Source organism: Acidovorax sp. GW821-FHT11A03 (assembly GCF_058809075.1).
In genome coordinates, this window is record NZ_JBXASG010000003.1 from 624,307 (window position 1) to 668,885 (window position 44,579).

Sequence of the window (44,579 nt, forward strand, 5' to 3'; positions counted from 1 at the left end):
GCCGCGTGGCAAAGGCCGACAGGTGACCCTGGCGGCTCAGGTCCTGAAAGTTGTCGCCCGGGTGATTGATAGCGGCCACCACATAGCCCGCCTCGGCCAGCGTGGCCGCCGTGTCGTGGTGCCCCAGGGCCGAACCGCCCGCGCCGTGCGACATGACGATCAACGGCAGGCCTTGGCCGGTGAGGGGGCAGTCCCGCGTGCCTTGCAGCACCAGCGGCGACAGGTCGATGCGGCCCGGCGGCGCGCTGCAGGGCGACCACACGGCGCCGCGCAGCGCGGGCCCGTCCTTGTCTGCGGGCACCTCGACAAAGGCAAAGCCTGCAGCGTGGGCCAGGGTGGCGGCGCAGCACAGCGCTGCGGGCAAAAGGGAACGAAAGAGCCAGCGAAAACGGGTCATGGGGATGTGGTGGGTCGGATGGGAATCAGCAGGTCGGTGCGCAGGTCCGCCTGCGCGGCGTTGCGGGGGGAGTTGAGGTAGTGCTCCAGCGTGGGGCGGTCGTCCGGCTCATAGCCGCTGGCGGGGAGCCAGCGTGTGTGGATGGCCGCCAGTGCCGCATTGATGCGCGTGTAGGGGCCGGTGAGCGTGTGGCGTGCATACAGGCCTGCCGGGATGTCCAGCAGTTCCAGCCCGCCATCTGCCACCGAGGTCTGCTCTGGCAGCACCACCGCTGCGTAGTAGCGAAACCCGCCGCCCTCCACGTCCTGCGGGTCACCGCAAGATGCGCCCAGCCGGTGGGCTGCGCGCTGGCCGCACTGCAGGTACAGCCGCCGCTGCGTGTGGGGGATGGTGGATGGCGGCCCGTGGTGGCGCAGTGCATGCAGGCGCTGCGCCGGGCGCTCAACGATCTGCACGGCCAGCGATTGCTCGGCCTTTGCGTGCGCGTTTGCATGCGCGTCTGCGGCGCCTGGATCAAGGATGAGGCGGTGCATATCCCGCTGGAATGCCCGTGGCGATTGCCCGGTGAACTGGCTGAACGCGCGGGTAAAGGCCTGCGGGCTGTCGTACCCCACCTCCATCGCCACCTGGGTGATGCTCTGCCCGCCTTGTTCGAGCAGCCGCGTGGCCAACGCCAGGCGCACGCGGCGCACCGTGGTGGCCACGGTTTCGCCCGCAATGCTGCTGTAGACGCGGTGGAAGTGGAAAGGGGAAAAGTGGGCAATGGCGGCCAGGTCTTCCAGCCGATGCGCTGCCAGCGGGTGCGCCACGATGTGGGCGATCACGCGGGCCACGCGGTTGCGGTAATGCTGATCGGCGCTCTGGTCCAGGCTCATGGCCGCAGAGTGTGCCGCAGCTTGCGCGCCGTACTTAGCCGATCTTGCTACTTTGTGGCCTGGTGCCGCGGCAGCGCTGCGCTACTTAGAGCGGCTAACAAAAATCAGCGAAGCGGTTCTGGCTAGGCGCTGCGTCGCAGGCAGTACGAGCAGTACGACAAGACGCGGCAACAACGCCAGAAGAGTTTTGTTAGCTGCTCTTATTGCCCAAACACCAGCGCCTGGTGCGCCCCCACGCCCGCCAGCACCCCTTCGGCCGACGCCAGCGTGGCGTTGTGCCGCATCAGCGTGGCGTCGCCTGCGGCGTACACGCCGGGCACCGTGGTCATCTTGTTGGCATCGGTGCGGATGCAGGGGCCCATGGGGCCTGGGTCCATCTCGCAGCCCAGTTGCTCTGCCAGCGGGCTGGCGGGGCGCGTGGCGGCGGCCACGTACAGCGCGTCCAGAGGCACCAGGCGCGTGTCGCTGGCGCCATGGGGCTGCAGGCGCACGCCGTGCAGTGCCTGCCCCGGCCCTTCCAGCGCCGCAATGCGCGCAGGCTCCACCGCAATGCCCAGCGACAGCAGCCGCTCGTGCTCGGCGGGCTCCAGCGTGGTGTCGCCGTTCAGGAAGAGGGTGGTCGGGCCCCAGTCGGCGATCAGCTGCGCGTGCATGCCCGACTGCGGCGAGTGGTACAGCACGCCCAGCCGCTGGCCCGCAAACTCGTAGCCGTGGCAATACGGGCAGTGCAGCACGCTGGTGCCCCAGCGCTCGCGCAGGCCCACAATGTCGGGCAGGCCATCTTGAACGCCAAAGGCCAGCACCAGCTTGTGAGCCTCCATGTGCGTGCCATCGTCCAGCACCACGGCAAAGCCGCTCGCCGGCGACCCCGCGCTTTGCTGCGCCGTCGCAGACACGGCCGTGCCCTGGCGCAGCGCCACCGTGGGGTAGGCCAGCAGCTTGCGCTGCGCCTGCTCGATCATCGCCAGCGGCGGCTCGCCATCCTGCCCGAAGAAGCCGTGCGACGCGGCGGCAAACCGGTTGCGCGGCTGGCCCGCATCCACCACACACACGCGCCGCCGGGCCCGCGCCAGCTGCATTGCGGCCGACAGGCCGGCAAAGCTGCCGCCTATCACGATCACCTCATACGCCTGGGTTGTTGTCATTGCTGCTGTCGCCATGAGAAATCTCCTTGTGACCGTGGCACCCGGCCACCATGCGTTCATGAAACTCGGCCGACAGCTGCGCCAGCGTCACCTCGCCCAGACGGGCCAGCAGCACCTCTTCGGCGGCTTGGTAAGCGTCAGTCAGCGCGCGGTTGACGGCCTGTTCGACGATGCAGCCCGGGCTCTCGACCCTGTTGCCCACCGCCAGCAGCGTGGGCGCGCCCAGCGCTTCGTGGATGTCGCGCAGAGTCACTTCGGACAGCGGGCACGACAGCACCCACCCCCCGCCATGCCCCTTGGCCGACGAGACAAAACCCGCATACCGCAGCCCCGCCATCAGGCGGCGGACCACCACAGGGTTGGTCTGCATGGCCTGCGCCAGCGACTCGGACGTGGCGGGGCCATCCATCTCTGCCATGTGCAGCAGCGCGTGGAGGACGTTGGAAAGGCGGCTATCTCGTTTCATGCAACATTCAAAGTTGCGTGATGTTAGCATGGGCCCAGAAAGAGCGCTGGCGGGCTCACGGAATACTACTGAATTGATAGCTGCTAGCGCTTGATGGATAAGCGTAATGTGCCAATTTGGCTTGATTCCTTCGCCCCTGTCGCACACCCCCACCCGTTCGGGTTGAGCCTGTCGAAACCCTGCGCAGCCCGGCAAGCCCTCCGCTTACCAGCACCGCAAAACGCCATACCCACCGCACCCCACACCATGACCCATCCCACCACCACGTCCCCCTTCACCGACCCCGCCGCCGTCGCCCGCTACGCCGAAGGCCCCCGCCGCAACGTGCCCGGCTACGACAGCCTGCTGCCCATGGTCCGCATCCTGCTGGCCGAGCGCGTGCCCGCCGACGGCCGGGTGCTGGTGGTGGGCGCAGGCGGCGGACTGGAGCTGGAGGACATGGCGCGGGCGCACCCCGGCTGGCGGTTCGACGGCGTGGACCCGAGCCAGCCCATGCTGGACCTGGCCGCGCAGCAGCTGCAGAGCGCAGGTGTGTCAAACGACCGCGTGGCGCTGCACCACGGCTATGTGCAGAGCGCACCGGCCGGGCCGTTCGATGGCGCGACGTGTTTGCTGACTTTGCACTTTGTGGCATGCGAGGATCGGGTGCCGATGGCCGTGGAAATCCGGCGGCGGTTAAAGCCCGGCGCGCCGCTAGTCGTGGCGCATCTGAGCGTGGCGGATGGTTCAGGCCCCGCTGGCGAGGGCGGGGCAGGGGAGCGCGACCTGTGGCTGTCGCGCTATGCCGCGTTTCAGGTGGCGTCAGGCGTGCCGCCGGAGCATGCGGCCAGGGCGCGAGACAAGATTGCTGCAGAGCTGGCGGTGCTGACGCCAGAGGAGGATGAGGCAATTCTGCGCGAGGCCGGGTTCAGCGATGTGCAGATGTTTTACATGGGGTTTGCGTTCAGGGGTTGGGTGGCGCGCGCGTGATCTGATCAAGTCGCCCCCTGGGGCATTCCGCAGCCCGGCCACGCGCTGCTAGGTAGCAAAAACAGGCTGCAGCGCTACCCCCGGGCTGCGGCCCCGGCAGGATGCAAAGCCTAGCCACGTGTGCGGGTTGCCTTCCCAACACCAGCCCAGCCGTGGGTGCTGGTTGCTCAACCACAGCGCGGGCACGCGCCGGTCCCCGCAGCGCGAGCCCAGCATCATGAAGCAGTGGTTGGGTTGCAGAAACTGTGGCCACTGCAGCAGCAGGCAAATGCCTTCCTCCACAGTGATCGGCGAGCGCTGCTGCGCCGCCAGACGCTTTTGCGCATCGCTGGGCACGGCATTCAAGGTGGCGTTGCCACGGTCCACGCCCAGCAACAGGTACGCCTCGCCCGCGGGCATCGCAATGTCGCGCGTGGGGCAAAAATCCTCTGGCTGCCTGGGGTGCAGGCGCTCCATGGCCGCCTTGCCGTTGCGGCTGACCAGGGTTAGCAGTTGCCGGGCGGGCAGGGCGGGGGTGTTGATCACGATCACGGCGTCGGCCGTGCCGGCATCAATGTCTGCAGCGCCTGGCGTACCAACGCCCGCATCACCGGGGGCGTGCGGCAGGTGGTCAAGCAGCGGCGCCAGCGCTTGGCGAAAGTCCTCCGCAGGCAGCCCCAGCGTGTGGTGAATGCCCAGCGCCACCAGCCGGTCGATCTGTGCGGACAGCGCGGCGTTCATGGCTGCGCCTTTGCGCCGTACGCCGCGTGCAACCGCAAGGGCGCTGCAGCGGCGAAGGCCCCGTTCATGCGCCCCAGCTCTTGCTCCACCACCGCCGCACGCGCGACGGGCAATGCAAACAGCTGCACCGGCTGCGGCAGCCGAAAGCGCGTGTGGTCGTGGTGCAGCACCGTCACCAGCGTGCCCAGCGGCGCCTCGTCGTCCTCTCGCACCACGCAGCTCCAAAACCAGCGCTGCCGCTCGCTGTCGTCCGCCAGGCCCCACTCGCGCGAATCGGCCAGGCCACCCGGCAGGGGCGGGTACACGGCCAGCCCGGCCGCGCGCATTGCCCGCGCCAGCGGGCTGAACAAAAGCCGCAGGTACAGGCCATACGCTCGCTCGCCAGCCCGCGCAAAGGCGTGCTGCAGCCGGGCTTCGTGGGCGTTTTGGGTGGGCTGCCAGGCACAAGCCAGCCACGCGGCCGAGGTTTCGCCCAGCCGCTCAATGGAGCTGGTGTCAATGGAAGGCATGGTCAAGGTCCGCAATCTGACTCCTTTGTGTGTACGATGTACGCATATCATTCACTGAACAGCGTACACTGTCAACAAATGAACAAGAAAACCGGCAGCCCATCCCCCGTATCGTTTCCCGGCCAGGCCGACCCGGAAACCACCCTCAATCTCTTGTGGGGCGCCACCCCCGCCCCCGAGAGCGCGCGGCGCGGCCCCAAACGCAGCCTGTCTGCCACGTTGATCGGAACTGCTGCGCTGGAACTGGCCGACGAAGGTGGCCTGGCCGCGCTCTCGATGCGGGCCCTGGGTGCCCGGTTGGACGTGGCGCCCATGGCGCTGTACCGCTACCTGCCTAACAAAGACGTCCTGCTGGAACTGGTCCTGGAGGCCGTCTACGCGCAACTGCCGGACGACCTGCCCAGCGGCGCAGATTGGCAGGCATGCCTGCGCTCGGTGGCGACCGATGCCTGGAACCTGTACCGCCACCACCCCTGGATGCTGCAAGTGGCCTTGCAGCGCCCGTCTCTGGGCCCCCACGCCATTCGCAAGTACGAGCGGGAACTGCGCGCCATTGAAAGCGCGGGCCTGTCAGACCTGGACATGGACCTCGTCATTGCCGTGGTGTCCGATTACGTGCGCGGCAGCGCCCGCAGCGCCACCGAAGCCACCACCGCCGAAGCGCAAACCGGTCAGTCAGACGCCCAGTGGTGGGCCGCCCATGCGGCGCATCTGGAACGCTTGCTGCAGCCCGAGCTGTTCCCGCTGGCCGTGCGGGTGGGCGCAGCGGCAGGCGCAGCGTACGGCGGCCCTACGGACCCCGCGCGCAGCTTTGGGTTTGGGCTGGATCGATTGATTGATGGGATTGCTCTGCAGGTGGCAAAAGAGCAGGGTGGGGGTGCGGGAAGACACGGATCGCGTTAGCGCACCCACGCCCCGCCCAGCGGGCTGCGTAAATACACCTTCAACGCACAGGCGCCAGCGCCCACCGGTCCTTAGCCGCCTTCACCAGAAAATCAATCACCGCCTTCACCCTGGCCGCATTGCGCCGGCCCGGTGACGACACCGCGTACAGCGTGTGCACGGTGCGGGAAGCAAAAGGCGCCAGCACCTCCACCAACCGGCCTTGCGCCACATCGGCCGCCGCGAGCGGGCACGACAGCATGCCAATGCCCGCGCCGCCCACCAGCGCGTGGTGCACCAGGGCCGAACTGCTGGCAGCCAGGCGCGAGCGCACGGTCACCTCCAGCGGCTTGCCCTGTGCGTTGCCGCGTGGATTGAGAAATGCCCAGGTCACCGCCGGCCCCTGTGCGGTGTGCGTGACGGTGTGGTGCTGCTGCAGATCGCTGGGGTCGGCGGGCGTGCCGTGCAGGCGCAAATACTCCGGGGCCGCGTACAGGCGCCGCTCGAACCGGCCCAGCGCGCGCGCCACCACCAGGTCGCTGTGGCCCACGGTGGTGCGCAGTGCCACGTCGATGCCCTCTGTCACCAGGTCGGCCACGCGGTCATCGGCCAGCAGCTCCACCCGCAGCGCGGGGTAGCGCGCCTGCAGGTCTGCCAGGTGGGGCAGCACCAGCGCCTCGCAAATCTCCTGGCTGGAGGCCAGGCGCAAGGTGCCCGCCACGCGGCTGCGCTGGTCCGACAGCGATGCCCCGATGTCCTCCAGCTGCGCCAGCAAGGCACGCGCTTCCTGCGCCAGCTCTGCGCCCTCGGGCGTGGCCGACAGACCGTGTGTGGACCGGCGCAGCAAGCGCACGCCGTAGCCGGCCTCCAGCCGGTCCACACCGCGCGCGACGACTGACACCGCCACATCCATCTCGCGCGCCGCTGCAGAGAACGAGCGCAGGTCGAGCGACCGCACCAGCCACCGCAGGTCGGCCGGATCGGGGAGGAAGGAGCGGGGTTCATTTTTCATCGTGCGCGCCTTTGCGTGCGGAGCAAAAGCCATTATCGCCACCGGCGGTTTCCGTGGCGGGGCGCAATTTCTACAGTGAAGGCTCGTTCAATCCCATGCATTCAACAGGAGCCCTCCATGCCCATCCTCAACGTCAAAGTGTCTGCCCAACGCACGCCCGAGCTGTCTGCCCGCATTGCAGAAACCCTGCTGGACCTGACCACCCGCGTGCTCGGCAAGCGGCGCGACCTCACGGCCGTGGTCATCACCTTTGTGGACCCGGCCGACTGGTACGTCGCCGGCCGGTCGCTGGCCGACCTCAAGCAATCAAGCTTCTACTTCGACGTCAAGGTGGTGGACGAGACCAACACCAAGGCCGAGAAGGCGCGCTACATCGCCGAGGCGTTCGCAGCCTTCGAGGGCCTGCTGGGCGCGCTGCACCCCGAAAGCTATGTCTACGTGCAGGACGTGCGCGCCGCCGCATACGGCTTTGGCGGCCGTACGCAGGAATACCGCCACCAGCATCCCGAGCAATAAGCAATAAGCAATCTAGCAATCAAGCAAGCCATCAACCAGTAGCTACTTACCCAGGAGCACCGACATGACGACGATGACGACAACGAACAACCATCTTGCCGATGTGATCGTGGCCCAGACGCTGGAGCGCGCGGGCCTGACGGACTGGATACCCGAAGGCGAAGGCAAGTGGTCCCTGCCCATTCAGTTCTTGCCCGACGATGCCGGTTGGGTGGAGCTGATGCGCCTGTCGCCCGGCACGCGGCTGGGCCTGCACCGGCACACGGACGAAGTGCACGCCCTGACGCTGGCGGGCGAGCGCCGCCTGAACGACGGCCGCGTGGTGCGGCCGGGCGACTACATCCACGAGCCCGCCGGCAATGTGGACTGGTGGGAGGCGACGGGTACCGAAGAGCTGCTGGTGCATGTGGTGGTCAAGGGCAGCGTGGAATACCTGGGGCCGCACCATACGGTGCTGCAGCGGATCAGCACGGCTGATCGGCGGGTGGATTACCACCGGTGGTGCGAAGCTGTGGGGGGGGTGGTGCCGCGGGATCTTTGCTAGAGGCTCAGCCGGGCGAGGCACTCTGTGCAGCTCGGGCAAGCACATATCCCGCGAAAATATGGTTAGAAACAGGCTAACCGCTTACTGGTAAAGCGCTGATGGCTATAAATTAGATAGCAAATCCCCCGATCCCGCCGTCGCGTACTGCGGTGACGCTGGACTGGACTTGGAGGATATGGCGCGGGCGCACCCCGGCTGGGGTTTTATGGTGTGGACCCGAGCCAGCCCTCTTCGCGGGGCCGGGGTGCAGTGATGTGCGAATCAGCTGCCTCTGAATTATGCAACGGAGTTCAGGTCGTCGAAATATTTTCAATTACCGAGAATAGTTTTATGAATGATTCCATATCGCTGGCATTTGTGTTAATGCTTTCTTTTGCAATGAGTTCTGAAAAGGCTGCTTTGGAGAGACCGACTGGCTCATTTCTTTCATTGACGATTTGGTGGGCTGGTTGATCAAAAACCTTTTTTCCTAGCTCATCTTCCGGATTCGGTGGAAATATGGTTCGATATATTTTGTTTCCTGAAGTTGGTCGCGTTACTATTTCAATTTCGTTTGAAAACCAAAGACGCTTGTTGGATGCGGGGTCGAACGAATGTAACGTGTCCTCTGTGTAATAAAGTTCGATATTCAAATTTTTGTACTCTTTTCGATGATCTGGTACTGGAAGGCACATCGAATAGACATTATTTCCTAAAGATTTGAAGCTTTCAGGGTGCCCTGACATTAGTTTGTTAATAGAAGGATTGTCACGGTCGAAGACAAAAATCATTTTTCTTCTCTGTGGTATAGCGGATATGTGTTCGCACATCTGGCTTAGTCGGGTGTCGCCCATTTCAATCTCTTCTTTGTACTCGAAAAAATCGATATCAAGCGATTGAAATTTCCCATTTAATTTTAATTTTTTCAGTGCGGATTTCATGTGAATCCAATCGGTTTTTCCTTCTGTAATTATGAGAGGTTTTGTTTCAGTGTCGGCTTGGGTTTTTAACTGATCGTATTGAATTCGGAATTGCTCGTTTTTCTGCATAAATACATCGTAACTGGCCTGAAATTCCTCGAATTCCTCTGGTGTTATTTTTGCGCCAATTGGCATGTTATAAATGTCAATTGGGCCGGTTTCTGACATGCCTAGCAGAAAAAACGGGGAGTGAGTAGTAAGTATAAATTGAACGTTGGGGAATTTTCTAATGATTTTTGGAAGGACTGCTTTTTGGAAGCTAACGTGGAGATGAAGGTCTATTTCATCCACTAGCACAACTCCTGAAACTTCATCTAAATTCTCTGGAGGGGCGCCTTTTATTAGTTCGTAGGATCTAATAATTTCAGTTGCCAGCCCGAGAGTCATAAGTTCTCCAGACGACATTTGCGAGATATCGGGCGCAATTACCTCTTCCTGCTCGCCCAGCTTTGTTGCCATTACAGCTATTTCGCGATTTCCTTTCCGACCTACTCCAATTCTCGCGGCTGAGATTTTGGGATTTTTTGCACTTAGCATCGTGGAAACTATTTCGTTCACTAGTGAAAATAGCTTGGTGTTTGGTCCCTGGTAGCCGAGAAACGTTGGCAGTGCGGAGCCCGCTACTGGTGGGCCTATCCTTCGTTCATACAGCTCCCGGTCAAGCAGAACGTTGAGAATCCAGCGTTTTGTTTCCTCGATAATGTTTGTGCGAATGGGGTTTAATTTTGATTTTCCGTAGTGGTTGTCACTTTTAATAAAATTGACATTTGCTAAATCGTTCATCCAAGATGAAATTTCATAGCGGAAATATGGAAAATATAGAAATAACGAATTTTGTACGGATTTTTTTTGGATATCATTTATCGCTATATTTTTATAAAAGCCTGAGTTTTTGAATTCGTCATTCTTTAGCGTATCAAGCAGATCTGGGATTGGATTGGCATTACAGAATTCCTCAAAGGAGAGCTTCGAGACAACTTCGTTAAAGCTTATATCGCCATCACTTGTTGACAAAAGAACGCGTGTATGACTGTATTTTTTTATGTTTTGAATGTAGTTTTTTGATGATACTTTTATATAATTATTTTCAGGAACTTCTTGGATTGAAGCGAATGATGATCGCCTTGCCTCTGTCATCGCATCAAGAACAGAGGACAATGTTAAAGACTTTCCAGCACCGTTTTGGCCAACTATTGCGATTGGCACATGATGTCCGCTTTTGGATACCTTTGGGTGAACGGTAATTTCAGAGATAGGTCCGTAGTTTTTTAGATAGATCTCTTTGACTTTCATAGTGATATTCGCTTGATTGTTTGTTATTGCGAGAAGAGAGGGTTTTTGAGAATTTCCAATTTGGTGTTCGTCTTAGAAAATGAAAAATTTCTAATTTTTACGGTAGTTATGGAGAAAAACACTATATATAGAGTTGAATTTTTTGCCACTGAATATTAGCCATTGTTGCTGGTTTGGCCAAAATTAGGTCAAAGTTAAGTCTTGCCCGGCCAAAGTAGACCGCATAGCATCCCTGTCAAGCACCCACCCCCATGAGGTGCTGCACAAAAACATGACAGGAGACAAGCCTTGCCATCCACCCGCTGGAGTCACTGCGGCGCCGAAGACCTGGGCGTCTTGCAGACCATCTTCTGGTCCGCCGGCGCGTCGCGCAATGCACTGGCGCAGCGCTTGGCCTATTCCAAGAGCAAGGCCAACGCCATGGTCGCGGCGCTGCTCGATGAAGGCCTGCTCGACGAAGTGGGCCTGCAGGAATCCTCCGGCGGACGGCGGGCCGAAACCCTTCGATTGAGCGAAACCCTGGGCGTGGTGATTGGCGCCGACCTGGGCGCCACCAGCATGCAGATAGCGGTGATGCGGCCCGACATGACGGTGCTGGCGCGGCACCGCGAGCCCATTGATGTGCGCCAGGGGCCGGGCGTGATCCTGGCGCGGGTGCGGGGGCTGATGCGCGAGCTGCTGGCGCGCTGCGGGCTGGCCGCCAATCAGGTGATTGCCATTGGCATGGGCGTGCCGGGGCCGGTGGATTTTGAAAGCGGGCAGCTCGTCAACCCGCCGCTGATGCCCGACTGGGACGGCTTTTCCATTCGCGACTACCTGCGCGAGGCGTTTGCCGCGCCGGTGTTTGTCGACAACGACGTGAACCTGATGGCGCTGGGCGAGATGTACCGGCTGCAGCGCAATCTGCCCAACTTTTTGGTCATCAAGGTGGGCACGGGCATTGGCTGCGGCATCGTGTGCCACGGGCAGGTGTACCGGGGCGCCAATGGCTCGGCAGGCGATGTGGGCCACATCTGTGTGGACCAGCACGGCCCGCGCTGCCACTGCGGCAACCAGGGCTGTGTGGAGGCAATGGCCGCAGCCCCCGCCATGGCGCGCATGGCCATGGAGGCCGCGCAGCGCGGCGAGAGTGCGCTGCTGGCCGAGCGGCTGCAAAGCACAGGCACGCTGACGATTGAAGACGTGGCCCAGGCCAGCCGCACGGGCGATGTGGCGGCCAATGCGATCATTCAGCGCGCGGGCAGCCTGGTGGGGCAGATGCTGGCGTCCATCGTGAACTTCTTCAACCCGTCGCATGTGTTCATTGCGGGGCGGGTGACGGACATGGGGCCGCTGTTCCTCGCGTCGGTGCGGCAGAGCGTGTACCACCGGTCGCTGGCGCTCTCTACGCGGCACCTGGAGATTCAATACGCGCCGCTGGCCGACGATGCCGGTGTGGTGGGTGCGGGCGTGCTGGCGATGCAGGAGAGCCTGTCGCGTGCGGGCTCGGTGGCGGGTGCGGGCGCTGGAGCAGTTGTAGGAACAGGGGCAGTGCGATGAGCGTGGCTGTCGAGTTTCGCAACGTGACCAAGGAGTTTGGCCTCGTGCGCGTGCTGCACGGCGTGGGCTTTGCGCTGCAGCCGGGCCGCGTCTACGGCCTGCTGGGCGAGAACGGCGCGGGCAAGTCCACGCTGATGAAGATTCTGGCGGGGTACGAGAGCCCGACCACCGGCGAGGTGGTGGTGGACGGTGCGGTGCGCGCCCCGGGCGGCGGCTCGCGCGCGGCCGAGGCGCAGGGCATTGTGCTGATCCACCAGGAGTTCAACTTGGCCGACGACCTGACGATTGCGCAGAACATCTTCTTGGGCCATGAGATCAAGAAGGGCCCCTTCCTGGATGACAAGGCGATGCGCGAGAAGACGCGCGAGGCGCTTGCCAAAGTGGGCCTGCCGCTGGACCCGGACACGCGGGTGCGCAAGCTCATCGTGGCCGAAAAGCAGCTGGTGGAGATTGCCCGTGCGCTGGCCCGCAATGCGCGCCTGCTCATCATGGACGAGCCCACCGCCACGCTGACCCCGGGCGAGACGGAGCGCCTGTTTGCGCTGATGGCCGGGCTCAAGGCCGCGGGCGTGACCATCATCTACATATCGCACAAGCTCGACGAAGTGGAGCGCACCACCGACGAGGTGGTGGTGATGCGCGACGGCCTGCTGGTGGCGCGCGAGGCCACAGCCAGCGTGACGCGGCGGCAGATGGCCAACCTGATGGTGGGGCGCGAGCTGGCGGATTTGTTCCCGCCCAAGCTGCCTGCGCCTGCGGGTGGAGAGCCCGCCATTAAGGTGCGTGGCCTCTCGGTGCCGGGCTGGGCCGAGGACGTGAGCTTTGAGGTGCGGCGCGGCGAGATTCTGGGCTTTGCCGGGCTGGTGGGCGCTGGCCGCACGGAGCTGTTTGAAGGCCTGCTGGGCCTGCGCCCGCGCTCGGCCGGCACGGTGGAGTTGGCGGGCAAACCCGTGAATTTGAAAAGCCCGCGCGATGCGGCGCGCCACGGCCTCACGTACCTGAGCGAAGACCGCAAGGGCAAGGGCCTGCACGTGCACTTCAGCCTGCGGCCCAACCTGACGCTGATGGCGCTGGAGCGCTACGCCAAGCCCTGGCTCGATGCGGCGGCCGAGCAGGCTGCGCTGCGCGATGCGGTGCAGGAGTTCGGCATTCGCACCGGGTCGCTGGAGGTGCGCGCGTCGTCGCTGTCGGGCGGCAACCAGCAAAAGCTGGCGCTGGCCAAGGTGCTGCACCCCGGCCCCAGCGTGGTGGTGCTGGACGAGCCCACGCGCGGCGTGGACGTGGGCGCCAAGCGCGAGATCTACCACCTGGTGCAGCGCCTGGCAGAGCAGGGCCTGGCGGTGGTGGTGATTTCGTCCGAACTGATGGAGCTGATCGGCCTGTGCCACCGCGTGGCGGTGATGCGCGCCGGGCGGCTGCAGACCACGCTGCAAGAGCCACATTTGACCGAAGAGGAGTTGATCGCACATGCCACAGGTACCCGCTGAAAACGCATCCACCGCAGCGGCTGCCGCAGCACCCGCTGTACCTGGTGCAGGCCGCCACGGCGGCGCCACGGCCTGGTGGGGCAAGCTGCACGGGCTGGGCCCGGTCATCGGGCTGGTGCTGCTGTGCATTGCCGGCACGCTGCTCAACAGCAACTTCGCCACCTACGACAACGTGATGAACGTGCTCACGCGCACGGCCTTCATCGGCATCATCGCGGTGGGCATGTGCTTTGTGATCATCTCGGGCGGCATCGATTTGTCGGTGGGGTCGATGGCGGCGCTGATCGCAGGCTCGGTCATCCTGTTCATGAACGCGATGGCCCCCGTGCTGGGCTCGCCCATGGCGGCCGTGGTGGTGGGCATGCTGCTGGCGGTGGTGCTGGGCGCGGTGTTCGGGCTGGTGCACGGCCTGCTCATCACCAAGGGGCGCATCGAGCCCTTCATCGTGACGCTGGGCACGCTGGGCATCTTCCGCGCCTACCTCACGTATTTTTCGAACGGCGGGGCCATCACGCTGGAGAACGATCTGTCGGACATCTACAGCCCCGTGTATTACGCCAACCTGCTGGGTGTGCCCATCCCCGTGTGGATCTTTTTGCTGGTGGCTGTCATCGGCGGCGTCATCCTGAACCGCACGGCCTATGGCCGCTATGTGCAGGCCATCGGCTCCAACGAGCAGGTGGCGCAGTACGCCGCGGTGGACGTGCACAAGATCAAGATCCTGACCTACATGCTGCTCGGCGTGTGCGTGGGCATTGCCACGCTGCTGTATGTGCCGCGCTTGGGGTCCGCATCGCCCACCACAGGGCTGCTGTGGGAGCTGGAGGCGATTGCCGCCGTCATCGTGGGCGGCACGGTGTTGAAGGGCGGGGCGGGCAGCATCACCGGCACGGTGGTGGGCGCGATCCTGCTCTCCGTCATCAGCAACATCCTCAACCTCACCAGCATCATCAGTGTGTATTTGAACGCGGCGGTGCAGGGCTTCGTGATCATCGCCGTGGCGTTCATGCAGCGCGGAAAGCGGTGACGCAGTGGCCGGAACAACTCTCCTGGCGTTGTTGCTGCGTCTTGCCGTGCTAACCGCACTGTCTGCGACGCAGCGCCTAGCCAGGACCGATTCGCTGAGTTTTCCAGCCACTCTTTGCGTGTATTTGTTTTTCAAGGTGTTCCCCAGCCGGCCAGCTTCCATGGCCATTTTCAACAGAGCAACAGCAACAGGAGACAACGCATGAACAGCAAGACATCAACTTCGTCCTTCACCCGCCGCCTGGCCCTCTCGGCCGTGGGTGCCGCAGCCGCACTGGCGCTGGCCGGCCCCGCCATGGCGCAGGCCAACAAGACGGTGGTGGGCGTGGCCATTCCATCGGCCACCCACGGCTTCACGGGCGGTATCGTGTACTGGGCCAACCAGGCCAAGAAGGACCTGGAGAAGGCCCACCCCGGCCTGCAGGTCATCGTGAAGACCGCAGGCGGCGCGCCCGAGCAGGCCAACCAGTTGCAGGACCTGGTCACGGTGAACAAGATCAACGCCCTGGTCATCTTCCCGTTTGAATCGGCGGCGCTGACCAAGCCCGTGGCCCAGGTCAAGGCCAAGGGTGTGTACGTGACGGTGGTGGACCGTGGCCTGACGGACACCAGCGCACAGGACGCGTATGTGGCCGGTGACAACACGGCGTTTGGCAAGATTCCGGCCGAGTACATCGCCAAGGCGCTGAACGGCAAGGGCAACGTGGTGGCCATGCGCGGCATTGCGACCACGCTGGACAACGAGCGCATGGACGCGTTCAACGCGGTGCTGAAGAACCACCCCGACATCAAGCTGCTGGACGCCAAGTACGCCAACTGGAACCGCGACGACGCCTTCAAGGTGATGCAGGACTACCTGACGCGCTTTCCGCAGATCGACGCGGTGTGGGCGGCCGACGATGACATGGCCGTGGGCGTGCTCAAGGCCATCGAGCAGGCCAAGCGCAAGGACATCAAGCTGGTGTTCGGCGGCGCGGGTGCCAAGGGCATGATCAAGACGCTGGCCGATGGCAGCAATCCGCTGATCCAGGCCAACGTGTCATACAGCCCCAAGTTCATTTACGACTCGATCAAGCTGACGGCCGAGGCGCGCATCAAGGGCGAGAAGCTGCCTGCGACGACGATCATCCCGTCGGTGCTGATCACCAAGGAAAACGCGAAGAGCTTCTACTTCCCGGACTCGCCATTCTGATGGTGTTTTTAAGTCAAATAGGCCTCTAGCGCTTATCCATCAAGCGCAAGCAGCTATTGAAAATATAGCTGCTTGCCGCTTCGCACCTGCAACCCCACGCCCCTTGGGAGCCGCCATGCCAAGACCCGTCACCCTTTTCACCGGCCAATGGGCCGACTTGCCGCTGGCAGAACTCGCGCCGCTGGCACGCAGCATGGGCTACGACGGCCTGGAGCTGGCCTGCTGGGGCGACCATTTCAACGTGCAGGAGGCGCTGTCGTCGCCCCAGTACGTCAAGGACAAACACGCACTGCTGGCCCAGCACGACCTGCAGTGCTTTGCCATCGGCAACCACCTGGTGGGCCAGGCCGTGTGCGACCTGATCGACGAGCGCCACCAGTCCATCCTGCCGCCCCATGTGTGGGGCGATGGCGAGCCTGAGGGCGTGCGCCAGCGCGCCGCCGCCGAGCTGGCCGACACGGCGCGAGCCGCAGCCCAATTCGGCGTGAAAACCGTCACGGGCTTCACAGGCTCGTCGGTGTGGCATTCGATCTATGCGTTCCCTCCTACCACGCAGGCGTATTGGGACAAGGGCTTTGCCGACTTCGCCAAGCGCTTCGGCCTCATCCTCGATGTGTTCGAGGAGCATGACATCAACTTCGCGCTGGAGGTGCACCCCACCGAGATCGCGTTCGACATCGCCTCGGCCGAGCGCGCGATTGCAGCGGTCGGCGGCAATAAGCGCTTTGGCTTCAACTACGACCCCAGCCACCTGGCCTACCAGGGCGTGGACTACATCAAGTTCATCCGCCAGTTTGCCGACCGCATCTACAACGCCCACATGAAGGACGTGTGGTGGGGCAAGGGCGACGGCACGGTGGGCACGTTCGGCGGCCACACCAGCTTTGGCGATGCGCGGCGCCACTGGGACTTTCGCAGCGTGGGGCGCGGGATGATCGATTTCGAATCCATCATCGTCGCGCTCAACGACATCGGCTACCAGGGCCCGCTCTCGGTCGAGTGGGAAGACAGCCGCATGGACCGCGTGCACGGCGCCACGGAGAGCGCGGCGTTCTGCAAGCGGCTCGACTTCAAGCCCGCGGCGGGCGCATTCGATGCCGTCTTTGCACGGGACAAGCAGGCCTAGCCGCGCTCCGTCCATAAAACCGATAACAACAACACACAGCGAGCAAAGGCTTTTCGTATGTCCAGTGAAAGAAAGCTCCGCTGCGCCATGGTGGGCGGTGGCCACGGCGCCTTCATCGGTGCGGTGCACCGCAAGGCCATGGCGCTCGACGGCCAGTTCGAGCTGGTGGCGGGCGCTCTGTCATCCTCACCCGAGCGGGCCCGCGCATCCGGCGCCGAGCTGGGCCTGGCGGACGACCGCAACCACGGTAGCTGGCAGGACCTGCTGGCCGACGAGCTGCGCCGCAGCCCGGGCGACCGCATCGACCTGGTGAGCATCGTTACCCCCAACCATGTGCACCACCCGGTGGCCCTGGCCTTTGTGCAGGCGGGCTTCCATGTGGTGTGCGACAAGCCGCTGGTGCACACCAGCGCACAGGCCGATGAGCTGGTGGCAGCGGTGAAGAAGGCCGGCACCGTGTTCGGCGTGACCTACAACTACACCGGCTACCCCATGGTGCGCGAAGCGCGCCACCTGGTGCAGAGCGGCGCCCTGGGCACGCTGCGCAAGGTCACCGTGGAATACAACCAGGGCTGGCTGGCCACGGCGGTGGAGCAGGGCGGCGGCAACAAGCAGGCCGACTGGCGGCTGGACCCCGCGCGCAGCGGCGCCGTGGGCACCATGGGCGACATCGGATCGCACGCCGAGAACCTGGCCGCCACCGTCACCGGCCTGCGGCCGGAGGCGCTGTGCGCCGACCTCACCACCTTTGGCGCCGGCCGCCAGCTGGACGACGATGCGCAGCTGCTGCTGCGCTATGCCGGCGGCGCACGCGGCGTGATCGTCGCGTCGCAGGTGGCGGCGGGGCTGGAGAACGATGTGCGCCTGCAGGTGTCCGGCACGCTGGGCACGCTGGTGTGGCGGCAGGAGGACCCGAACCACCTGGTGCATTCGCCGGTGGACGGGCCGCGCCGCATCCTCACGCGCGGCTCGCCGTGGCTCAGCGAATCGGCCCTGCGCGCGGGGCGCATTCCGGCGGGGCATCCGGAGGCTTTCATCGAAGCGTTTGCCAACGTCTACCTGGGCGTGGCGGCGGACATCCGCGCGCGGGCAGCGGGCAGAACCGCCAGCGCGCTGGAGGCCGATTACCCGCGCGTGGAAGACGGGGCCGAGGGCGTGCGCTTCATCGAGAAGGTGGTGGAGTCCGCCGCGAGCGAGCGCAAGTGGACGGCGCTGGCTGGGTAGGCGGGCGGGCAGGCCGGTGGAGGGGGATGGCACAGGGCAGAATCACCCGATGACCTCCGAGAAAGACAAGATGATCTCTGGCGCGCCGTACATGGCCGCCGACCCGCAGCTGGTGGCCGACCGCCTGCGCGCCCGCCAGTTGTGCCACGCCATCCACCACGCGCCTGCGGCGGATGCTGCCGCGCTGCAAGCCCTGCAGGCGCAGCTGCTGCCGGGCCAGCCCGGCAGCGTGCAGATCACGCCACCGTTTCACTGCGACTACGGCTACAACATTTTTCTGGGTGAAGGCGTGTACTTCAACTTCAACTGCGTGGTGCTCGACGGCGCGCCGGTGCGCATCGGGGCCCGCACGCTGTGCGCGCCGGGCGTGCAGATCTACACCGCATCGCACCCCTTGTCGCCCGAAGAGCGCGCGACCGGCGTCGAGCTGTGCCTGCCCGTGACCATCGGCGAGGACGTGTGGATTGGCGGCGGCGCCATCATCTGCCCCGGCGTGACGATTGGCGATGGTGCGGTGATCGGCGCGGGCAGCGTGGTCACGCGCGACGTGCCGGCGCGGGTGCTGGCGGCGGGCAACCCGTGCCGGGTGGTGCGGCCGCTCGACCCGCTGGTGGCCTGAGGCGACCCGGCGAACCCGTGCGGTCGCCCGCACGGCGGCTTACTGGGCGTTGGCCAGCTGGAACCGCTGGTCGAAGTTCATCTTGCCCAGCACGCGCAGCGCGGCGGTGCGCGTGGCGGCATCGACCTTGCTGATGTCCAGGCTGTAGCGCCTGGCGGTGGACACCACGTCCACGCACTTGTGCCCCCATTGCACGGCCACCAGCAGGGTGGCGCGCTGGCCCGCCTCCACGCCGCCCACGGAGACGCCGCGCTGTTCGGGCCGCAGCATGAATTCCAGGTGGGGCGTGCGCGTGAGCGTGAGGCGACTGGCTCCCACGGGGCCCAGCGCGAACGAGACGACCCAGTCGTCTTCATCTTCCACGGTCAGGAACGGGACATGCTGGGGTGCTGCCATGGTGGGCGTAGGGGGGGTGGAAAAGGCCTCGCGGGGCCAGGCTGGTAGCGCTGCCCCGGTTGCGGACGGCCGCCAGTATGCCGTTGCAAGAGCTGTGCCGAGGGCGGGAGAACCCGAGGTTGGGCCTTTCCAACGCGGCGGCGGCATGTCAGTTTGCTGCAAGCAAGGGCATGCGCCGCAGGGCGGGTGCCCTGGAGGCCAGGGAACCCGGTGAAAAGGGGTATTTGGGTAAAACTGGCTCCAAGCGATTGATGTGTAAGCGCTGGCAGCTACTGTTTTGATAGCTTCTTGGGAGCGGACGCCTCTCGTGCCATCGCCGAGGCCAGGGCGCCCACGGTGGCCAGGGCGGCTTCAAAGCGGCTTTGCGCGGGGTGCCCGTAGTTGATGCGCACACAGTTCGCAAAGCGCCGGTCCGCCGAAAAGATCTGTCCTGGTGCCAGGCTGATGCCCTGCTGCAGTGCCTGGCGGTGCAGTTGCAGGGCATCGACCTGCGGGGGCAGCTCCACCCACAGGAAGTACCCGCCCTCGGGCTGCGCGACCCGCGTACCCGGTGGGAAATACCGGGCCACCGCCGCCAGCGCCGTCGCCTGCTGCTGCGCCAGGCTGCGGCGCAGCTGGCGCAGGTGCCGGTCGTAGCCGCCCTGGGCCAGGTACTCGGACAACGCCTGCTGCGACGGCGTGGCGGCCGAGAGCGTGGTCATGAGTTTGAGGCGCTGCACTGCCGTGGCAAAGCGGCCCGCCGCCACCCAGCCCACGCGGTAGCCGGGTGCCAGGCTTTTGCTGAACGAGCTGCAGTGCATCACCAGGCCTTCGCCGTCAAAGGCCTTGGCCGGGGGCGGGCGGTGGGGGGCGAAGTGCAGTTCGCCATACACGTCGTCCTCGATCAGCGGGATCTGGTGGCGCGCGAGCAGGGCCACGAGTTCGCGCTTCTTGTCCTCGGGCATCAGGCTGCCCAGCGGGTTCTGGAAGCTGGGCATCAGCCAGCAGGCCTTGACGGGCTGGTGCGGGGGCTGGCGCGCCAGGGCTTCGGCCAGCGCGGTCAGGTCGATGCCGTCGCGCGGGTGGGTGGCCACCTCCAGCGCCTGCAGGTTCAGACGCTCCAGCGCCTGCAGCGCGGCGTAGAAGGTGGGCGATTCGACCACCACGACGTCGCCGGGGCGGGTGACGGCCTCCAGGCAGAGGTTGAGCGCCTCCATCGCGCCGTTGGTGATGATGATCTCCTGCGCGTCCACGGCCATGCCGTGCAGGCCGTAGCGCAGCGCGATCTGCTGGCGCAGGCGCTCGTCGCCGGGCGGCAGGCTTTGCACGATGCTCCAGGGGTCGAGCTTGCGCATGCCGCTGCCCAGGCAGCGCGCCAGGCGCTCCAGCGGAAACAGCTCCAGCCCCGGAAAGGCCGAGCCCAGGGGCACCAGGTCGCGGTCGCGCGCCAGGCCCAGCACCTCGAACACCAGGTCGCTGATGGCCACGCCGGTGGAGGTGTGCGCCGGCTGCGAGGGCAGGGGCTCGGCGGGCCGGGACTCGGCGGCCGGCAGCCGGGCGCTCACGTAGTAGCCCGAGCGCGGGCGCGCATGGATCAGGCCCTGGGCCTCCAGCAGGTAGTACGCCTCGAACACGGTGGACGGGCTGATGCCGCGCGTGCGGCTGGCCTCGCGCACCGAGGGCACGCGGTCGCCCGGGCGCAGCGCGCCGCTGTGGATGAGCTGGGCAATGGCGTCGGCGTGGCGTTCGTAGCGTTTCATGGGGGCTGGGGTTGATCCAGGGCAAACTGATCTGTATTTTTAACTAGAAACTGAATCTGTACTGTTTTTGGGGCGGGGCGTAGAGTGGTGGCATGTGCTGGTGTCTGTCGCGATGTGTGCGGGCCTGCCACTTCCCTACTGATAAAACCCCATGATCGATTGCCTGCGCAGCCTGCTGCGCCCTGTTTCCCGCCTGGCCGGCGCTTCTGCCGCGATGGCGCTGGCGTGGAGTGCTGGCGCCTGGGCCCAGTCCGTGCCTAGCCCTGCGGCGGCCCCGTCCGCCACGGTGTCCGCGTCGTCGATGTCCTCGCGCGTGCTGGCCTGCACGGCCTGCCACGGCAAGGAAGGCCGCGCCACGCCCGACGGCTACTTTCCGCGCATCGCCGGCAAGCCGGCCGGCTACCTGGCCAACCAGCTGCTCAACTTCCGCGACGGGCGGCGCAGCTATCCGCAGATGACCTACCTCATCGAGCACCTGACGGACGACTATCTGCGTGAAATGGCCGAGCACTTTGCCGCGCAAGATGTGCCGTACCCGCCGCCGCCCGCACCCCAGGCGCCGGCCGCCGTGCTGGAGCAGGGGCGCGTGCTGGTGCACCAGGGCGACGCCGCGCGCCGCATCCCGGCCTGCGTGTCGTGCCACGGCAGCGCCATGACGGGCGTGGCGCCGTCCATCCCGGGCCTGCTGGGCCTGCCGCGCGACTACCTCAACAGCCAGCTGGGCGCCTGGAAGACCGGCCAGCGCCGCGCGCATGCGCCCGACTGCATGGCCGACATCGCCCGCCAGCTCACGCCCGACGATGTGAGCGCCGTGTCCGCCTGGCTGGCCGCCCAGCCCGTGGCAGGGGGCGGCAAACCCGCCCGCACGCTGCCCGCCCCCATGCCCGCCCGCTGCGGCGGCGTGGCCGAGGTGCCCGTGGCGGCCGCTTCCGGCGCGGCGCGCTGAGAGGGATGTCATCCATGAAACGCATCCTCTGGACGATTTCTTCCGTGCTGGCCGCCCTGGGCATCACGTCCGCCGCACTGGTCACCCTGAACCTGCGCGGCGAAGAGCCGCTGCCCGGCGCCGAGACGCTGCAGGGCACGCCCGCGCTGGTGGCGCGCGGCGAGTACCTGGCCCGTGTCGGCAACTGCATGGCCTGCCACACCACCCAGGGCGGCGCGCCGTTCGCGGGCGGGCGCGGTATCGAGACGCCGTTCGGCGTGGTGCACAGCTCCAACCTCACGCCCGACAAGGCGCAGGGCATCGGCAGCTGGACCTCGGCCGAGTTCTGGCGCGCCATGCACCATGGCCGCAGCAAGGACGGGCGCCTGCTGTACCCCGCCTTCCCGTACCCCAACTACACCCAGGTCACGCGCGAGGATTCCGATGCCATCTTTGCCTATCTGCAAAGCGTGCCCTCCGCCGCCGAAGCCAACCGGGCGCATGCGCTGCGTTTCCCGTACAACACGCAGGCGGCGCTGGGCGTGTGGCGCGCGCTGTTTTTCACCCCGGGCACACCCCGGCCCGAGCCCGCACAGACGGCCGAGTACAACCGGGGCGCCTACCTGGTCAACGGCCTGGGCCATTGCACCGCTTGCCACACGCCACGCAACGCGCTGGGCGCCACCACGGATGCCAAGGCCTTCACCGGCGGGCTGATTCCCGTGCAGAACTGGTATGCCCCCGCGCTCAACGCGGCGGCCGAGGCGGGCGTCAAGGAATGGCCCGCCGAGGACGTGGTGGCCTTGCTCCAAACCGGGGTGGCCCCGCACGGCTCGGTGCTGGGCCCCATGGCCGAGGTGGTGTTCCGCAGCACGCAGTACCTGACCGATGCCGACGCGCGCGCCATGGCGGTATACCTGCAGGCCTTGCCGCAGCAGGGCGGCCCCGCGCCCGCAACGCCGCCCGCCCCGCCCTCCGCGGCCATGGCCCGGGGCGCGAAGGTGTATGAGCAGCAGTGCGCGAAATGCCATGGCGACGCGGGGCAGGGCGAGCCTGGGGCGTTCCCCGCGCTGGCCGGCAACCGCGCGGTCACGCTGGCCGATCCCACCAACCTGGTGCGCGTGGTGCTGCAGGGCGGCTACCTGCCCGCCACCGCCGGCAACCCGCGTCCGCACGGCATGCCCCCGTTCCAGCAGACCCTGTCGGACGAGGAAGTGGCGGCGGTCGCCACCTTCGTGCGCAACAGCTGGGGCAACCAGGCGCCCGGTGTGGGTACCATCGAGGTCTACCGCGCCCGCGAGCGGCGCGGCATGTAGACCCAGACCCGGCCCCGGGAGGGCCTCTGCGCAGGGCCGCAGGGGTTCCCCGGCCGGGATGACCCAGGAGTTACGCTGATGGAAAGTCCGGCCGTGTTGCCCGATCCCGCCTCAGGGGCGCCCCCGCAGGCCGCCGCTGGCGGTTGGTGGGCTGTATGCCTGTGCGCGGGCTGGTGCGGCACCTGCCGCGACTACCGCCCCCTGTTCGACGAACTGGCCCGGGCGAACCCCGGGGTGCGGTTCGAATGGGTGGACATCGAGGACGAGTCCGAGATCGCGGGGGACCTGGATGTGGAGACTTTTCCCACACTGCTGATCGGCCGCGGCACCAGCGCGCTTTTTCTGGGGCCGCTGCTGCCGCAGGCGCCAGTGCTGGCCCGGTTGCTGGGCAGCCTGCAGGCGGGCGCGCGCAATGCCTCGGCGGCCGGGGGCGAGGCGCAGGGCGTGTTCGAGCGCGTGCGCGCGGCGCGCGGCGCCCAGGACGACTAGGACGACGAGGACAAATCGGCTGGGCGGGCGGGGCGCAGCAGCGCACCTTTCTGCCGGAAGCGCCGCTGGCCGCGCAGGCGCCGGATTTTTGTGCCGGCGGGGCCCCTGCCGGCGGGTTCAGAAGGCAGTTTGACCACAGTCCATCTTTGCAAATCAAGGCGTTACACGCTACAATATGAATCTCACGACCAAACGGGCGGGTACCAACCGCCCGTTTTTTTTGGTCGAATGCTTTTGGAGCTCGAAGCTGTCGGGGAAGGTCTCCGGGGGTTATCGGGTTTTTTGTTTTGGACTTACGCAAACAAGGGCGCACAGGAAGTGCTCCCACCATGGGGTCGGCGACTCGCCGGATCCCGATTTGCGTCAGTCGTGTTGTTTTCCGGGATTGAACTGAACACGTGGCATTACAGCAAGTCGTTGAACAAATTGTGACGGGCCTGGGATATGACCTGGTGGAGATCGAACGCTCTGCCGGTGGTCTGCTGCGCATCACCATTGACTTGCCCTGGGTGCAGCCGCCCGCCGACGCGCCGGTCTCGGCGCTGGATCAGTTTGTCACCGTCGAAGACTGCGAAAAGGTCACGCGCCAGCTGCAATTTGCGCTGGAGGTCGATGGCGTCGAGTACAAGCGCCTGGAAGTGTCTTCCCCCGGTATCGACCGCCCCTTGCGCCACGAGCAGGACTTCGTGCGCTTCGAGGGCTCGGTCATCGACATCACCCTGAAGGCGCCCATCGGCGCCGCAGCGGCGGGGCAGGTCAATGCCACCCGCAAGAAATTTCGCGGCACGCTGGAGCGGGCCGAGGCTGGAGGCTGGCAGATCGTCTGGAGCGACGAGCCGCCGGTCAAGCCGGGCCAGAAGGTGAGCAAGAAACGCGTTCCGGCGCCGCTGCAGGCGCTGGGTTTTACCCTGGATGAGGTGCGGGACGTCCGTCTGGCGCCCATCGTGGATTTCAAGGGGCGTGGAGGCAAGGCCGGGCCGGCGTCCGCCTGAGTGGCTGAATGAATTGGGGTGGGTGGCCGCAGCGCGCGGACCCTGCCCTCGGGTGATTGAAACAGGAGAGTCGTCGCATGAATCGCGAATTGTTGATGTTGGTTGAGGCCATTTCGCGCGAAAAGAACGTTGAGCGTGATGTGGTCTTGGGCGCCGTGGAGTCGGCCTTGGCCCAGGCTACCAAGAAGCTGTACCAGGGCGAGGTGGACATTCGCGTGTCCGTCGATCGCGACAGCGGCAACTATGAGACTTTCCGCCGCTGGCTGGTCGTGCCCGATGACGCGGGCCTGCAGAATCCCGAAGCTGAAGAGCTGCTGATGGATGCGAAGGACCGCATTCCCGACATCGAAGTCGGCGAGTACATCGAAGAGGGTGTCGAGTCCGTGCCGATCGGCCGCATCGGCGCCATGGCCGCCAAGCAGGTCATCCTGCAGAAGATCCGTGACGCCGAGCGCGAAATGCTGCTCAACGACTTCATGTCGCGCGGCGAGCGCATCTTCACCGGCACCGTCAAGCGCATGGACAAGGGCGACATCATTGTCGAGTCCGGCCGTGTGGAAGGCCGCCTGCGCCGCAGCGAGATGATCCCCAAGGAAAACCTGCGCAGCGGCGACCGCGTGCGGGCCATGATCATGGAAGTGGACCTGACCCTGCGCGGCGCGCCCATCATCCTGTCGCGCTCGGCCCCCGAGTTCATGATCGAGCTCTTCCGCCAGGAAGTGCCCGAGATCGAGCAGGGCCTGCTGGAGATCAAGTCCTGCGCCCGCGACCCCGGCTCGCGTGCCAAGATCGCCGTGCTGTCGCACGACAAGCGCGTGGACCCCATCGGCACCTGCGTCGGCGTGCGTGGCACCCGTGTGAACGCGGTGACCAACGAGCTTGCTGGCGAGCGCGTGGACATCGTGCTGTGGTCCGAAGACCCCGCCCAGTTCGTGATCGGTGCGCTGGCGCCCGCCAACGTGTCCTCCATCGTGGTCGATGAGGAAAAGCACGCCATGGACGTCGTGGTGGACGAGGAAAACCTCGCCATCGCCATCGGCCGCGGCGGCCAGAACGTGCGCCTGGCGTCCGATCTGACCGGCTGGAAGATCAACATCATGGACGCCGCCGAAAGCGCGCAGAAGCAGGCCAACGAGACCGACACGGCCCGCAAGCTGTTCATGGAAAAGCTGGATGTGGACGAGGAAATCGCCGACATCCTGATCTCCGAAGGCTTCAACAGCCTCGAAGAAGTGGCCTATGTGCCGCTGCAGGAAATGCTGGAGATCGAAAGCTTCGACGAAGACACCGTCAACGAGCTGCGCGCCCGCGCCAAGGATGCGCTGCTCACGATGGAAATCGCCCGCGAGGAAAGCGTGGAAGAGGTCTCCCAGGACCTGCGCGACCTCGAAGGCCTCACCCCCGAGCTGATTGCCAAGTTGGCTGAAGGCGGTGTGCATACACGTGACGACCTGGCCGATCTGGCCATTGATGAACTGACCGACCTGACCGGACAGTCTGAAGAAGAAGCCAAAGCCTTGATCATGAAGGCGCGCGAACACTGGTTCGCGGGGCAAGAGTAAAGGTCAGGGAGGCACGAACCACATATGTCCAGTAATACTGTCGCCGAGTTTGCAACCGAACTCAAAAAATCGCCTGAAACCCTGCTCGACCAGCTCAAGGCTGCGGGCGTGGGCAAGGCTGCCCCCTCCGACGCGTTGACCGAGTCGGACAAGCAAAAGCTGCTTGCCTATCTGCAGGCCAGCCATGGCACGGCTTCGGCCGACCGCAAGAAGATCACGCTGGTGAAGAAGTCCACCAGCGAGATCAAGCAGGCCGATGCCACGGGCAAGGCCCGCACGATACAGGTGGAAGTGCGCAAGAAGCGCACGTTCATCCAGCGCGATGAAGGTGCCGAGGCGTCTGCAGAAACCCATGCGCCCGTGGCGGCGCAGGAGGCTGCTGTTTCCAGCGAGGATCTCGAGCTGTCCCGCCGCGAGGAAGAAGCGCGCCGCCAGGCCGAGCTGATCCGCCGCCAGGAGGCGGAGCTGGCCGAGAAGCGCGCTGAACGCGAAGCCCGTGAAAAGCGCGAACGCGAAGCCGAGGAGCGTGCTGCCGCCTACGCTGCGCAGGAAGCCGAAAAGAAGGCCCAGGCCTCTGCCGTCAAGCAGGAAGCGACCCGCGAGCAGGCCGCTGAAACCGCTGCGCGCAGCGCCGCCCAGGCCGAAGCGCGCGAAAAGGCTGCTGCCGAGTCCAAGGCCCGCTCCGACGAGGAAGCCGCGCGTGCGGCCGATCTGGATGCCCGCCGCCGCAAGGCCGAAGCCGAGGCCGCGGCCATTCGCTCCATGATGGCCACGCCCAAGAAGGCGGTCATGGTGGCCAAGAAGCCCGAGGAACCCAAGCCCGTGGCCAAGCCCGCCGCGGTGGGCGATGCCAAGAAGGGCACGCTGCACAAGCCGGCCGTGGGCACGGGTGTGGCGCGTGCGGGGGTTCCGGCCGCCGCCGGCGCAGGCGCGCCCGGCGCCGGCAAGGAAGTGAAGTCGGCCAAGCTGTCCTCCAGCTGGGCCAATGACACCGCCAAGAAGAAGGAAATCAAGACCCGCGGCGACAGCAGCGGCGGTGTCGGCCGCAACAACTGGCGTGGTGGCCCGCGTGGCCGCCGTGGTGATAACCGCGACCATCGCGACGACCACCAGCAGTCCGCACCGGTCGAGGCGCGCATCATTGAAGTGCATGTGCCCGAGACCATCACGGTGGCAGAACTGGCCCACAAGATGTCGATCAAGGCGTCCGAAGTGATCAAGGCGCTGATGAAGATGGGCCAGATGGTCACCATCAACCAGCCGCTGGACCAGGACACCGCCATGATCGTGGTGGAAGAGCTGGGCCACAAGGCGGTGGTGGCGGCGCTGGACGATCCGGAAGCCTTCACCGACGATGATTCGACGCAGCAGAACGCAGAGTTGTTGCCGCGCGCCCCGGTCGTGACCGTCATGGGCCACGTCGACCACGGCAAGACCTCGCTGCTGGACTACATCCGCCGCGCCAAGGTCGCTGCGGGCGAAGCCGGCGGCATCACGCAGCACATTGGTGCCTACCACGTGGAAACACCGCGCGGCATGGTGTCGTTCCTCGACACCCCGGGTCACGAGGCCTTCACGGCCATGCGTGCCCGCGGTGCCCAGGCCACGGACATCGTGATCCTGGTGGTGGCGGCCGATGACGGCGTCATGCCCCAGACCAAGGAAGCCATCAAGCACGCCAAGGCGGCGGGTGTTCCTATCGTGGTGGCCATCACCAAGGCCGACAAGCCCGATGCCAACCCAGACCGCGTCAAGCAGGAGCTGGTGGTCGAAGAGGTGGTGCCGGAAGAATACGGTGGCGATTCGCCGTTCGTGCCGGTGTCTTCCAAGACCGGCATGGGCATCGACACGCTGCTCGAGCAGGTGCTGCTGCAGGCCGAAGTGCTGGAACTCAAGGCACCGGTCGACTCGCTGGCCAAGGGCCTCGTGATCGAAGCGCAGCTCGACAAGGGCCGCGGCCCCGTGGCGACCGTGCTGGTGCAGTCCGGTACCCTCAAGGTGGGCGACATCGTGCTGGCGGGCCAGACCTATGGCCGCGTGCGCGCCATGCTGGACGAAAACGGCAAGGTGGCGAAGACGGCGGGACCGTCGATCCCGGTGGAAATCCAGGGCCTGACGGAAGTGCCGCAGGCCGGCGACGAATTCATGGTGCTCACGGACGAACGCCGTGCCCGCGAAATCGCCACCTACCGTGCCGGCAAGTTCCGCAACACCAAGCTGGCCAAGCAGCAGGCTGCGAAGCTGGAGAACATGTTCGCCGACATGACGGCAGGCGAAGTGAAGATGCTGCCCATCATCGTCAAGGCCGATGTGCAGGGTTCGCAGGAAGCGCTGGCGCAGTCGCTGCTCAAGCTGTCGACCGACGAAGTCAAGGTGCAACTGGTGTACGCCGCCGTGGGCGCCATCAGCGAGTCGGACATCAACCTGGCGATCGCCTCCAAGGCCATCGTGATCGGCTTCAACGTGCGGGCCGATGCCGGTGCGCGCAAGCTGGCCGAGGGCAATGGCGTCGATCTGCACTACTACAGCATCATTTACGACGCTGTGGACGAGCTGCGCGTGGCCATGTCCGGCATGCTGGCCCCCGAGCAGCGCGAGGAGATCATCGGCACGGCCGAGATCCGCACGGTGTTCGTGGCCACCAAGATCGGCACGATTGCCGGTTCGTACATCACCTCGGGCATGGTCCATCGCAACGCACGCTTCCGCCTGCTGCGCGACAACGTGGTGGTCTACACGGGCGAAGTCGATTCGATCAAGCGCCTCAAGGACGATGTCAAGGATGTCAAGGAAGGCTTTGAGTGCGGTATCAAGCTCAAGAACTACAACGACATCAAGGAAGGCGATCACCTCGAATTCTTTGACATCAAGGAAATCGCGCGGACGCTGTAAGGCATCGGTGACGACGACATGGCTGCGAAGAAATCTTCCACCCCCAACCGCGCCTTCAAGGTCGCCGACCAGATCCAGCGCGATCTGACGGAGCTGATCGCGCGCGAGTTGAAAGACCCGCGCGTGGGCATGGTGACGCTGCAGGGCGTGGAGGTGACTCCGGACTACGCACATGCCAAGGTGTTCTTCAGCCTGCTGACGGGCGACCCTGTGGAGACACAGGCGGCGCTCAACCAGGCTGCGGGTTTCCTGCGCAACGGCTTGTTCAAGCGCCTGCACATCCACACGGTGCCCACGCTGCACTTCGTGTTCGACCGCACCTCCGAGCGGGCGGCCGACATGAATGCCTTGATTGCCAAGGCTGTCTCTTCCCGCGCAAAAGAGGATTAGCCATGCAGCCAGCGCCACGCACCAGGGTGCAGCGGCGCCCTGTGCATGGGGTGTTGCTGCTCGACAAACCGCTCGGCCTTTCGAGCAACGACGCCTTGCAAAAGGCGAAATGGCTCCTGCGCGCCGAAAAGGCGGGCCATACCGGCACGCTCGACCCGTTGGCCACCGGCGTGCTGCCCCTGTGTTTTGGCGCGGCCACCAAGTTCAGCCAGCTGCAGCTCGACGCACCCAAGACCTATGAGGCCCTGGCGCTGCTGGGAGCGACGACGACGACCGGCGATGCCGAGGGCGATGTGGTGCAGCGCTGCGATGTCGACCCTGCCCAGCTCACCCCTGAGCGTCTGGCGGCGGTGCAGCAGCAGTTCACCGGCCCCATCCGCCAGGTGCCGCCCATGCACAGCGCGCTCAAGAAGGATGGCAAGGCGCTGTATGAATACGCCCGTGCGGGCATCACCGTGGAGCGCGAGGCGCGCGACGTGGTCATTCACGCACTGAAATTGACGCTGGTCCAGACAGATCAAGCGCAAAGCGCTATCAAAATAGTAGTGACCTGCAGCAAAGGCACCTACATCCGTACCCTGGGGGAAGACATTGGCGCCGCCCTGGGCTGCGGGGCGCACCTGACCTTTCTGCGCCGCATCGATACCGGCGGGATCGGCGTGGAGCGCTGCGTCACGCTGGCACAGCTGGAAGCCATGCCCGAGGCCGAACGGCTGGCCAGCCTGGAAGCTCCCGAGTCGCTGCTGGCGCAACACGTGCGTGTCACGCTGGACGGTGAGAATGCAGCCCGATTCCTGTCGGGCGTGCGTCGCCGTGGCAACTGGCCCGATGCCAGTGCCGTGGCGGTGTTTGGCGAGAATCCCCCGGCGCTGCTGGGGGTGGGCCACATCGTGGGCGGGGAGCTGGTGCCGGACAGGCTCCTGAGTCCGCTGGAAATTCAACAAATTTTGGAAAGCACGCCGCATTCCGCGTCCATGGCGCACAGCGGCATATTGGAAAAACTATGACTAAACAAATCCGCAATATCGCCATCATTGCCCACGTTGACCATGGCAAAACCACCATGGTCGACCAGCTGCTGCGCCAGTCCGGCACCTTCGCCGACCACGAAAAGGTCGTCGATACCGTGATGGACAACAACGCCATCGAAAAAGAGCGCGGCATCACCATCCTGGCCAAGAACTGCGCCGTGAGCTGGAAGGGCACGCACATCAACATCGTGGACACCCCCGGCCACGCGGACTTCGGCGGCGAAGTGGAACGCGCCCTGTCCATGGTGGACAGCGTGGTGCTGCTGATCGACGCGCAAGAGGGCCCCATGCCCCAGACGCGTTTCGTGACCAAGAAGGCCCTGGCCCTGGGCCTGCGCCCCATTCTGGTCGTGAACAAGGTGGACAAGCCGGGTGCCAATCCCGACAAGGTCGTTAACGCAGCGTTCGACCTGTTTGACAAGCTTGGCGCCACCGACGAGCAGCTCGACTTCCCCGTGGTGTACGCCTCGGGCATCAACGGCTGGTCGTCGCTCGAAGAAGGCGCGCCCGGTGAGCAGTGGGGCCCCGACATGTCGGCCCTGTTCGACACCATCCTCAGCCACGTGCCCCCGAACACGGGCGACCCGGCTGCCCCGCTGCAACTGCAGATCTCGGCGCTGGACTTCTCCAGCTTCGTGGGCCGCATCGGCGTGGGCCGCATCAGCCAAGGCACCTTGAAGCCCATGATGGACGTGGTCGTCATGGAAGGCCCCGACGGCAAGGCCGTCAAGGGCCGTGTGAACCAGGTGCTGACCTTCCAGGGCCTGGACCGCATGCAGACGCCCATGGCCGGCCCCGGTGACATCGTGCTGATCAACGGCATCGAGGACATCGGCATCGGCGTGACCGTGACCGACCCTGCCAATCCCGCACCGCTGCCCATGCTGAAGGTGGACGAGCCCACGCTGACCATGAATTTCTGCGTGAACACCAGCCCGCTGGCCGGCCGCGAAGGCAAGTTCGTGACCAGCCGCCAGATCTGGGACCGCCTGCAAAAGGAACTGCAGCACAACGTGGCCCTGCGCGTGAGCGAGACCGACGAGGAAGGCATCTTCGAAGTGATGGGCCGGGGCGAACTGCACCTGACCATCCTCTTGGAAAACATGCGCCGTGAAGGCTACGAGCTCGCCGTGTCCAAGCCGCGCGTGGTGTTCAAGGAAATCAACGGCGAGAAGTGCGAGCCTATTGAGCTGGTGACGGCTGACATCGAAGAAGGCCACCAGGGCGGTGTGATGCAGGCCCTGGGTGAGCGCAAGGGCGAGCTGGTGAACATGGAGCCGGACGGCCGTGGCCGTGTGCGCCTGGAGTACCGCATTCCGGCGCGTGGCCTGATCGGCTTCACGAACGAATTCCTGAACCTGACGCGCGGCTCCGGCCTCATCAGCAACATCTTCGACAGCTATGAGCCGCACAAGGGCGACATCGGCGGCCGCAAGAACGGCGTGCTGATCTCGATGGACGACGGCGAGATCTTCACCTACGCCCTGGGCAAGCTGGACGACCGTGGCCGCATGTTCGTGAAGGCGAACGACCCCGTGTACGAAGGCATGATCGTCGGCATCCACAGCCGCGACAACGACCTGGTGGTGAACGCCACGCGCACCAAGCAGCTGACCAACTTCCGCGTGAGCGGCAAGGAAGACGCGATCAAGATCACGCCCCCGATCGACCTCACGCTGGAATACGGCGTGGAATTCATCGAGGACGACGAACTGGTCGAGATCACGCCCAAGTCCGTGCGCCTGCGCAAGCGCCACCTGACCGAGAACGAGCGCAAGCGCGCTTCCCGGTCCTGATAGGCTGAGCTTCCCCGGAAGGGCCACTGCTGCGCAGTGGCCTTTTTTCCGTCTGCAACCCGAAACCCATGTTGAAACTCACACATTCCCGCGCGGTGGTGCTGATGGTGGCGGTGACCCTGATGTGGTCCATCGCTGGCGTGGTCACGCGCCACCTGGAACATGCGGCGAGCTTTGAGGTGACCTTCTGGCGCAGCTTTTTCACGCTGCTGTCCCTGCTGGTCATCCTGCCGGCGCTGCAGGGCAGGGCGGTGTTTGCCTCCATGCGCCATGGTGGCCATGCGCTGTGGATCTCAGGCGTGTGCTGGAGCGTGATGTTCACGGCGTTCATGGTGGCCCTGGTGCTCATGCCGGTGGCCAATGTGCTGGTCACGATGGCCGTGGGGCCGCTGCTCACCGCGCTGTTCGCACGGGTGTTCATCGGCCACCATATCGCCCCGCGCACATGGGCTGCGATTGCCGTGGCGGGGCTGGGCATTGCGTGGATGTATGGTTCGCAGATGGCGGGCCTGCCCTTGGCGGGTACGCTGGTGGCGCTGTGCGTGCCCGTGGCGGCAGCCATCAACTGGACGGTGGTGCAACACTCGCAGCGCCACGGCCACGCGGTGGACCTGGTGCCCGCGGTGCTGGTCGGCGCGGTGATCTCGGTGGTGGCCACGCTGCCGCTCGCGCTGCCTTTTCAGGCGTCGGCCCATGACCTGGCCCTGCTGGCGCTGCTGGGCGTGGTGCAATTGGCCATTCCTTGTGTGCTGGCCGTGCGCTGTGGGCGTGTGCTCAAGGCGCCCGAGATGGCGCTACTCGGTTTGCTCGAAGTGATCTTTGGCATCTTGCTGGCATGGCTGGGCGCGGGCGAAAAGCCCGGCACGGCAGTGCTGACGGGGGGCGCACTGGTGATCGGTGCGCTGGTTTTCAATGAACTGTTGGGTTGGAAGGAACAAAAATGACGGAGACGGTAGTGTCTGAAGTGTTGAGCGAAGTGCGTGGCCAGGTTGGCTTCATTACCCTGAACCGCCCGCGTGCGCTCAACGCGTTGTCGCTGGGCATGGTGCGTGGCCTGATGGGCATCCTGCTGGCCTGGCAGAACGATGCGCGGGTGCTGGCGGTGGCGATTCGCGGCAGCAACAAGGAGGGCCCGTTCGGTGCCTTCTGCGCGGGCGGCGACATCCGCTTCCTGCACCAGGCGGGCAGCCAGGGCAACCCCCTGCTGGAAGACTTCTTCACCGAGGAATACGCGCTCAACCACCTGATCCACAACTACGGCAAGCCCTACATCGCGTTCATGGACGGCATCGTGATGGGCGGCGGCATGGGCATCAGCCAGGGGGCAGCGCTGCGGGTGGTGACCGAGCGCACCAAGATGGCGATGCCCGAGACGGCCATCGGCCTGTTCCCTGACGTGGGCGGCGGCTACTTCCTCTCGCGCTGCCCCGGCCGCGTGGGCGAGTGGCTGGCCCTCACGGGCGACACCATCGGCGCGGGTGATGCCATCGAAAACCAGTTGGCGGATGGCTGCCTGCCCTCGGACCAGCAATCCGCCGTGTGGGAGGCGCTGGGGGCCGGGGGTTTTGCGGATGGCCCTGCAGTCCGTGACTACGTTGCTTCCAAATTCATAGCTGTCAGCGCACACCAGTCAAGCGCTAGAACCCAGATTGACCAATATTTCTCGTTGCCCAGCGTGGGCGAGATCGTCGCTGCGCTCGAGGCGGCCGACACCGACTGGGCGCGTGCCACGGCGGCCACGCTGCGCAAGCGCTCGCCGCTGATGCTGCACGTGGTGCTCGAGCAGATCCGGCGTGCGCGCGGCATGGGCCTGGCCGACGACCTGCGCATGGAGCGCGACATGGTGCGCCACTGCTTCTTCCTGCGCCCTGGCCAGAGCGAGACGGTGGAGGGCATCCGCGCCCTGGCCGTGGACAAGGACCATGCGCCGAAGTGGAACCCCGGCCGCATCGAGGACGTGGCGCCCGCGATGGTGGCACCGTTCTTCGCCAGCCCCTGGCCCGCACACGCGCACCCGCTGGCGGCCCTGGCCTGACCTGGATTGAACTGACCTGAACCCAGGCCGGTGCGAACGCTAGTGTCCCGAGTTGGAAGTGAGTTGATGAAATAAAGATGTCGAAATCGTCGTCAGGCAAGGCGCAAACCACAGCGATAGCCGTAGCTATCGCGAGGATTTGCAACGCAGCATGGCGGCGATTCTCGACGTCTTTATGAAACGAATTTCTAACTCGGGACACTAGAGCTGCAGCTGCCGGTATACCGCCGTGGCCAGCGCGAGCAATTCCGCGCGCGATAGCTGTCCGCTGAGCGCGTAGCCAAAGCTTCCCTCGGTCCAGTAGAAACCGGGCACGGGGCCTTCCTGCGTGAACTGGAAGGCCGCTGCCGCCGTGGTGGCGGGCGGGTTGCCGTGCGGCGGCGGCGCACCGTGGCGAGAAAGCGCCGTGGTGGCCGTGGGGGCGAGTGCGCCCAGGTACAGCGTGATGCGCTGGCCCGCAGCGTTCTGGTACATGAACTGCGCACGCGCCCCGGTGTCGCCCGGCAGCAGGCGGCCTCCCACCAGCTCATAGCCTTGCGGGGCGAGCACGGGCACCTTCAGCGGCTTGCCCAGCCGCTTGGAGAGCCACTGCACCAGATGCTCCTGCTGCGACGCGGTGACTTCCACCGGATGGCGGACCTCCGGCTGGTAGACCGCATGGGCCACGGCGGCCTGCTGGGCAAAGCGCTGCACCGGCGCCGTGGCCAGCAGCGCTGCCGCATCGCCCGCCAGAGGCTGGTGGCCCGGGGCCGGGCCGCCTGCCCACTGGCCGCGCCCCGCCCACCCCAGCACGAAGGCCAGCAGCACCGACGCGGCCAGGCCGCCCCAGCGCCACCACTGTGCCTGCCGTTCCTGGTGTCCCGCGGCGCGCAACGCAGCGGCCAGCAACGCATCGGGCACGGCGGCATGGAGCAGATCCTGGTGCAGTGCCTGCAGCTGGTCGCGCCCCTGTTGCCAATGGGCGATGGCATCGCGCGCGGCCTCGTTGCCTTCCAGTTGCTGGCGCAAGGCTGCGGCCTGCGCGGCCGGGAGGCGGCCGTCCGCCAGGGCGTGCCAGGCGGGATCGTCTTCGGGGAGGGGTGGGGCGTGGGAGCGCGGTTCCATGGCAGTGTCGCGGGTCGTCGTCATTTCAGGCGGCGCAGCGCCGGGGGCTGGGACTGGGTCTGTGGGGCGGCTGCCGTCGTGGCTGGTGGGGGGGATGGCGCAGGCGCCGATGTGCGCTCCATCAGTACCCGCAGCCGGGCGCGGGCGCGCGACAGCCGTGACATCACCGTGCCCACGGGGACGGCCAGGATGCGGGCCGTGTCCTCGTAGCTCATGTCCTCCATGGCCACCAGCAGCAGCACGGCCCGCTGGTCCGCGGGCAGGCGCTGCAGGCAGCGTTCCAGGTCCAGCGCGTCGTCCGAGGGCACCGGCGCGCCGGGCAACTGGTCGCGGACATCCTCGATGTCCAGCGGCGCCAGCGCGGGCATCGCGCGGCGCTGGTTGAGATAGAGGTTGTGCATGAGCGTGAAAAGCCATGCGCGCAGATCGCTGCCGGTGCGCCACAGCAGCCATTTGCTGCAGGCGCGCTCCAGCGTGTCCTGCACGAGGTCGTCGGCCGCCCAGGCGTCACCTGTCAGCACCCGGGCATAGCGGCGCAGGCCTGGCAACTGCTCGACAACCTGGGTGCGGTTCATGGCGCGGTGGGATGGGCGCGCTCGCCCTCAGGGGCGGGCAGTGCGCCAGACCTGGTTCACGCCGTCGCCGGTCCTGTCGCCGGGTTTGGTGTCCTTGACCCAGTAGTACAGCGGCTTGCCCTTGTAGGCCAGCTGGGTCTTGCCGTCATCACGGGTCACGATGCTGTAGTCGCCGCCCGGCGCCGTGCTGGCCATGAGCGGGGGCCAGTTGGTGGCGCAGGGCCCGTTGCAGACTGATTTGCCGCTGCCTGCCGCGTCGCGGTCAAAGGTGTAGAGCGTCATGCCGCCCGCGCCGACGAGCACGCCGTCCACGGTTTTCACGGGCGAGTCGGCCATGGAGGCGCAGCCCGCCATACCGGCAACGGCGATGAATGCTGCCGCCATCGAGACAAACTTCTTCATGGGTTTCTCCAGAGTGGGTGCAGGCGGCGCGAATGCGGCCTTGCACCGGGACAAACACATGGGCACCGTGGTTTATTCCACGCCGCCGCAAAAAAACCGGCCGGGCTGGCATCGATGTGGCGCTTCCCGGCCCGAGCCCGGCGTGCGATGGCGCGCAGGCTAGCGGTTTCTGCTCTTCATGGCGCGCTCGACCTCGCGCTTGCCTTCGCGGTCCTTGATGGTGTCGCGCTTGTCGTGCTCGGCCTTGCCCTTGGCCAGGGCGATCTCGCATTTCACGAAGCCGTTCTTCCAGTGCAGGTTCAATGGCACCAGCGTGTAGCCCTTTTGCTCGACCTTGCCGATCAGGCGCTTGATGTCGTCCTTCTTGAGCAGCAGTTTCTTGGTGCGCGCGGATTCGGGGTTGACGTGGGTCGAGGCCGTCTTGAGCGGATTGATCAGGCAACCGAGCAGGTACAGCTCTCCATCACGTATCAGCACATAGCCGTCGGTCAATTGCACCTTGCCCTCGCGCAGCGCCTTGACCTCCCAGCCGTGCAACACCATGCCCGCCTCGTGGCGCTCCTCGAAGAAATAGTTGAAGGCCGCTTTTTTGTTGTCGGCAATGCGGGACGTAGGATCTGGTTTTTTGGCCATGGGGTGAGAGCGTGTTTGCACTTTTACGTGCCCGCGAAAACCGGAGAAAGGCCCGGCAGATGGGCGTAGGACGCGCCGAAGTATCGATACTGCAAGCGGACTGCGACAACGTGGCCGGGCCTTTCCCCGGCTTTCCCGAAAGGTTGGACCCGGACGCGGTACTTGAGGCGCAGGACACGCTTTAAAAGATGCGGCGCAAACCGGGAGATAAAAGGCCTCCCTACAATTGTCGTCGTCTCGCACCCGCGATTCTAATTTCCTCTGGCTTGCGCGCACCGGTGCAGGCGCCGTCTGCATGAAAACCGTCCACAAGTCCGTCCTCATCTGGTATAGCCCCGAAGAAATGTTTGCCCTGGTCACCGGGGTGGAGCACTACCCCCAGTTCCTGCCATGGTGCGACCATGCCGCCGTGCTCGAGCAGACCGCAGAGGGCATGACCGCCGAGGTAGGCATTTCATTTGGCGGCATCCGCCAGACCTTCGTGACGCACAACACCCATGAGGCAGGCCGGCGCGTGCGGATGCGGCTGGTCAAGGGGCCTTTCTCGCAGCTCGACGGCGACTGGCTTTTTCACCCCGTGGGCGATGGCAGCCAGCGGGCCTGCCGCGTGGAGTTGAGCCTGAATTACGGTTTTGACAACGCGGCCCTGGCGGCGCTGGTAGGCCCTGTGTTCGACCGCATCGCGGGCAGCATGGTCGATGCCTTCGTGAAGCGCGCGGAACAGGTGTATGGCTGAGGAGCCGGCTGGTGCGGACATCGCAACCCCGCGCGCACCCGCTCTGATGCGGATCACCGTGCTGGTCTCGCTGGCGCCTCGGCAGGTCAGCGAATGCACTGTGCAATTGCACCCTGGAAGCACGCTCGCCGACGCCCTGCAAGCCGCCGGGCAGATGGCTGCGCGGCGCGAGGGCATGGCGTGCGGCATCTGGGGCCGTGCCATGCCCGAGACGACGCTGCTCAAGGACGGGGACCGCGTGGAGTTGTACCGGGAGCTCAAGGTGGACCCCAAGGTGGCACGCCGCGAGCGGTTTGCCCGGCAGGGCGCGCGTTCCACGGGCCTCTTCGCGCGGCAGCGGCCGGGCGGCAAGTCAGGCTACTGATCGGGATACCAATTGAAACAAAAACGGCGCCCCAGGCGCCGTTTTTTTGCCACGGATGACCGCTCAGCGTTTGCAGTCGGAGGCGATGATCGTGTCGATGCGCTTGACCTCTGCATTGCGCTGGGTCTCGTCCAGGAAGACGCGCTCGCCCTGTGCATTGCTCTGCCTGATCGGCGCGCCGGTCTCGAAAGTGGCCTTGGCCGCGCGCGCACGGGTGCAGTTTTCAGCCTTGGCCTTGGCGATCCTGTCGTCTTCGGCTTTCTTCTTGGCGGCTTCGGCGGCCTCTGCCTCAGCCTTGCGCTTTTCCAGCTCCTTGTCCTTGCCGGCGGCGCTGGCGGGAGCGCGGGGGGATGCGGCCGCAGGCGCAGCAGCCGAGGCGGGGGCATCGGCCGCTTCCGGCGCACTGGCGGCTGCCGCAGCCGCGGGCACGCGTGCAGCCGCGTAGCTTGGCTGCTTGAGGATGCTCTTTTCCGGGATGTCCTGTGGCGGCGGGCGGTCGCTGAAGACCTTGCGGCCGTCCTTGTCGATCCACTGCCATTGGGCAGCGGCACCCAGGGCCCAGGTGCAGGCAACGGCCAGCAAAGCAAGCTTGTGCAATTTCATGCAGGCAAGTTTAGCTGTGCAGCAACACAGCCGCCAGTGCGTGCGCAAAGGAGCGCGAGCCCTGCGGCGCCCCGCGGACGCGGGTACAATCCGTTTTTTGGAGCTTTCTCATGCGCCTTCTTGGAAAAGCGCTCACCTTCGACGATGTGTTGCTGGTGCCAGCGTACTCCCAGGTCCTGCCCAAGGACACGTCCCTCGCGACGAAACTCTCCCGCAATATCCAACTGAACTTGCCGCTCGTGTCCGCCGCCATGGACACCGTGACCGAGGCGCGTCTGGCCATTGCCATTGCCCAGGAGGGCGGCATCGGCATCGTGCACAAGAACCTCACGGCGCAGGAGCAGGCCGCCCAGGTGGCCAAGGTCAAGCGCTATGAATCCGGCGTGCTGCGCGACCCGGTCGTCATCACCCCCGAGCACACCGTGCTGCAGGTGCTGCAGCTGTCCGAACAGCTCGGCATCTCGGGCTTTCCGGTGTGCGACGGCGGCAAGGTGGTGGGCATCGTCACGGGCCGCGACCTGCGCTTTGAAACGCGCTACGACGTCAAGGTCCACCAGATCATGACCCCGCGCGAGAAGCTCATCACCGTCAACGAAAAGGAAGGCACCTCGCCTGCCGAAGCCAAGGCGCTGCTCAACAAGCACAAGCTCGAGCGCATCCTGGTCGTGAACGACGCGTTCGAGCTCAAGGGCCTGATCACCGTCAAGGACATCACCAAGCAAACCAGCTTCCCCAACGCCGCCCGCGATCCCTCGGGCCGCCTGCGCGTGGGCGCCGCTGTCGGCGTGGGTGAAGGCACCGAAGAGCGCGTGGAAGCCCTGGTCAAGGCCGGTGTGGACGCCATCGTGGTCGACACCGCCCATGGCCACAGCAAGGGCGTGATCGAGCGCGTGCGCTGGGTCAAGCAGAACTACCCGCAGGTCGACGTGATCGGCGGCAACATCGCCACCGGCGCGGCCGCGCTGGCGCTGGTCGAGGCGGGCGCCGACGCGGTCAAGGTCGGTATCGGCCCAGGCTCCATCTGCACCACGCGCATCGTGGCCGGTGTGGGCGTGCCCCAGATCATGGCCATCGACAGCGTGGCCACCGCCCTCAAGGGCACGGGCGTGCCGCTGATCGCGGACGGCGGCGTGCGCTACAGCGGTGACATCGCCAAGGCGCTGGCCGCAGGCGCCAGCACCATCATGATGGGCGGCATGTTCGCGGGCACCGAAGAAGCGCCCGGCGAAGTCATCCTGTTCCAGGGCCGCAGCTACAAGAGCTACCGCGGCATGGGCAGCATCGGTGCCATGCAGCAGGGCAGCGCCGACCGCTACTTCCAGGAATCCACCACCGGCAATCCCAACGCCGACAAGCTCGTGCCCGAGGGCATCGAAGGCCGCGTGCCCTACAAGGGCTCCATGGTCTCCATCGTGTTCCAGATGGCCGGTGGCGTGCGCGCCGCCATGGGCTACTGCGGTTGCGCCACCATCGACGACATGAACAACAAGGCCGAGTTCGTGGAGATCACCACCGCCGGTATCCGCGAAAGCCACGTGCACGACGTTCAAATTACGAAGGAAGCCCCCAACTACAGGGCTGACTGAGCACCGTCGATCTAATCTGGCCTGATTGAAAATATCTGGTCAGAATGATATAGTCTGGCCTGAATTCACCATTCAGGCCAGACTTTTTCTTTTTGGGGGTTCGCGCATCCATGCAGTCCGTCGGCATCTACGAAGCCAAAAGCAGGTTCTCCGCCCTGATCGAGCTGGTCGAGCAGGGCGAAGAGGTGCGCATCACCCGCCACGGCAAAGAGGTCGTGCGCCTGCTGCCCGTGCGCCGCCGCCCCGTCATCACCGACGAGCAGATCGCTCGCGAGCTGGGCCAGATGGATGCTTTGCACGCCAGCATCCGGCCCGCAGGCGAAGTGGCCACTCCCGACACCTTGCGCCGCAAGGGCAGGGCGGCAGCATGACTGCCTTCGTCCTCGACGCCTCCGTCACCGCCGCCTGGCTGCTGCCCGATGCGGCCAGCGAGCACACGCGCCGCCTCTACACCCTGATCCGCCGCGACGAAGTCGAGCCCCAGGCCCCCAACCTTTGGCAGTGGGAGTGCAGCAACCTCATCTCCAGCGGCGTTCACAGCGGCCGCATCCCGCCCGCATCGGTCGAAGGCCTGTGGGGCGTGCTCGAAGCCATCCGCCACCGTGTGGAGCTGCACGAACTGGCCCCCGCCCAGCACAAGGCCGTGCTAGACGTTGCGCTCGACACCGGCCTGCCCACGTTCGACGCCGCCTACCTGTGGCTGGCCCGCTCCCTGCGCCTGCCCCTGGCCACCTTCGATGCGGCGCAGGCAGCCGCCGCCCAGCGCAGCGGCGTACCACTTCTCGACCTCTCCAGCCTTTGACCAGGCGCCCCGTTTCTTGTCATCCCCTCGACCACCCACCGCCATGCAACACCAGAAAATCCTCATCCTCGATTTCGGCTCGCAAGTCACCCAGCTCATCGCGCGCCGCGTGCGCGAAGCCAACGTGTACTGCGAAGTGCACCCCTGCGATGTGACGGACGAGTGGGTGCGTGACTACGCGAAGGACGGCTCGCTCAAGGGCATCATCCTCTCCGGCAGCCACGCCAGCGTGACCGAGGACACCACCGACCGCGCTCCCCAGGCCGTGTTCGAGTTGGGTCTGCCCGTGCTGGGCATCTGCTACGGCATGCAAACGATGGCGCAGCAACTCGGTGGCAAGGTCGAAACCGGCCACAAGCGCGAGTTTGGCTTTGCCGCCGTGCGCGCCCGCGGCCACACCGCGCTGCTCAAGGACATCGCCGACTTCACCACCCCCGAAGGCCACGGCATGCTCAACGTCTGGATGAGCCACGGCGACAAGGTCACCGAACTGCCCCCGGGCTTCAAGCTCATGGCTAGCACCGACAGCTGCCCTATCGCCGGCATGGCCGACGAAGACCGCCGCTACTACGCCGTGCAGTTCCACCCCGAAGTCACGCACACCGTGCAGGGCAGGGCGCTGCTGGAGCGCTTCGTGCTCGGCATTTGCGGCACCAACCCCGACTGGGTCATGCGCGACCACATCGCCGAGGCCGTGGAGCAGATCCGCCAGCAGGTGGGTGATGAAGAAGTCATCCTGGGCCTCTCCGGCGGTGTGGATTCGTCCGTGGCCGCGGCTCTCATCCACCGCGCCATCGGCGACCAGCTCACCTGCGTGTTCGTCGACCATGGCCTGCTGCGCCTGAACGAAGGCGACATGGTCATGGACATGTTCGTCGGCAAGCTGCACGCCAAGGTCATCCGCGTGGACGCGAGCGACCTGTTCCTCGGCAGGCTGGCCGGCGTGAGCGAACCCGAAGCCAAGCGCAAGATCATCGGCGGCCTGTTCGTCGACGTGTTCAAGGCCGAAGCCGCGAAACTGAAGGCTGGCGATGGAGGCCACAAAGGCGCCACCTTCCTGGCCCAGGGCACCATCTACCCCGACGTGATCGAATCCGGCGGCGCCAAGAGCAAGAAGGCCGTCACCATCAAGAGCCACCACAACGTGGGCGGCCTGCCCGAGCAGCTGGGCCTGAAGCTTTTGGAGCCCCTGCGCGATTTGTTCAAAGACGAAGTGCGCGAACTCGGCGTGGCCCTGGGCCTGCCGCCCGAAATGGTCTACCGCCACCCCTTCCCCGGCCCCGGCCTGGGCGTGCGCATCCTGGGCGAGGTGAAAAAGGAATACGCCGACCTACTGCGCCGCGCCGACGCCATCTTCATCGAAGAGCTGCGCAACTTCACCGACGAAGCCACCGGCAAGACTTGGTACGACCTCACCAGCCAGGCCTTCACCGTCTTCCTGCCAGTGAAGAGCGTGGGCGTGATGGGTGATGGCCGCACCTACGACTACGTGGTCGCCCTGCGCGCCGTGCAGACCAGCGACTTCATGACGGCTGACTGGGCCGAGCTGCCGTATGCGCTGCTCAAGAAGGTGTCGGGGCGCATCATCAACGAGGTGCGCGGCATCAATCGCGTGACCTACGACGTATCGAGCAAGCCGCCGGCGACGATCGAGTGGGAGTGAATTAGCCTAGTCTCACATCGCTTCAAACGGCTTCAATAATCCCGAGAATTCAAGGCTCGACAACAGGTTAGGCGCATCAGGGCATTTCGTCCTGCTTCACCCAGTCTTGCGCATCTGACGGTTGTCGTGACGGTACCTTTGAGGCGGTTGAAAAAGCCGCCCACGGTACCGTCAGAGGGGTCTGACGGTATCAGGCGGCAAATCAAACGTGAGGCTGATTTGCTGACTGATCGAGAACTTGGCGCCCTCGCGCCCAAAGACAAAATGTTCAAAGTGGCCGACCGCGATGGCATGTACGTGGCGGTCTTGCCGACCGGGACCCGGGCTTTCCGGTATGACTACCGCCTCAACGGCCGGCGCGAGACGCTGGCAATCGGGCGATATGACCCTGCGTGTAAGGTGACACGGGATCCCGAGACACTCGAATACGGTATGGGTCTGTCACTTCGCGAGGCACGCACACTGCTGGACCGTGCCAGGCGAGACGTGGAGCGTGGCGTGTCGCCATCGCGCGCCAAGGTGGAGAAGCGCACCGCAGCGAGCGAGGCCCTGACGTTCGGTGGCTGGGCCGATAAATACTTTGCCTTCAAGGCCGACCCCAAGAGCGGTGCTGAGCAGTTGGCGGACAGCACGCTGGAGCTGCGGCGCGCAACCTACCGGCGCACGCTTGAAGCCGAGATCGGGCGCCTGCGTTTGGAAGAGATCACAGTGCCACGCGCCCGTACCGTCCTGGAGGACATCAAGGAGAAGCGCGGGCCTGCGGTGGCGCTCCATGCCCGAGAGGTAATGCGCGCAGTCTTTGTGCACGCGCAGTCGAGCGGCATGCAGGTCATCAATCCGTGCGATGTAGTCCGAGCTGCGTCGATCGCGCGCCTTGAGCCACGCGACCGGGCTCTGTCTCCCGATGAAATCCGCAAATTCCTGACAGCCCTGGAGCGCGTTGCTTGTGCTCCGACACTGCGAATGGCGTTGCGGTTTGTGCTTTTGACCGGAGTCCGCAAAAGCGAGTTCATCGATGCTACGTGGCCCGAGGTCGACTTCGATAAGGGTCTATGGACGATTCCTGCCGAGCGCATGAAGGCTTCCAAGGCCCATGTGGTCCCCCTCAGCGAGCAGGCGCAGGACATCCTTGTGGCGTTCCGATCGTGCTTTGTTGCGAGCGAATACCTCCACCCTGGTCGATACGACCACGATGTGCCGATCAGCAACGCCACGCTGAATCGCGTTATCGACGCGGCAGTGAAGATTATCCAGAAGGACGATCCCGAGTTTCAGACCTTCGGCGTGCATGACTTGCGGCGCACGTTTTCCACGGGGCTCAATCGATCAAAATGGGACGAAAGATGGGTTGAAATGTCGTTGGCCCACGCACCGAAGAACCGGATCGCCGCAGTCTACAACACCAATCGCTATCTGACCGAGCGCCGGATCATGCTGCAGTGCTGGGCCGACATGATTGACGCCTGGGTGCGTGGCGAGTCGGCGCGCGACCTGATCGCCGATGCCAAGCGGCGGGCGGCCGAGATCCATGAGGATGATCTGGACGACGACATTTAGGGCCTCACCACGTCACGTGAGAACCCGGTTTCGGCCGGGTTTGCCGTTTGGGCGGCGGAGCTGCTTCACGGAGGTACCGGCCTGGCGTGGAGCTGTAGTGAGCCCGGAAAGACTCGGTCAGGCGGCTCGGTGAGGAAAAGCCGACCTCGTATGTAACGTCGATCAGCTTCATGCCGGCATGTCTGGGGTTGGCCAACATTGAGCGCGCTAGTACGACCCGGCGCTGGGTAACGTAGCGCCGAAGTCCAACGCCTACCTCCGCAATGAAGCGACGACTCAGCGTGAAGCGCCCCGCGCCGGCTACCTTGGCGATGCTGGTCAGACCTAAGCGCCGCGGGTGTCCGAGGTTGACCTCGATGTAACTCAGCGCACGAGCGATGCGCTCGTCGGACACCGTCGGCACAGGTGGCAGGCCTAGCTGTTGATTCTCAGGAGGTTGTTCATGGCCGGAATGCGGCTCATGGGCGGCTGATGGTTGAGAGCGGAGTGTG

The 44,579-nt window shown here is 65.3% G+C and carries 45 protein-coding genes (1 of these 45 running past the window's edge); 29 read left to right on the plus strand and 16 right to left on the minus strand.

Features of this window, described 5'->3' with window-relative positions:
• From AC1RVY_RS10180 to AC1RVY_RS10195, 4 genes are all read right to left on the minus strand, one after another.
• Positions 1-397 carry the beginning of an alpha/beta hydrolase family protein gene (locus AC1RVY_RS10180; RefSeq protein WP_492806488.1) on the minus strand. 590 nt of this gene lie to the left of the window's left edge, so only the first 397 of its 987 coding nucleotides appear in the window; it begins with the start codon at positions 395-397; its stop codon lies beyond the left edge, outside the window.
• Positions 394-1,272: an AraC family transcriptional regulator gene (locus tag AC1RVY_RS10185; protein WP_492806490.1), complete on the minus strand. Its 879-nt coding sequence runs from the start codon at positions 1,270-1,272 to the stop codon at positions 394-396. Before AC1RVY_RS10185 ends, AC1RVY_RS10180 begins: the two co-directional genes overlap by 4 nt.
• Positions 1,273-1,472: 200 nt before the next feature.
• Positions 1,473-2,432 carry an NAD(P)/FAD-dependent oxidoreductase gene (locus AC1RVY_RS10190; RefSeq protein ID WP_492806492.1) on the minus strand — a complete coding sequence of 320 codons (960 nt, stop codon included), beginning with the start codon at positions 2,430-2,432 and terminating at the stop codon, positions 1,473-1,475.
• Positions 2,395-2,883 carry an Rrf2 family transcriptional regulator gene (locus AC1RVY_RS10195; protein ID WP_492806494.1) on the minus strand — a complete coding sequence of 163 codons (489 nt, stop codon included), beginning with the start codon at positions 2,881-2,883 and terminating at the stop codon, positions 2,395-2,397. Before AC1RVY_RS10195 ends, AC1RVY_RS10190 begins: the two co-directional genes overlap by 38 nt.
• Before the next feature lie 246 nt (positions 2,884-3,129).
• Here AC1RVY_RS10195 and AC1RVY_RS10200 point away from each other — a divergent pair, with 246 nt between their 5' ends.
• The gene (locus AC1RVY_RS10200; RefSeq protein WP_492806496.1) at positions 3,130-3,852 is read left to right on the plus strand and encodes a class I SAM-dependent methyltransferase; all 723 of its coding nucleotides are present in this window, start codon (positions 3,130-3,132) and stop codon (positions 3,850-3,852) included.
• Between the two features lie 48 nt (positions 3,853-3,900).
• Here AC1RVY_RS10200 and AC1RVY_RS10205 read toward each other — a convergent pair whose 3' ends face one another.
• Positions 3,901-4,572 carry a DUF5701 family protein gene (locus AC1RVY_RS10205; RefSeq protein WP_492806497.1) on the minus strand — a complete coding sequence of 224 codons (672 nt, stop codon included), beginning with the start codon at positions 4,570-4,572 and terminating at the stop codon, positions 3,901-3,903.
• Entirely contained in the window at positions 4,569-5,081 is a 513-nt protein-coding gene (locus AC1RVY_RS10210) for a DUF6022 family protein (RefSeq protein WP_218294334.1), read from the minus strand. Before AC1RVY_RS10210 ends, AC1RVY_RS10205 begins: the two co-directional genes overlap by 4 nt.
• 78 nt (positions 5,082-5,159) lie before the next feature.
• On the opposite strand from AC1RVY_RS10210, the gene AC1RVY_RS10215 reads away from it, so the two are divergent.
• The gene (locus AC1RVY_RS10215; protein WP_492806498.1) at positions 5,160-5,984 is read left to right on the plus strand and encodes a TetR/AcrR family transcriptional regulator; all 825 of its coding nucleotides are present in this window, start codon (positions 5,160-5,162) and stop codon (positions 5,982-5,984) included.
• A 40-nt stretch (positions 5,985-6,024) separates the two neighbouring features.
• On the opposite strand, the gene AC1RVY_RS10220 is transcribed toward AC1RVY_RS10215, so the two are convergent.
• Entirely contained in the window at positions 6,025-6,975 is a 951-nt protein-coding gene (locus AC1RVY_RS10220; protein ID WP_492806500.1) for a LysR family transcriptional regulator, read from the minus strand.
• 117 nt (positions 6,976-7,092) lie between these two features.
• Here AC1RVY_RS10220 and AC1RVY_RS10225 point away from each other — a divergent pair, with 117 nt between their 5' ends.
• Together AC1RVY_RS10225 and AC1RVY_RS10230 are read left to right on the plus strand one after the other, a co-directional pair.
• Positions 7,093-7,491 carry a tautomerase family protein gene (locus tag AC1RVY_RS10225; RefSeq protein ID WP_094290820.1) on the plus strand — a complete coding sequence of 133 codons (399 nt, stop codon included), beginning with the start codon at positions 7,093-7,095 and terminating at the stop codon, positions 7,489-7,491.
• A 64-nt stretch (positions 7,492-7,555) separates the two neighbouring features.
• A complete protein-coding gene (locus AC1RVY_RS10230) occupies positions 7,556-8,035 on the plus strand; it encodes a cupin domain-containing protein (RefSeq protein ID WP_492806501.1) in 480 nt (159 codons plus the stop codon).
• A gap of 290 nt (positions 8,036-8,325) precedes the next feature.
• Here the strand turns inward: AC1RVY_RS10230 and AC1RVY_RS10235 are convergent, their stop codons facing one another.
• Positions 8,326-10,287, minus strand: a complete 1,962-nt coding sequence (locus AC1RVY_RS10235) for an AAA family ATPase (protein ID WP_492806503.1) — start codon at positions 10,285-10,287, stop codon at positions 8,326-8,328.
• A 288-nt stretch (positions 10,288-10,575) separates the two neighbouring features.
• On the opposite strand from AC1RVY_RS10235, the gene AC1RVY_RS10240 reads away from it, so the two are divergent.
• The 7 genes from AC1RVY_RS10240 (at position 10,576) to AC1RVY_RS10270 (ending at position 18,500) form a co-directional block, all read left to right on the plus strand.
• Positions 10,576-11,826 (plus strand): ROK family protein, encoded by a 1,251-nt coding sequence (locus AC1RVY_RS10240; protein WP_492806505.1) that lies wholly within the window; start codon positions 10,576-10,578, stop codon positions 11,824-11,826.
• Positions 11,823-13,313, plus strand: a complete 1,491-nt coding sequence (locus tag AC1RVY_RS10245; RefSeq protein ID WP_492806507.1) for a sugar ABC transporter ATP-binding protein — start codon at positions 11,823-11,825, stop codon at positions 13,311-13,313. Before AC1RVY_RS10240 ends, AC1RVY_RS10245 begins: the two co-directional genes overlap by 4 nt.
• Positions 13,294-14,340, plus strand: coding sequence for an ABC transporter permease (locus AC1RVY_RS10250; RefSeq protein ID WP_492806508.1), 1,047 nt, complete (start codon positions 13,294-13,296; stop codon positions 14,338-14,340). Before AC1RVY_RS10245 ends, AC1RVY_RS10250 begins: the two co-directional genes overlap by 20 nt.
• A gap of 201 nt (positions 14,341-14,541) precedes the next feature.
• A complete protein-coding gene (locus AC1RVY_RS10255) occupies positions 14,542-15,531 on the plus strand; it encodes a substrate-binding domain-containing protein (RefSeq protein WP_492806510.1) in 990 nt (329 codons plus the stop codon).
• 115 nt (positions 15,532-15,646) lie between these two features.
• The gene (locus tag AC1RVY_RS10260) at positions 15,647-16,657 is read left to right on the plus strand and encodes a sugar phosphate isomerase/epimerase family protein (protein WP_492806512.1); all 1,011 of its coding nucleotides are present in this window, start codon (positions 15,647-15,649) and stop codon (positions 16,655-16,657) included.
• A gap of 57 nt (positions 16,658-16,714) precedes the next feature.
• A complete protein-coding gene (locus AC1RVY_RS10265; RefSeq protein WP_492806514.1) occupies positions 16,715-17,881 on the plus strand; it encodes a Gfo/Idh/MocA family protein in 1,167 nt (388 codons plus the stop codon).
• 49 nt (positions 17,882-17,930) lie between these two features.
• Positions 17,931-18,500: a sugar O-acetyltransferase gene (locus tag AC1RVY_RS10270; RefSeq protein WP_218294345.1), complete on the plus strand. Its 570-nt coding sequence runs from the start codon at positions 17,931-17,933 to the stop codon at positions 18,498-18,500.
• Positions 18,501-18,539: 39 nt separating this feature from the next.
• Here the strand turns inward: AC1RVY_RS10270 and AC1RVY_RS10275 are convergent, their stop codons facing one another.
• Both AC1RVY_RS10275 and AC1RVY_RS10280 read right to left on the minus strand, forming a co-directional pair.
• The gene (locus AC1RVY_RS10275; protein WP_218294346.1) at positions 18,540-18,896 is read right to left on the minus strand and encodes a hypothetical protein; all 357 of its coding nucleotides are present in this window, start codon (positions 18,894-18,896) and stop codon (positions 18,540-18,542) included.
• Positions 18,897-19,165: 269 nt separating this feature from the next.
• Positions 19,166-20,635 carry an aminotransferase-like domain-containing protein gene (locus AC1RVY_RS10280; RefSeq protein ID WP_492806516.1) on the minus strand — a complete coding sequence of 490 codons (1,470 nt, stop codon included), beginning with the start codon at positions 20,633-20,635 and terminating at the stop codon, positions 19,166-19,168.
• A gap of 151 nt (positions 20,636-20,786) precedes the next feature.
• On the opposite strand from AC1RVY_RS10280, the gene AC1RVY_RS10285 reads away from it, so the two are divergent.
• From AC1RVY_RS10285 to AC1RVY_RS10335, 11 genes are all read left to right on the plus strand, one after another.
• Positions 20,787-21,581, plus strand: coding sequence for a c-type cytochrome (locus AC1RVY_RS10285; protein ID WP_492806518.1), 795 nt, complete (start codon positions 20,787-20,789; stop codon positions 21,579-21,581).
• A gap of 14 nt (positions 21,582-21,595) precedes the next feature.
• Complete coding sequence (locus AC1RVY_RS10290) at positions 21,596-22,876, plus strand: c-type cytochrome (RefSeq protein ID WP_492806520.1); 1,281 nt, start codon at positions 21,596-21,598, stop codon at positions 22,874-22,876.
• A 78-nt stretch (positions 22,877-22,954) separates the two neighbouring features.
• Positions 22,955-23,365 carry a thioredoxin family protein gene (locus AC1RVY_RS10295; protein WP_218338830.1) on the plus strand — a complete coding sequence of 137 codons (411 nt, stop codon included), beginning with the start codon at positions 22,955-22,957 and terminating at the stop codon, positions 23,363-23,365.
• A 398-nt stretch (positions 23,366-23,763) separates the two neighbouring features.
• Entirely contained in the window at positions 23,764-24,357 is a 594-nt protein-coding gene (rimP, locus tag AC1RVY_RS10300; protein WP_492806521.1) for a ribosome maturation factor RimP, read from the plus strand.
• 77 nt (positions 24,358-24,434) lie between these two features.
• The gene (nusA, locus tag AC1RVY_RS10305) at positions 24,435-25,919 is read left to right on the plus strand and encodes a transcription termination factor NusA (RefSeq protein WP_218294352.1); all 1,485 of its coding nucleotides are present in this window, start codon (positions 24,435-24,437) and stop codon (positions 25,917-25,919) included.
• 24 nt (positions 25,920-25,943) lie between these two features.
• Complete coding sequence (gene infB, locus AC1RVY_RS10310) at positions 25,944-28,811, plus strand: translation initiation factor IF-2 (RefSeq protein WP_492806523.1); 2,868 nt, start codon at positions 25,944-25,946, stop codon at positions 28,809-28,811.
• Between the two features lie 18 nt (positions 28,812-28,829).
• On the plus strand, positions 28,830-29,201 hold the full coding sequence (rbfA, locus tag AC1RVY_RS10315) for a 30S ribosome-binding factor RbfA (protein WP_008904004.1): 372 nt from the start codon (positions 28,830-28,832) through the stop codon (positions 29,199-29,201).
• 2 nt (positions 29,202-29,203) lie between these two features.
• On the plus strand, positions 29,204-30,208 hold the full coding sequence (gene truB / locus AC1RVY_RS10320; RefSeq protein WP_492255185.1) for a tRNA pseudouridine(55) synthase TruB: 1,005 nt from the start codon (positions 29,204-29,206) through the stop codon (positions 30,206-30,208).
• The gene (gene typA / locus AC1RVY_RS10325; protein WP_218294355.1) at positions 30,205-32,028 is read left to right on the plus strand and encodes a translational GTPase TypA; all 1,824 of its coding nucleotides are present in this window, start codon (positions 30,205-30,207) and stop codon (positions 32,026-32,028) included. Before truB ends, typA begins: the two co-directional genes overlap by 4 nt.
• Positions 32,029-32,096: 68 nt before the next feature.
• On the plus strand, positions 32,097-32,972 hold the full coding sequence (locus tag AC1RVY_RS10330) for a DMT family transporter (protein ID WP_218294356.1): 876 nt from the start codon (positions 32,097-32,099) through the stop codon (positions 32,970-32,972).
• The gene (locus AC1RVY_RS10335; RefSeq protein WP_492806526.1) at positions 32,969-34,063 is read left to right on the plus strand and encodes an enoyl-CoA hydratase/isomerase family protein; all 1,095 of its coding nucleotides are present in this window, start codon (positions 32,969-32,971) and stop codon (positions 34,061-34,063) included. Before AC1RVY_RS10330 ends, AC1RVY_RS10335 begins: the two co-directional genes overlap by 4 nt.
• Before the next feature lie 201 nt (positions 34,064-34,264).
• Here the strand turns inward: AC1RVY_RS10335 and AC1RVY_RS10340 are convergent, their stop codons facing one another.
• The 4 genes from AC1RVY_RS10340 to smpB all read right to left on the minus strand — a co-directional run bounded on the left by AC1RVY_RS10340 (position 34,265) and on the right by smpB (position 36,777).
• Complete coding sequence (locus AC1RVY_RS10340) at positions 34,265-35,167, minus strand: anti-sigma factor family protein (RefSeq protein ID WP_492806528.1); 903 nt, start codon at positions 35,165-35,167, stop codon at positions 34,265-34,267.
• Between the two features lie 20 nt (positions 35,168-35,187).
• Positions 35,188-35,742, minus strand: coding sequence for a sigma-70 family RNA polymerase sigma factor (locus tag AC1RVY_RS10345; RefSeq protein ID WP_492806530.1), 555 nt, complete (start codon positions 35,740-35,742; stop codon positions 35,188-35,190).
• A 27-nt stretch (positions 35,743-35,769) separates the two neighbouring features.
• Complete coding sequence (locus AC1RVY_RS10350) at positions 35,770-36,144, minus strand: COG4315 family predicted lipoprotein (protein ID WP_492246280.1); 375 nt, start codon at positions 36,142-36,144, stop codon at positions 35,770-35,772.
• A gap of 159 nt (positions 36,145-36,303) precedes the next feature.
• The gene (gene smpB / locus AC1RVY_RS10355) at positions 36,304-36,777 is read right to left on the minus strand and encodes an SsrA-binding protein SmpB (protein WP_218294361.1); all 474 of its coding nucleotides are present in this window, start codon (positions 36,775-36,777) and stop codon (positions 36,304-36,306) included.
• Between the two features lie 295 nt (positions 36,778-37,072).
• Between smpB and AC1RVY_RS10360 the strand changes: the two genes are divergently transcribed.
• Both AC1RVY_RS10360 and AC1RVY_RS10365 read left to right on the plus strand, forming a co-directional pair.
• Positions 37,073-37,513 (plus strand): type II toxin-antitoxin system RatA family toxin, encoded by a 441-nt coding sequence (locus AC1RVY_RS10360; protein WP_218294362.1) that lies wholly within the window; start codon positions 37,073-37,075, stop codon positions 37,511-37,513.
• Positions 37,506-37,877 (plus strand): RnfH family protein, encoded by a 372-nt coding sequence (locus AC1RVY_RS10365; protein ID WP_218294363.1) that lies wholly within the window; start codon positions 37,506-37,508, stop codon positions 37,875-37,877. Before AC1RVY_RS10360 ends, AC1RVY_RS10365 begins: the two co-directional genes overlap by 8 nt.
• 63 nt (positions 37,878-37,940) lie before the next feature.
• On the opposite strand, the gene AC1RVY_RS10370 is transcribed toward AC1RVY_RS10365, so the two are convergent.
• Positions 37,941-38,480, minus strand: coding sequence for a DUF4124 domain-containing protein (locus AC1RVY_RS10370; protein ID WP_492806532.1), 540 nt, complete (start codon positions 38,478-38,480; stop codon positions 37,941-37,943).
• A 110-nt stretch (positions 38,481-38,590) separates the two neighbouring features.
• On the opposite strand from AC1RVY_RS10370, the gene guaB reads away from it, so the two are divergent.
• The 5 genes from guaB (at position 38,591) to AC1RVY_RS10395 (ending at position 44,088) form a co-directional block, all read left to right on the plus strand.
• Entirely contained in the window at positions 38,591-40,066 is a 1,476-nt protein-coding gene (guaB, locus tag AC1RVY_RS10375; RefSeq protein ID WP_218294365.1) for an IMP dehydrogenase, read from the plus strand.
• A gap of 110 nt (positions 40,067-40,176) precedes the next feature.
• Positions 40,177-40,437, plus strand: coding sequence for a type II toxin-antitoxin system Phd/YefM family antitoxin (locus tag AC1RVY_RS10380; RefSeq protein WP_218294366.1), 261 nt, complete (start codon positions 40,177-40,179; stop codon positions 40,435-40,437).
• On the plus strand, positions 40,434-40,868 hold the full coding sequence (locus tag AC1RVY_RS10385; protein WP_218294367.1) for a type II toxin-antitoxin system VapC family toxin: 435 nt from the start codon (positions 40,434-40,436) through the stop codon (positions 40,866-40,868). Before AC1RVY_RS10380 ends, AC1RVY_RS10385 begins: the two co-directional genes overlap by 4 nt.
• 43 nt (positions 40,869-40,911) lie before the next feature.
• A complete protein-coding gene (guaA, locus tag AC1RVY_RS10390; RefSeq protein WP_492806535.1) occupies positions 40,912-42,531 on the plus strand; it encodes a glutamine-hydrolyzing GMP synthase in 1,620 nt (539 codons plus the stop codon).
• 126 nt (positions 42,532-42,657) lie between these two features.
• The gene (locus AC1RVY_RS10395) at positions 42,658-44,088 is read left to right on the plus strand and encodes a tyrosine-type recombinase/integrase (RefSeq protein WP_492806537.1); all 1,431 of its coding nucleotides are present in this window, start codon (positions 42,658-42,660) and stop codon (positions 44,086-44,088) included.
• Positions 44,089-44,092: 4 nt separating this feature from the next.
• Here the strand turns inward: AC1RVY_RS10395 and AC1RVY_RS10400 are convergent.
• Positions 44,093-44,579: helix-turn-helix domain-containing protein (locus AC1RVY_RS10400; RefSeq protein WP_492806539.1), on the minus strand; the 487-nt coding region annotated here is incomplete at its 5' end.

Coding starts and splice junctions, on each gene's coding strand:
- AC1RVY_RS10345 (WP_492806530.1), bottom strand. CDS start 35,742: ATGAACCGCACCCAGGTTGTCGAGCAGTTGCCAGGCCTGCGCCGCTAT.
- AC1RVY_RS10370 (WP_492806532.1), bottom strand. CDS start 38,480: ATGAAATTGCACAAGCTTGCTTTGCTGGCCGTTGCCTGCACCTGGGCC.
- AC1RVY_RS10365 (WP_218294363.1), top strand. CDS start 37,506: ATGGCTGAGGAGCCGGCTGGTGCGGACATCGCAACCCCGCGCGCACCC.
- guaB (WP_218294365.1), top strand. CDS start 38,591: ATGCGCCTTCTTGGAAAAGCGCTCACCTTCGACGATGTGTTGCTGGTG.
- typA (WP_218294355.1), top strand. CDS start 30,205: ATGACTAAACAAATCCGCAATATCGCCATCATTGCCCACGTTGACCAT.
- AC1RVY_RS10210 (WP_218294334.1), bottom strand. CDS start 5,081: ATGCCTTCCATTGACACCAGCTCCATTGAGCGGCTGGGCGAAACCTCG.
- truB (WP_492255185.1), top strand. CDS start 29,204: ATGCAGCCAGCGCCACGCACCAGGGTGCAGCGGCGCCCTGTGCATGGG.
- AC1RVY_RS10280 (WP_492806516.1), bottom strand. CDS start 20,635: ATGAAACGCTACGAACGCCACGCCGACGCCATTGCCCAGCTCATCCAC.
- AC1RVY_RS10270 (WP_218294345.1), top strand. CDS start 17,931: ATGACCTCCGAGAAAGACAAGATGATCTCTGGCGCGCCGTACATGGCC.
- AC1RVY_RS10220 (WP_492806500.1), bottom strand. CDS start 6,975: ATGAAAAATGAACCCCGCTCCTTCCTCCCCGATCCGGCCGACCTGCGG.
- nusA (WP_218294352.1), top strand. CDS start 24,435: ATGAATCGCGAATTGTTGATGTTGGTTGAGGCCATTTCGCGCGAAAAG.
- smpB (WP_218294361.1), bottom strand. CDS start 36,777: ATGGCCAAAAAACCAGATCCTACGTCCCGCATTGCCGACAACAAAAAA.
- AC1RVY_RS10385 (WP_218294367.1), top strand. CDS start 40,434: ATGACTGCCTTCGTCCTCGACGCCTCCGTCACCGCCGCCTGGCTGCTG.
- AC1RVY_RS10265 (WP_492806514.1), top strand. CDS start 16,715: ATGTCCAGTGAAAGAAAGCTCCGCTGCGCCATGGTGGGCGGTGGCCAC.
- AC1RVY_RS10195 (WP_492806494.1), bottom strand. CDS start 2,883: ATGAAACGAGATAGCCGCCTTTCCAACGTCCTCCACGCGCTGCTGCAC.
- AC1RVY_RS10340 (WP_492806528.1), bottom strand. CDS start 35,167: ATGGAACCGCGCTCCCACGCCCCACCCCTCCCCGAAGACGATCCCGCC.
- AC1RVY_RS10215 (WP_492806498.1), top strand. CDS start 5,160: ATGAACAAGAAAACCGGCAGCCCATCCCCCGTATCGTTTCCCGGCCAG.
- AC1RVY_RS10335 (WP_492806526.1), top strand. CDS start 32,969: ATGACGGAGACGGTAGTGTCTGAAGTGTTGAGCGAAGTGCGTGGCCAG.
- AC1RVY_RS10360 (WP_218294362.1), top strand. CDS start 37,073: ATGAAAACCGTCCACAAGTCCGTCCTCATCTGGTATAGCCCCGAAGAA.
- AC1RVY_RS10290 (WP_492806520.1), top strand. CDS start 21,596: ATGAAACGCATCCTCTGGACGATTTCTTCCGTGCTGGCCGCCCTGGGC.
- AC1RVY_RS10185 (WP_492806490.1), bottom strand. CDS start 1,272: ATGAGCCTGGACCAGAGCGCCGATCAGCATTACCGCAACCGCGTGGCC.
- rbfA (WP_008904004.1), top strand. CDS start 28,830: ATGGCTGCGAAGAAATCTTCCACCCCCAACCGCGCCTTCAAGGTCGCC.
- AC1RVY_RS10275 (WP_218294346.1), bottom strand. CDS start 18,896: ATGGCAGCACCCCAGCATGTCCCGTTCCTGACCGTGGAAGATGAAGAC.
- AC1RVY_RS10235 (WP_492806503.1), bottom strand. CDS start 10,287: ATGAAAGTCAAAGAGATCTATCTAAAAAACTACGGACCTATCTCTGAA.
- AC1RVY_RS10230 (WP_492806501.1), top strand. CDS start 7,556: ATGACGACGATGACGACAACGAACAACCATCTTGCCGATGTGATCGTG.
- AC1RVY_RS10250 (WP_492806508.1), top strand. CDS start 13,294: ATGCCACAGGTACCCGCTGAAAACGCATCCACCGCAGCGGCTGCCGCA.
- AC1RVY_RS10190 (WP_492806492.1), bottom strand. CDS start 2,432: ATGGCGACAGCAGCAATGACAACAACCCAGGCGTATGAGGTGATCGTG.
- AC1RVY_RS10295 (WP_218338830.1), top strand. CDS start 22,955: ATGGAAAGTCCGGCCGTGTTGCCCGATCCCGCCTCAGGGGCGCCCCCG.
- AC1RVY_RS10350 (WP_492246280.1), bottom strand. CDS start 36,144: ATGAAGAAGTTTGTCTCGATGGCGGCAGCATTCATCGCCGTTGCCGGT.
- AC1RVY_RS10200 (WP_492806496.1), top strand. CDS start 3,130: ATGACCCATCCCACCACCACGTCCCCCTTCACCGACCCCGCCGCCGTC.
- AC1RVY_RS10205 (WP_492806497.1), bottom strand. CDS start 4,572: ATGAACGCCGCGCTGTCCGCACAGATCGACCGGCTGGTGGCGCTGGGC.
- infB (WP_492806523.1), top strand. CDS start 25,944: ATGTCCAGTAATACTGTCGCCGAGTTTGCAACCGAACTCAAAAAATCG.
- AC1RVY_RS10255 (WP_492806510.1), top strand. CDS start 14,542: ATGAACAGCAAGACATCAACTTCGTCCTTCACCCGCCGCCTGGCCCTC.
- AC1RVY_RS10330 (WP_218294356.1), top strand. CDS start 32,097: ATGTTGAAACTCACACATTCCCGCGCGGTGGTGCTGATGGTGGCGGTG.
- AC1RVY_RS10225 (WP_094290820.1), top strand. CDS start 7,093: ATGCCCATCCTCAACGTCAAAGTGTCTGCCCAACGCACGCCCGAGCTG.
- AC1RVY_RS10245 (WP_492806507.1), top strand. CDS start 11,823: ATGAGCGTGGCTGTCGAGTTTCGCAACGTGACCAAGGAGTTTGGCCTC.
- AC1RVY_RS10285 (WP_492806518.1), top strand. CDS start 20,787: ATGATCGATTGCCTGCGCAGCCTGCTGCGCCCTGTTTCCCGCCTGGCC.
- AC1RVY_RS10260 (WP_492806512.1), top strand. CDS start 15,647: ATGCCAAGACCCGTCACCCTTTTCACCGGCCAATGGGCCGACTTGCCG.
- guaA (WP_492806535.1), top strand. CDS start 40,912: ATGCAACACCAGAAAATCCTCATCCTCGATTTCGGCTCGCAAGTCACC.
- AC1RVY_RS10380 (WP_218294366.1), top strand. CDS start 40,177: ATGCAGTCCGTCGGCATCTACGAAGCCAAAAGCAGGTTCTCCGCCCTG.